Origin of the sequence: Streptomyces sp. Y20 (genome assembly GCF_043195475.1) — a bacterium.
In the GTDB taxonomy this organism is placed as follows: domain Bacteria; phylum Actinomycetota; class Actinomycetes; order Streptomycetales; family Streptomycetaceae; genus Streptomyces.
In genome coordinates this window covers 230,687-285,861 of sequence record NZ_JBIDDP010000010.1, presented here as the reverse complement: position 1 = coordinate 285,861, position 55,175 = coordinate 230,687, and the positions used below count along the sequence as shown (strand labels likewise).

Here is a 55,175-nt window from a genome sequence, read left to right as displayed (position 1 = left end):
TCAGCCGAGCGCGTCGAGAGCGGTGATGATGTCGGCGGGTTCGGCCCGCTTGGTGTAGTCCGTGTCGACGAAGGCCCAGCGGATGGTGCCGGTGCCGTCGATGACGTAGGTGGCGGGCAGGGGCAGGGTGCGCGGGTGGCCGCCGTTGACGCGCTGGAGGTCGAAGCCGAGCTTGTCGTAGACGGCGGCGAGGTCGTCGGGGAGGTCGAAGGCGAGGCCGTACTGCTTGGCGGTGTCGGAGCCGATGTCGCTGAGGACGTCGAAGGCGAGGTCGTGCTTCTCGGTGAGGGTGAGGGACTCGTCGGGGATCTGCGGGGAGACGGCGACGAGGCGGGCGTCGCGTGCGGTGATGTCGGTGTGGTGTCGCTGGAGGGCGCGCAGGGCGAGGTTGCAGTACGGGCACCAGGCTCCGCGGTAGAAGGTCAGCACGACCGGGCCGCCGGCGAGCAGGTCGTCGAGGGCCGTCGTCCGGCCGGTCGCGGAGGGCAGCGAGAACCGGGGGGCCTGGTCGCCGACGGTGAGGGCCCGGTCGCCCTGCCCGGAGTCGGCGAGTGCCCGGCCGGCTCGCCACATGACCTCCCGGACCTCGGCGGGGATCTGCTGCTGGCGGGCGTCGTAGAAGGCGCGCAGTTCGGCGTTGAGACTGAGCATGCTGCATTTCTCCCGGTCGGTGGCAGGCGCGGGGCGGAGCCCCTCCAGAACTTGAAACGACCGTTCCAAGATAATGGCAGGACACGGCCCCGCGCCAGGCGAGGCGCGGTGCGAGGCTCAGAGAGTGGTGAACGGGCGGTGGTCCGCCAGGGCGAGCATGCGCACGAATTCGGCCAGCCGGACCCCCCGGCGGGCGAGGAAGCGGAGGAACCGGGGCCTTCTGGGGCCGTAGGCCGCCGTCCAGAGTGCTGGTATGCGATTCATGGCCGCAGGATGGCGGCCGCGCCGTCCCGCCGGGTGGATCGTGGACGAACCTGGATGCCGCGCCCGCACGGAACGTGCGGCGCGCCGGCGCCGCGCGCCGGCGCTCCCTTTGCCCTTCGACCCGTGCGGAGTATCTTGGAATCCTCATTTCAAGATGGCGGGGTGACTCATGCCGGACGTCAAGCACTTCGATCCGGACGCAGCCCTGGAAACCGTGGTGCGGCTGTTCTGGCGGCAGGGCGTGGCCTCCACCGGAATCCAGGACATCGTGGCCGCGACCGGTCTCAATCGCTCCAGCCTGTACGCCACCTTCGGCGGCAAGCAGGAGCTCTACCTGACCGCGCTGCGCCGCTACCTCGAACAGCGGTCGCAGCCCATGTTCCGCCGACTCGCCGAGGACGAGCGCGGACTGCCGGCCGTCGCCGAATTCTTCGACCGCCTGATCGAGGCCCGGTGTTCCGGCGAGTACGCCCGCTGGGGCTGCATGGTCTCCAACGCGCACGCCGGCGCCGAGAACGGCGACCCCGGCGTCCGCTCCGTCCTCGACCAGCACCACCAGGAGCTGCGAGACGCGATGTACGCGGCGCTGGTCACGGCCGAGGCCGAGGGAGAACTCGCCGCGGGAGCCGATCCGGCGGCCTCGGCCGACCTGCTGGCCCTGCTCGCCTACGGCGTGAACCTGCGCTCACGCGCCGGTGCCGACCCCCGGGCGCTGAGGAGGACGGTGACCGCCGCGCTCGAGTCGATCGGCCACCCCGCTGCCGCGTGACACGGCGAACCCGTGAGCTTCCGGCCCGACGCGGGCACGTGGGGCCGGAAGGTCCGTGCCGATCGGGATCCTCAACCGGCGGACGGGGCAAGCGAATCGCCGGTCCGCGGTCCTCGCCGGCTGTCCGGGACGGCTGCTTCCGCGTCGGCCGTGTAGTCCCCCCGTTCGGTCTCGTCGACGCCGTCGGGGGCCTCCAGCGCCCTCAGTACGAAGGTGAGCACCACGGTCACCAGGACGTTGAGGACGAACGCCGTGAGGCCGATGTAGCCGATCTCACCGATGCCGGGGATCCTCGCGCTGGAACCGCCGAAGTGCTTCTGCGTCGGCGAGGCGATCCCGTAGGCGGCCAGCGTGCCGTAGACCATGCCGGCCGCCCAGCCGGCGAGCAGCGCCCAGCGGTGGAACCAGCGGGTGAACAGGCCGCCGACCAGGGCCGGGAACGTCTGGAGGATCCAGATGCCGCCGAGGAGCTGGAAGTTGATGGCGACCGTCTTGTCCATGGTGAGGACGAAGGCCAGGGCGCCCACCTTCACCAGCAGCGACACGATCTTGGAGACCCGGGTCTCCTGCCGCGGCGTGGCGTCCGGCTTGATGAAGTCCTTGTAGATGTTGCGGGTGAAGAGGTTCGCCGCCGCGATGGACATGATGGCCGCGGGCACGAGCGCGCCGATGCCGATCGCCGCGAAGGCCACGCCCGCGAACCAGCTCGGGAACATGTCCTCGAACAGCTGCGGGATCGCCAGCTGCCCGTTGGTGACCTTGACCCCGGCCGCGATCGCCATGAAGCCCAGCAGCGCCAGCAGACCCAGCATGAGCGTGTACAGCGGCATCACCGTCGTACTGCGGCGGATGACGTCGCGTTTGGCGCTGGAGAGCGTCGCGGTGACGGAGTGCGGATACATGAACATGGCCATGGCCGAACCCAGCGCCAGGGTCGCGTAGGTCCACCGGGCGTCCGGCCCGCTGACCAGTGCCCCGCGCGGCCTGCCGGTCGCCGGGCCGGTCCGCGCGTACGCCTCGGCCGCCCGGGCGAAGACGGTGCCGAACCCGCCCAGCTTCATCGGGATGTAGATGATCGCCACCGTGATCACGACGTAGATGAGGATGTCCTTGACGAAGGCGATCATCGCGGGCGCGCGCAGACCGGACGAGTACGTGTAGGCGGCCAGCACGCCGAAGGCGATCAGCAGCGGCAGGTCCTTCACGAACCAGTCGGTGTTCTCGCCGCCGCCGACGCCCATCACGTCCAGCACGGCCTGGATGCCGACGAGCTGGAGCGCGATGTACGGCATCGTCGCCAGGATGCCGGTGACCGCCACCGCCAGCGACAGCCCCTTGGACCCGAACCGGCCCCGGACGAAGTCCGCCGTGGTGACGTAGCCGTGCCGGTGGCAGACGGACCACAGGCGGGGCAGGAAGGTGAAGATCAGCGGGTACACCAGGATCGTGTACGGCACCGCGAAGAAACCGGACGCGCCCGCCGCGTAGATCGCCGCCGGGACGGCCACGAAGGTGTACGCCGTGTAGACGTCCCCGCCGAGCAGGAACCACGTGATCCAGGTGCCGAACGACCGGCCGCCCAGGCCCCACTCGTCCAGGCTGTGCCCGTCGACACCCCTGCGCCAGCGCGCCGCCAGGAAGCCCATGACCGTGACGGCCAGGAAGAAGGCGGCGAAGACCGCGAGTGCGACGCCGTCGACGCCGCCGCTCATGCCGCCGTACCTCCCTCGCCAGGGGCGGGCGTTGTCGCCGCGGCCCGGGCGGGAGCGGTCTCGTCACGCACCAGTCGGTCCAGTTCGGCGTCCAAGTGCCCGGCACTCCTGGAGGGTGGGGCGGCTGCTCGCGGGTCGCTCCCGCGCGCGGCGACGGCGGTCCCGGCCACGGCCATGGGGAGCGCGACGAACACGGCCGCGGTGCGCATGCCTCCCGGTGCCGAGAGGACCAGCGCGATCAGGGGCGGCCCGAAGGCTCCGCCGGATTTGCCGACGGCCGCGGCCCATCCCCCGGCGGTGCCCCGGATGGCCATGGGGTAGATCTCGGCCGTGTAGGGGCCGATGAGGGCGATGACACCGGCGGTGCCGGCGAACAGCAGCATCACGGCGGTCAGGAGGACCGGCCGGCTGCCGTCCGTGCCGACGGCGGCCAGGACCAGGAGGGCCGCGATGGTCAGGGCCGCGTAGACGACCATGGTGCCCCGGGCCGACCAGCGCGTGTAGAGCCACGCGGCCACCGCGCAGGTGGGGATGGACAGCAGCGACGAGAGGAACAGCAGTGTGGCGGCGGACATGCCGTGCCCGCCCGAGGACTGGAGCTGGCTGGGCAGGAAGGTGATGAAACCCCAGTAGACGAGGCCCCAGGCCAGTGCGTAGGCGCTGACCACCAGCGTCTTGGCTCTCTGGGGAGGCTTGAACAGGGTGGCGGCCGGGACGCGCTCGGGCCGGGCCTGCCGCGCGGTGAACGCGGCCGATTCCGGGATCCACCGGTTCAGCGCGATGAGGATCAGGACCAGCGGGAGCTGGGCGAACCACAGCACCCGCCAGCCGGCCAGCGGGATGAGGACCGCGGCCAGCCCGGAGGCGGCCATGTAGCCGCCGGTCGTGGTGAGGCCGGCCTGGAGCACCATGACGCCCGCGCCCCGGCCGGGCGGCAGGCTCTCGGTCATCAGGGCGTAGACGACGGGCAGCATGCCGCCGGCCGCCATACCCATCAGGGCGCACATGATCAGGTTGCCGCTGAAACTCGGCATGGCGCCGCACACCGTCGTACCGAGGAAGAGCAGGGACGCCAGGAGGATGGTGGCCCTGCGGCCGATGCGGTCCGCCGCACGTCCCCACACGAGTGATCCGAGGACCGTGCCCGTGAGTGCCACCGTGGGCAGCCACGAGATATCGGCGGCGCTCAGGTGGTACTCGGTGCGCATGCCGGGCGAGATGAACGCCAGGGTGGCGGGTTTCATCTGGTCCACCAGCAGCGCGAAGCTCAGGATGGCGATGAGACGGTGCCGGCCGGCGGTGGTCGTGGGAGCCGGAGCGCGCAGGACGGCGGGGCCCGCTCCGGCCGGCGTCACCACCGCGAACCCGGAGATCACCACCCCTGCGACGATGACCACCATGGCCGCCCACATCACCGGCGACATCTTCATCATGGACATGTCGAAATCCATGGACACGGAGTCGGCGAACATCCAGAGGTGTTCGATCACGCCGGCACACGTCAGGGCGACGCCGGTCCAGAACATCACAGGCCGGGGTATCAGGGAAGTCGGTCTCGCGGTCACCATCAACTCCTGGTCGTCATACGTGCGGGGGAGCCCGGAGACACGGGGGGCGAGGGGGCGGCGTGCTCGCGGGCGGGGACGTGGTCCCGCAGGCCCAGCACGGTGGGCCAGCGCGGGTCGTCGGGGGCGACGACGAGATACCGGGCGTACCAGCTGTCGAAGAACGACAGGACGAACATGGGCACCAGGGTCCAGATGGCCACCTGTTCCAGGGCCGTGCGGCCGGTGAGCGCCGCGATGATGACCACCACGAACACGTTCGGGTAGGTCATGGCGGTGTAGTCGTCGAGGGTCTGCACATGGCGGCGGCGCTTGAGGGCGGCGGCGATCAGCCGCAGGCCGACGGCGATGCCCACCGCGGTGGGTGCGTAGCGGGTGAAGCCGTCCAGGTCGAGCTTGAGGCAGACCAGCACGATGAAGGCGGTGAGCAGCAGGACCGCCACGTATCCGTTGCGTTCGCCGTACTTGGCGGTGCGGATGGGCGAACGCTCCCGCAGCCGCCGCACCAGCAGATAGGCGGCGGTGACCACGCCGGTCGAGGTCGCCGCGCTGACCGCCACGGCCGGGGCCACGTCCTCCCGCAGGGTCAGTGCGAGGACGGTGGAGAACGAGACGGTCCCGGCCAGGGAGGAGAGCAGGACCTGCGCGAACGTCGGCATGATCATGCCGCCGAGGCAGCGGCTGACCGTCATCGCCACCACCGATCCGGGGGTGGCGAGGAAGACCGCGGCGATCGCCGCCGTACTGTCACTGCCGACGTCCCGCCAGCGCAACAGCGCCGCGAAGGCGATCGGCAGGAGGAGGTAGCGCAGGGCCACGGACCGGAGGGCGCCCCGGTCGGTGACGAAGGTACGGGCGTTCTCCAGCTCGATGCGGCACATGGTGATGACGCTGGCCAGCACCAGGAGGGTGAGCAGCAGGTACGGCGACGCGGACAGGCGCGCTCCGGCCAGGTTGGCCAGGAGTCCGGCGGCCAGGCCGGCGCAGAAGACCACGGGATGGTTGACGACGATCCAGTCGTAGACCATGTTCATGGTCTCGTTCTCGTTCTTCACATAGCCGGGGATCCGGTCGCCGCGCAGCATCTGCGAGTTAGGCAGACGCAGGTCGTAGGAGTCGTCGGAGGGCCGGTCCAGGATGAACCGGCAGATCAGCTCGACGACGTACTTGTGGGAGACCACGCAGACGACCTCGCCGCGGCGCAGGGCGGGCAGCAGCTGCTGCTCGTAGAAGGCGTGCACACGGTCCCTGAACTGCGCGAACGTCTCGCCGCCCCGCATGGTGGGGCTGTCGGAGTTCATGGCGCGCTCGTACTCGGCGATGCCGTGCCGGCGCTGGAGGACGGACTTGCTCTCCAGGGTGTAACTGCCGAAGTCGCGCTCCATGAGCCGTTCGTCGACCACGACCTCCGGGGCGTCCGGCTGCTCGTCCTGGAGGCCGAAGATGATGTCGGCGGTCTCGTGCGCGCGGATCAGCGGAGAGACGTAGACGCGGTCGAAGTGCCGGCCGCGGTGGCCCTCGGCGACCTTCTCGGCCTGGATGCGGCCGAGGAAGGTCAGCGGGGCGTCGCGCTGCCCGGCGATGCGGTGCACGGAGTTGCATGTCGATTCGCCGTGCCGGACCATGAACAGGCGGCTGAGCAGCGTCTGCTCGTCGGTGTGCGTCATCACGCCTCCTTCTTCGGGGCGTGCACGACCTGGTCGGCGTAACCGGAGTCCCAGCCCGCCAGCTTGGTGATGTCGCACAGGTTGTGCACCGCGTGCTTCTCCACCAGCGTGGCCAGCAGGGAGACGGTCCGCCGGGCCTGCTGTGCGGTGAGCTGGAACTCGCGGGCCAGCGCGGCGCCGAAGTCGGCCAGGTCGTCCTCGAGAATGCCGCGGTACTTGCGGCGCTCGGTGCGGTCCTGGGCCTGCAGGTAGTTGACCGCGTTGGGGTAGGCGCGTTCGCGGGCGTAGCTCTGGAGGCGCTCGCGCAGGCCGGTGGCCTGCGGTTCCCCGGTGGACAGGTCGGCGGCGATCCAGTCGCTGCTGCGGATCAGGCAGTGGTGGATGCCGTCGGGAGTGTCCATCTGCTCCTCATCGCTCGCGGTCCTGAGGCGGCGCAGCACCTCCATCGCCGTGTCGAAGCACTGGTTGCGCAGGGTGCCGATGCTGAACACGAACGCGCCCAGGCGGCCACGGCGGGTGGTCTCGTCGCCCTGGCGCATGGGGCCGACGCCGAACAGGCCGGGTACCGCCGTGCCGTCGGCGGCGATGAGCTGTCCGTGCACACCGACCTCGATGCCCCGGTGGGTCCGGGTCTGCGGCTGTGCGTACCGGTGCGCGTTGACCAGGCCGTTCCACAACGGGTGGTCGGCGCGCTCGTAGTCGGTGTTGTTGCCCAGGCAGTTGACCACCCGGTCGACGACGAGGTCCGGCCGGTCGGCGAAGACCACCCGGATCTTCGTGCCGTCCTCGACGGGACGCATGTCCTGGATGACGGCGGACAGCACGTCGACGGTCTTCGGGGCGCCCTTGAAGCCGCGCATCCGGCTGCGGACGACACCGCCGATCTCCCGCACGGTGCTGGTGCGATTGGTGACGATCAGGCTCTTGTACCGGTCGAGCAGCATCCGCACGTCACGGGCGTCCATGCGGGAGACCAGCTCGATGACGTACGGCTCCCACGCCTTCATGACGCGCTCGGCGAAGACGGCGTCGAGTGCGCCGCCCGCCTCCACACCGTGCTCGGCGCGCAGGTGCGCGTACTCCGCCTCGACCCCCTCCACGACCACCTCGGGGGTGAGCTTCGCGGCGTCGAGGAAGGGCGGACGGCGCGCCTGCCAGATGTCGTGCTCGTGGTCGGCGGGATAGGTGCCGTGCAGGTGGCCGCCGCGCGAGCAGATCAGGATCTGCCCCTGGTGGCCGGCGTGGATGAGGGAGATCACCGTGTCGAAGGCCGACAGCGCGGAGCCCGTGACGAGGACGGTCTCCTCGGGGCCGACCGCCTGGAACCGCTGTTGGGCGGCGGGGGCGTAGGGGTCGTCGATGAGGCGGTCGCTGCCCTTGACGCGGTGGTAGAAGGGCGCTTGCACGGGCGAGAGGTGACCGGTCGCGAGGACCACCTGGCCCGAGTACAGCTCGTGCACACCGCCCTGCGGTCCGGCGTCGGCGTACTTGACGGCGTAGCCGTCGCCCTGGCGGCGTACGTCGATGACCTCTCCGGTCAGCTCCCGCAACGTCACGCCGGCATGGGCGTCGGCGGCCGCGCCGCGCAGCCGGTCGGCCAGGTACTGCCGGAAGATCCGCCGCGGTACGACGCAGGCCACGCCGAAGGTGTGGTACCGCCACCTCTGCGGCCATGCGGAGCGGTCCGCCTCCTCGTTCGCCCACTCCAGGAAGTCCTCCGGGCGTTCGCGGCGCAGTGTGATGCGGCCGGCCTGGATGTTGAGCATGTGCTCCCAGTTGGTGGACGCCTCGCCGAAGGCGATACCGCCGTAGCGGTAGCCCTCCTCCCGCTCCATCAGGCATATCTCCAGCGGTGTGTCAGCGAAGTGGAGCAGCCGGATGGCGGTGAGCGTCCCGGAGAAGCCGGCGCCGACGATGGTGACGCGCTGGGTACCGTCCTGCGGCTCGCAGGGGGCGCCGTGGCGCATGGTGTCGTGCCGCATTGCGTCGTGGTGCTTGACGTCTTGGCGCATGGCGTCGTCGAGCATGGCGGAGGTCTGCGCGGCCGGGTCGTGCGGGGACTGCACGGGGGTGTGCGGGGTCTGCATGGGGGTGTGCGTTTCCACGTTCTTGTCTCCTTCGGTGCGGAAGAGAGCCGGTGGGGGATGGTCGGCGCCGCTCCTGGGGGAAGCCGACCTCGATCACGTCACGGAGAGAGCTGTGCCCGGTAGGGCCGTGCCGGGCCGCCGGCAGTGACGCGGCGAACAGCGGGCGCGGGGGCGGTCAGGGGGCGGTGTGCGGCTCGCGCCGCCGCCGGCGGGGCGGAAGGGGTACGCCGATTCCTGGCATCGTGGGGCACGAACTCCTGTCCTGGACGCGAGTGTCTGCGCACGAGAGCGGGGCTCCGGTCGAGGTGGCCGGCGAGATCGGCACTCAGCATCGGGACGGAACGCGGGGTTCCGGAGTCATCGTGGATGATCCTGGACGCGCTCTGCGTCGGAGGGTCAACGGCCGTATAACGCTTGACAGTCGAGACCCCCCGTCGTCTAACTTGAAACGAGTGTTCCAAGTTGATGGTGGCCCAGGTGTCCCATGGGGGAGGATGTTCGTGCCGCAGGTACTGGATCCGGGGAAAGCCCGCACGTTGGACGAGTTCATCGCGGAGCTGCGGCTGCTGAAGGCGTGGGCGGGCAATCCGTCGATCACCGAGATCACCCGCCGGGTCCACAAGGACTGGCAGCGCGCGGGCCGCCCGTGCAGCGAATGGCCGGCCCGTTCGACCATCGGCAACTGCTTCCAGCTGGGCCGCCGCCGCCCCAATCCCGACCTGCTGCTGGCCGTCGTCCGTACACTCGCTGGCGGCGACGAGGCGGCCGTCGCGGTATGGCGGCAGGCACTGCGTACCGTCCTCGGTGAAGCCGAGGCCGCCGCCCGCGTCACCGCCTACGACCGGCTGCCCGGCGCGCCGTCCTTCCTCGTCGGCCGGTCCCGGCCGGCGGCCGACGCCGAAGCCGCACTCGCGGCGGGCGGCCGGGCAGGCGTCGTGGTGCTGGAAGGCGCCGCCGGGACCGGGAAGACCTCACTCGCCCTGCACGTGGCCCACCGCCTGTCCCCCCGCAGACGCGCCGACGCGCCCGTACTCTTCGCCAATTTGCGCGGCTTCGCACCGGACGGTCCGGCCGCCGACCCCGCCGCGGTGCTGGAGACCTTCCTGCGTCTGCTGGGCGTCACCGGGGACCGCATCCCGCACGGCGCCGCCGCCCGGGCCGCCCTGTACCGGCAACTCCTGACCGGCACGGGCGCGTTGGTCGTCCTGGACGACGCACCGGACGAAGCGCACGTACGGGCACTGCTTCCCGGGGACCCGACGTGCCGCACTCTGATCACCAGCCGCCGTACGCTGCGCGCGCTGCCCGACGCGACCCGCCTCTCCCTCCCCCCGCTGGCACCGGCCGACTCGGTGGAACTGCTGCGCAGGACGGCGGGAGCCGACCGCCTCGCCACGGACGCCACCGCCCTGCGCCGGATCGCCGACGACCTCGGACACCTTCCGCTGGCCCTGACGGTCATCGGCCGCCACATGCGGGAGCACCCCGGCTGGACGCTGGACGACTACCACCGCGAGCCCTTGATCACCCTCGCGCTGGAGGACGGTGTCCGCGGCGCGCTGGCCGCCTCCGACGCGCGGCTGGCCGCAGGTGCGCGGAAGTTGCTGCGCCTCCTCGCCCTTCACCCGCTGCACCGAACGGACACCACCGGCGCCGCGGTCCTCGCGGGCGAGCACGAACAGACGGTGCGCGAGCATCTCGACGCACTGTCCAGGACGCATCTCCTGGTGGAGGCGGAACCCGGATGGTTCCGTCTGCACGCACTGGTCCGCGCCTACGCGGAAGAACGTATCTGCATAGACGTGCCGGGGACTTCGATCCGCGAGGCCCTGGGCCGTGTACTGGCGCACTGCAGGGGGACCCACACGCGCGACAGAGCGCACGCACCCGGCGAGCTCCCCGTGCTCAGGCGCCTCAACCGTGCCGAGGCCTGGGCCGAGGCCGTACCACCGCGTGAGGGAAGCGGGACGCGGGCCCTCGCCGCGTGACGCCGCGCCCGACCGGAGGAAGCCGCGCCGACCGGAGTAACGAGGGCGCTGACCGGAGTAACGCGGGCGCCTGCCCGGCCGGGGCGGCCGTCGCGGCCAGGAGGTGCGTCCCTGGAGGGTTGGTCACACGGAAGTACCCTCGTCGAAACGGACGGTGACGACTTCCGGCTCCCCGTCGAGCCGCTGCCGGAGGACACCGGGCGCGTCGGCGCCGAGGAGATCAGGGAGCAGTACCAGACCGTCGTCGGCCGGTGGGAGCAGTACCAGACCGTCGTCGGCCGGCGGCGCGAGCGATACGGCCGCTTCGACCACCGAAGATCTCCGCGGCGCCCTGCGCCGGCGCCTGCCGCCGTACATGGTCCCGGCCCGGCTGACCTCGGTCTCCGCCCTGCCTCTCGACGCGGACGGGACGGTGGACCGGACGGCCGTGCGGCGCCTGCTGGGCGGCACGCCACAGGCTGACCCTGAGCGGTGCGCCGACGCGACGCCGGGACGGTTTCAGGCCCATTCAGCGGCCGGCCACGGCCGGAAGGCGGTCCGGCCGTGGCAGCGGCTGCTTCACCAGTAGTGGCGTCGGCCTCCGACGGCGTGCCCCACGGATCCGAGAATCCAGAGGATCGCGCCGATGACCAGAAGGATGATTCCGATCGTCCACAGGATCGAGAGGTGGAACAGGAATCCGATGATGAGTAGCACAACGCCGAGAGCGATCATGGTGTCCCTCCAACGTGAATGAGCCAACGGCTCTATCAGGCGTATGCCCGGCCGGTGAGCCCGCACGCCTGTCGGCACGCTGTATCCGTGTCCCCCGTTTCCGCGGTCCCACCCGGCGGGATCTCAGCGGGCCGCGGCCTCGATCCGGGAGACCAGCGAGGGTTGCAGCCAGCGGACGCCCTCCGGGGTGAGGTGAACGCCGTCACTGCGCACCTGTACGCCGTCGACCTGCCAGGTGAAGGTGCCCTGCGGGCACAGCCGGCGCCCCAGGTCGAGGATGCCGACCGTGCCGCGACGCCGGCCGGCGACCTGGCGGAGCAATCGGTTCCAGTGGTCGACGCGCTGCGGCTGGTCCTCGGGCCATACTCCGCCGTCGGGACGTTCTCCCCGGTGGTTGTAGGGCTCGGTGCAGCTCTGACGCCCGGACCCCGCGGGCACCGGGGACCCGCTGGCCCGGCGGTTCCCCACCTTGGACGAACTCATGTCACCCGCCGGAGCGTGACGCGCCGGCGTCCGTCGTCGAGGCCCGGCCGAGGTGGCGGTCCCGTAGTGGTGCGAAGCGGCCACGGCCCGGGGGTGCCGGTGGCCGTGGCCGCTTCGGTGCCCGCGGATGAGCCGGGTCCGGCCGCCGGTCCTGCCGGGGACCGGCGGCCGGACCGTCTCGCCGCGTGTGCGGTCAGCCCTGGCGGCCGGCCGCCTTCGAGCGGGAGCGGCGGTACAGCACCGTTCCGCCCATCAGCGAGGCCAGGCTCGCGGCGGCCAGCGCCCAGGTGCCGTCCGTTCCGGTGTGCGCGAGGGTGCCGGGCGTCCGCTCCCTTACTACGGGAGACGGCCTCGGCGTCGAACGGACCGGCGGCGTGCCGTGCGGCCGGTGCGGGGGCACGGAGCGTACCGGCGGCTCCTGGCGGGGCGGCGTGTTCCGCTGCGGCTCGTCGGGCCGGTCGGCCGGACCGTTCACCGACTGGTTGCCGGCGACGGGGTTGCCGATGCCCACCACGTTCACGCTGTTGCCGCTGACGTTCACGGGCAGATCGACCGGGAGCTGGATGGCGTTGCCGCTCACCACTCCCGGCGAGTTCCGCGCGACACCGTCAGCCGTGGCCCCGCCCTGTGACTCGGTGCCTTCCTTCCCCGCCTTGGCGCCGCCCTCGTTGGCGCAGCGGTTGCCCATCGCGGGGTTGAGCAGCCCGACCACGTTCACGGTGTTCCCGCACACGTTCACCGGGACGTCCACCGGCAACTGGATGCCGTTGCCGGAGATCAGCCCGGGCGAGCCGACCGCGGCCCCGTTCGCGGAGGAGTCGGCGTACACCGGCCCCGCCACTGCCATCGCGCCGGAGACGGCGGCAAAGGCGATCACACTGTTACGGGTAGCCCGTTTCATCGGTTCCCAGCCCTTCAGACACTGTTGCGGGCACTCACCCGCACCTGAGCAAACGGAAGGGAAACCGGACAGGTTATGGCTGCTCAGCCTTTTGCCCGGCAAGAGGGACATCGCGGGGCGGCGGAACGCGGTCCAGGAGGCGTCCCCGGAGCGGGTTCCGGGCCCCCGGCCGGCGCGGCATCCGCTCAGCCGATGGCCGCCGCCCGGACGACAGCCGGGTCCTCACCGGTGAGTTCCGCGATGCGGTGGGGGGCGACACCCGCGGCCACCGCGCGAGCGAGCAGTTCGTCGCGGCCGTGCGCGCAGTCGCGGTAGGCGAGCAGGTCGGTCTCGACCGCGGCCAGGGTCTCGGGAGCCGTACGGTGACGCAGCCGGCTCAGTTCCTCCTCGCTCAGCGGAACCGGCAGCCGCTCCGCCTCCGCGGGAATGGCCGCGGTGTCCTCCGGAGGCACCACCCGCAGCCGCGGGGACGTCGCCGACACGCCCTGCGCGTCCAGCCACGCGCGCACCGCTGATGTGTCCATGCAGGCGAGCGGTTCCGTCGCGGCCGTCGGCACGCCGAGCGTGTCGGCCGGGTCGTCCGCGAGAAACAGGTAGGCGTCGTCGGTCATGGTTCGCTCCTCGTCACAGACACTCGTCGCCGGTCGCCGTCCCCTTACCCCGTTCGCGTCCGCATAGCGCGGCGGATCCGCCATCCGGGGGGACGGAGGACCGCACCGCCACCGGGCGAGTGACGGCGGCGCGGTCACGGAGGCCGGGGAGCCGGCGGGCCCGCGGACCGGCGGACGGGCAGGCCCAGCGAACCCGGCGGACCGACGGGGCCGTCGATCCGCCGGCCGACCGACCCACCCGCCGAGGTGCCGGCGGGCCGGCGTCCGTCAGCCGAGGCCCGTCGAGACCCGGAACGAGGCCCAGGGCGTTCAGTCGAGGCCGAGGGCGTCCACGACGCGCTCGGCCATCCGCTGCTCGCCGAGGGCGTTGGGGTGCACCGGCACGATGTTGCTGCCGAAGAGCAGCGGCTCGATCCACCGTGTGCCGACGGGCTTGCACGCGTCGTGGCCCTCGGAGGTCCGGGCGAAGTCGACGTAGGTCGTGCCGGTCTCCTCGGCGGCGCGCCGGACGACGGCGTTGAGGTGGGTCTGGAGGGAACGCAGGTAGGGCACGTCACCGGAGGCTATCGGCAGTTTCGCGAAGCAGGACGGGTCCGCGGTCGCGGGGGTGATCCACGGGTAGCCCAGGACGGCCACGCGGGCGTCGGGTGCCTTGGCCCGTACGGCGCGCAGGGCGGTCTTCAGGGCCGGGTAGGTGTGGGCGTCGATCGCGTCCTCGAACGAGGTGCCGTACTTGTCCTCGCAGGGGCTGCCCGCGCCTCCGCTCAGCACGCCCGCGGTGCCGCAGGCGGCCACGGCGTTGATGAAGGTGCCGTTGTCGTTGCCGCCGATCGTGAGCGTGACGAGGTCGGTGTCGGGGGCGACGGCGTCGGCCTGGGGAGCGACCCCGGGGTACTGGGCCTGGGTGAAGTCCTTGGTCTGGGCGGCTCCGCAGGTGACGTCCGTCAGCCTGGCCCCGGTGTGCGCGGCGACGACGTGCGGGTAGTTGGCGATGGAGCGCAGACAGAGCAGGTTGGTGGGGTCGACGGGCAGGACGCCGGAGGCCGCGCTGTAACTGTCGCCGAGGGCCGCGTACTTGAGGGGTGCCGTGGCGTGGGCGGGAGTGGGGGCGGCGCTGAGGCCGAGGGCCAGCGCGCCGGTGACCGCGCAGGCCGCGGTGAGGACGCGGCGGCGGGGGGCGGGGCGCGGGGCGGGCAGGGGCATGTGCTCTCTCTTCTCGTGGCGGGGAACACGGGGCGTGCGGGCCTGGGGTGCCCGCACGCGTGCTGGTGCGCGAGAATGCGGCGGCTCGAGCCGGGGGGAGCGCCGGCCGCCGGGGCCCGGCCGGGCAGGCGTACGTACGACGGCGGCCGTGAGGTACCGGTCGCGGGATTACCGCGGGTACTACCGATAGGTAATGTGCGGGCGCCGCTACGCCGCGTCAACGGTGCTGACCGAACTTCTTGGAACGCTCACCTATCCCCCGAACTACGAGCCGTCGATCCGGGGCGGGCTGCGTGAGGCGCGGTACCCGGCGCACGACGAGCGCGGGGCCCGGAGATCCGCGGCCGGCTCACCCGCGAGCGAATCCCCCGCACCAACGACGTGGGCGGAGGTGGGGGCGGCGGCGACCGGCCCGTCCCCGAGCGGATGGTGTGGCACTTCCTGCTGGTGGAGAACGGCCTCGGGCCGCGGATCGGCGAAAGCCTCGGCATCCGCCCGGAGGACGTCGCGTACCTGGAGCCGCCGGCAGCCGAGGACCTCGCCGGGTAGGAGGAGGAGCGGCTGGCGAACCTCGGCAGGAAGCCGGCAAGAACCCGCCGCGGAACGTGGAGGGCCTCACCATGACGCACTGCGTGCCCGGCGAGCGCCATGTGGTGACCCGCTGAGCACGCGCGCGGTGCCGCTACGGGTCGTGCGGGAACCGTCCGGACAGAGGAAGTCCCGTCAGGGTCCGCTCGGCGGCGGACCGCCCGGGTGCCGTCCCGGCTCGGGTCCGGGGACGGGCCGGGACCGCACCGGGGCCTGTCAGGTGACGACGGGGGCCGCCCCGTGCTCCGCGGAGAGGCGGGCGCGGCTGCCGTGCGGGCAGTGGACGACGCGGTCGCCGAGGCCGAGCCGGCCGGCCTCGGCCAGGAAGGCGGACAGCGGCGAGCGCATCACCGTGTAATCGCCGTAGTGCACGGGCAGGACGGCCCCGGGGTCCAGGCGCCGGGCCAGCTCCGCACCCTGCGCGCCGTCCATGGTGACCACGAACCCGCCCGGGAGGCGGGTGCCGCCCAGGTGCAGGACGGCCAGGTCGGCGGCGGGGAAACGGCGGGTGATCTCGTCCAGGCCGTCATAGGGCAGCGTGTCTCCGGAGACGTACAGCCGTAGCCGCGGCGGCCCGCCCACGAGCCCGAACTCGATCATGCTGCCCATCACCGGCGGCAGCAGCCCGCGCAGCACCGGCTGCCCGGCGTGCCGGCCGGGCAGTGCCGTGATCGTGGCCTGCGTCCGGCCCTGCCGGAGGGTGAGCCCCTGCCAGGTCCGCAGTCCCGCCGTCCGCTCGAACCCGTGCAGCACTTTCAGCCGGCGTGCGGCGTGCGGTGTGCTGATCACCGGGACCGCGTGGTCCAGGTGGCGTCGGGCGCGGCGGTCCCAATGGTCCCCGTGCAGATGCGAGAGCACGATCCCGTCGAGACGGGGCAGGTCCCACGGCTGCACGGCGGGCTCGGTCAGGCGCCGGCTCAGCAGCCCGTAGCCGAGGTAGGCGTACTGGCCGCGGTGCAGGAAGTTCGGGTCGGTGAGCAGGGTCAGCGGGCCGTAGCGCAGCAGCACGGTCGCGTTGCCGATGAAATGGAGGTCGACCGTGTCGTCGGTGAGGCCGTCCGTGGTCCCGGGCATGTGATCAGCCGCCTTCCGTCCGAGCCTGGGCACGTCCACGCGGTGCCGCGGGCGCGCCGGGTTCTTCCCGTCGGCGGGCGGGTACCCCTGCCGGGCGGAACAGCCCCGGCGAGCCGGCCGGCGCCCTTCCGCGACGCGTCGGCGCGACGAGCGGAGGGGTGGTCCGTGTTCGAGGGTTTCGAGGTCGGTACGGTACGGACGGACGGTGCGTCGGTCTTCGTACGCCACGGCGGCGAGGGTCCGCCGGTGGTGCTGCTGCACGGCCATCCGCGCACGTCCGCGACCTGGCACCGGGTCGCCCCGCTGCTGGTCCTCGGCGGATTCACCGTGGTCTGTCCCGACCTGCGCGGCTACGGCCGCTCGCGTGGTCCGGCGCCCACCGCGGACCACGCCGGGTACTCCAAGCGGGCCGTCGCCGGTGACGTGGTCGAGGTGATGCGCGCGCTCGGCCACGACAGGTTCGCGGTCGCCGGGCACGATCGCGGGGGCGCCGTGGCGCTGCGGCTGACGCTCGACCACCCCGACGCCGTCTCCCGGGTGGCGCTGCTGGACTGCCTCCCGATCAGTGAGCACCTGTCGCCGCTGACGACCGAGTTCGCCACGCAGTGGTGGCACTGGTTCTTCTTCGCCCAGCCGGACGTCCCGGAGCGGGTCATCAACGCCGATCCGGACAGCTGGTACCGCGGCGACCCGCGGATCATGGGACGGGAGAACCACGACGAGTGGCGGGAGGCCACCAGGAACCCCGAGGTGGTGCGGGCGATGCTGGAGGACTACCGGGCCGGGCTGACCGTCGACCTGCGGCACGAGGAGGCCGACCGCGCCGCCGGGAACCTGATCCGGTGCCCGGCGCTGGTGCTGTGGTCGCTCAGGGACGATCTGGAGGACCTCCACGGGGATCCACTGCGGATCTGGCGGCGATGGGCGAAAGACGTGCGCGGCCACGGCATCGACTCCGGGCACCATGTGGCCGAACAGGCGCCCGAGGATCTCGCGTCCGCGCTGGGCGACTTCTTCGCCGGGCGGACGGCCTGAGGGAGCCCCGGCGCGGCCGAACCGGCGCGACCGCCCGGCCCGGCCGGGCCGCGCTGCCCGCCGCCCGCGGATGGCCGAGCGTGCCGCAGCGGTGGAGCCCGGGAACTGGTACCTGTCGGTAGGGCAGCCGGAACGGGGAACCGGCCCCCCGGGAACGAACCCGGAAACCGACCGAGACGAGGAGCGATGGCGACCACCGTGCGCGAGAGCGGGACCGAGACCGCGCCGCCCGGCCTTCGACTGCCGGGGATCCTGCTGGGGGTGGGGCTCGGCGGATTCGTCGACGGCATCCTGCTGCACCAGCTGCTGCAGTGGCACCACATGCTCACCAGCACCGACCACGATCACATCGGTGTCAAGTACTACGACCCGCACACCGTCTCCGGGCTGCGGATGAACACCGTCTGGGACGGCGTCTTCCACACCGTGTGCTGGCTCGCCGTCCTGGGCGGCCTCGCGATCCTGTACGCCCGGGTGACCACCGGCCGGCGCCAGGTGTGGGCCTCACGGGTGCTGTGGGGCTGGATCCTGGCCGGCTGGGGGCTGTTCAACCTGGTCGAGGGCCTCCTCGATCACCAGATCCTGGGCATCCACCACGTACACGGCGGGCCGTACCAGGTCTGGTGGGACATCGGCTTCCTGGCCCTCGGCGCGCTGCTGCTGGCCGGCGGCCGGCTTCTGCAACGCGGTGCACGGCCCTTCGATCCGGCGACGCCTCTCGCGGGCGGAGAGGGCCGCACGGTCTGATGGACCACGGCACCCTCCACCCGCACCCCGGCATGAGTCACCCGCACCACCACGAGGGCGGCGGACCCCTGGAGACCGTGCTGCCCGCGCTGGCCCTGCTGGTGTGCGCGGTCGGATATCTGCTGCTCGTCCGCCGGGCACGCCGCCGCAACCCGGTGCGTGGCTGGAACCCCTGGCGTACCGCCGCCTTCGGCACCGGCCTGGTGCTGCTGGCGGCGGCGCTGCTGCCGCCCGTCGCCGGCCTCGCCCACCGTGACTTCCGCGGCCACATGGCCCAGCACATGCTCATCGGCATGTACGCGCCACTCGCCCTGGTGCTCGGCGCGCCGGTCACGCTCCTGCTGCGCGCCCTGCCCGCGTCGCGGGCCCGGCGCCTCACCGCGTTCCTGCACAGCGGCCCGGCCCGCCTGCTCGCCCATCCGGCGGCCGGTCTGCTGCTGTCCGCCGGCAGCCTCGTGGTCCTGTACTTCACCCCGCTCTACGGCACCGCCACGGCCCACCCGGCCGGACACTGGCTGCTGCACGCCCACTTCCTGCTGTCCGGCTGCCTGTTCGCGTACGCCGTCGCCGGCCCCGACCCGGCCCCGGCCCGCCCCGGTGTGCGCACCCGGCTGGTGTACCTGGGGTGCGCCATCGCCGTGCACGCGGTCGTCGCACAGCTGATGTACGGCGGTTTCTGGGTGGACGTCCACACTCCCGTCCCCCAGGTCCAGGGCGGTGCGATGATCATGTACTACGGGGGTGACATCGCCGAACTGCTGCTGGCGGCGGCCCTCGTCGCCACCTGGCGTCCCGAACGCCACGTGCTGCCGCGGGCTGGTTCCGGCCACCCGGCCGAGGTAGTGGAATATTAAACAACTGCCCTCCGTTATGCCCGCGTCGAGGAGGGACGAGGAGGCCAGGATGGAGACACGGGTGGAGACCACGTACTACGACCACGGCACCGCCGCCGACCGGTGGGAGCGCGCGCGGCAGTTCTTCGCCGCCCGGGACTACGCGGGTGCGGCGCGGGTGCTGGCCGGGCTGGTCGAGGAGGCGCCGGAGCAGACCGGGCCCCGGCTGCTGCTGGCCCGCGCCTACTACCACTCGGCGCAGCTGGGGCGCGCCGAGGCGGAGTTGCGGACCGTCGTGGAGCGGGAGCCGGTGGAGCACTACGCCCGGCTGATGCTGGGACGCACCCTCCAGCGGCAGGGCCGGCACGAGGAGGCCGGCCGGCACCTGCGGATCGCCTCGGCGCTCGCGGGCGACTTCCCGGAGGAATGACGCGACCGGCCCCGGACGGCCGCAGGCGAAGCCCGGCCGTTCCGTCCGGGAGGGGCCAGGCCCCGGACGGCCTGAGACCGAGCCCGGCGGTTCCGTCCGGGAGGGGCGGCCGGCCGGAGTCGGGGCCCGGCGGTTCTCACCTCACCGGGCCGGGCTTCCCGGCCCGGTGAGGCCCGGCAACGTGTACCCACGGGGAGCGGTGCCCGGGCATGGCATCCTGACGCGATGGCACCTCCCCGTGAACACGCACCGCTCGCCGAGCGGGTCGAGGAACTCCTCGCCGCCGGCGGCCCCCTGCCCCTCGTCGCGGCCGGACGGCCGGTGCTGCGGCGCGGCACCGAGCCCTACGACGGCCAGCTCGGCCCCGCCCTGCTGGCCCGGTTCATCGAGGCCCTGCGCGTCACCATGCACGCGGCGCCCGGCGTGGGACTGGCAGCCCCGCAGGTCGGCGTACCGCTGCGGATCGCGGTGATCGAGGATCCGGCGCCGGTGCCGCAGGAGGTCGCCGTGGTCCGGGGCCGGGTCCCGCAGCCGTTCCGGGTCCTGGTCAACCCGGTGTACGAGCCGGCCGGCAGCGCCCGGGCCGCGTTCTTCGAGGGGTGCCTGAGCGTGCCGGGCTGGCAGGCGGTGGTGGCCCGGCACGCGGAGGTACGGCTGCGCGGCGAGGACGAGCGGGGCCGTGCCCTGGACGAGGTGTTCACCGGCTGGCCCGCCCGGATCGTCCAGCACGAGACGGACCATCTCGACGGCACGCTGTACCTGGACCGCGCCGAGATCCGGTCCCTGTCGACCGACGAGGCGGTGGGGGCCCTGTGGGCTCAGCCCTCCCCGGAGGCGGCCGCCGAGGCCCTCGGCTTCCGCCTCCCGTAGGCGCCGCTCAGTTGTCCCGGTACGCCTCAAGCAGCCGCAGCCACACCTCGCTCAGGGTCGGGTAGGACGGGACCGCGTGCCACAGCCGGCCGAGCGGGACGCGGCCGGCGACGGCGACGGTGGCCGAGTGGATGAGTTCGCCGACGCCGGGGCCGACGAAGGTGACGCCGCGCAGGATCTCGTCCTCCAGGTCCACGACCATGCGGGCGCGGCCCTTGTAACCGTCGCCGTACAGGCCCGCCCCGGCGACGGAGGAGAACTCGACGTCGACGGCGCGCACGCGGTGGCCGGCCTGTTCGGCCTCGGCGAGGGAGAGGCCGACCGCGGCGGCCTCGGGGTCGGTGAAGACGACCTGGGGTACGGCGTCGTGGTCCGCGGTGGCCGCGTGCGCTCCCCAGGGCTCGTCCAGCAGGGGGCTGCCGGCGGCGCGGGCGGCGATGGCGGCGCCGGCGACACGGGCCTGGTACTTGCCCTGGTGGGTGAGGAGGGCGCGGTGGTTGACGTCACCCACGGCGTACAGCCAGTCGGTGCCGGTGACCCGCAGGCTGTCGTCGACGTCCAGCCAGGAGCCGGGTCGCAGGCCGACGCTGTCGAGGCCGAGGTCGTCGGTCTGCGGGGCGCGGCCGATGGCGAAGAGGATCTCGTCGGCCTCGACGCGGTCGCCCGCGGAGGTGACGGCCACGACGGTGCCGTTCTCGCGGGTGACGGACTCGACGGAGGTGCCGGTGCGGATGTCGGCGCCCGCTTCGGCGAGCGCGTCGGCGACCAGCTCGCCGGCGAACGGCTCCATCCGGTTCAGCAGGCCCTTGCCGCGGACCAGCAGGGTGACCCGGGAACCGAGGGCCTGCCAGGCGGTGGCCATCTCGGTGGCGACGACGCCGCCGCCGACGACGATCAGCCGTCCGGGTGCCGCCTTGGCGCTGGTGGCCTCGCGGCTCGTCCACGGCCTGACCTCGGCCAGTCCCGGCAGGTCCGGCAGCTGGGCGCGGGTGCCGGTGCAGACGGCGACGGCGTGCCTGGCGGTGAGGGTGGTGAGGGTGCCGTCGGGTCCGGTGACGGCGACGGTACGGGGCCCGGCCAGCCGGCCGTGGCCGCGGTAGAGGTCGGCGCCCGTGCCCTCCAGCCAGGCGACCTGGCCGTCGTCCTTCCAGTGGGAGGCGTACTCGTCCCGGTGGGCCAGCACGGCCGGTGTGTCGAGCGGGCCCCGCACGGCCTGCCGGAGCCCGGGCAGGCGGCGGGCGTCGGCGTGGGCGATGACCGGCCTGAGCAGGGCCTTGCTGGGCATGCAGGCCCAGTAGGAGCACTCGCCGCCGAGCAGTTCGCTCTCCACGACCGCGGTGGTGAGGCCGGCCGCGCGGGTGCGGTCGGCGACGTTCTCGCCGACCGGGCCGCCGCCGAGCACCACGACGTCGTAGGCGATCGTTTTCGTTTCCGTCATGGGGCCAGTCTGGTGGGTGGTGTGCGCCGTGGCCACAGGGGTACGCGCGCGGAACACGGGCGTGCGCGCGTGGAATAGGCGGACCGGCGGCCGTGTTTCCGCCGTCGGCACACCCCTACACCAGGAAGAGGGAATCACGCCATGAGCAGCACCGTGGAGCTGACCAAGGAGAACTTCGACCAGACGATGAGCGAGAACGCGTTCGTTCTCATCGACTTCTGGGCGCCCTGGTGCCCCCCGTGCCGGCAGTTCGCGCCCGTCTACGAGAAGGCGGCGGCGGAGAATCCCGACCTGGTTTTCGGCAAGGTGGACACGGAGGCGCAGCCCGAGCTGGCCGCGGCCTTCGACATCCAGTCGATCCCGACGCTGATGATCGTCCGCGACCAGGTGGCGGTCTTCTCCCAGCCGGGCGCCCTGCCCGCGCCGGTCCTCACGGACCTCATCGGGCAGGCCCGCGGCCTCGACATGGACGAGGTCCGCAAGAGCATCGCCGCCCAGCAGGGCGAGACGCAGAAGTAACCCGTACGGGGCCTCGGTACCGGGTCAGCTCGACTCGCGCCGCACCACCGAGGCCCCCAGCACGGTGTGCACCTCGGGCTCGCCGCCGGGATCGCGTACGGCGCGGTCGACCAGTCCGGCGAGGTCGCGGCCCGAGGGCAGCTCGATGTGGACCGTGCTGAGCCGCGGTCGCAGCAACCGGCCCAGCATCAGGTCGTCGGCGCCGATCACGGCGACGTCCTCGGGGATGCGCACGCCCTCGTCCTGCAACGCGCGCATGAGCAGCATCGCGTACTCGTCGTTGTAGGCGAACACCGCGTCCAGGCCCGACTCGGGCCAGCGGGCGGCGAGTTCGGCGGCGGCCTCCTCGGTGTGGGCGAGTGGCAGCCCGGTCACGGTCGCGTCCGTGCCGCGCAGTGCCTCGCGGACGCCCGCGAGCCGGGGGCGCGAGTACGCCTCCAGCCCGGACTCCGCGGGTACGACCACACCGATCCGGCGCCGGCCACGGGCGTACAGGTGGGTCGCGGCGCAACGGCCTACGGCGTGGTGATCCATCAGCAGGGCGTGGGCGCCGTCGACGGGCACGGGACCGAGGGTGACGACGGCCCGGGCTCCGGACCTCTTGAGGACGGCGACGCCCTGCGGGCCGAGGCCGGTGCCGGGCACCAGGACGGCGACCGGCCGCAGTTCCGCCCAGGCGCGGGCGGCTTCGTCGCCCTCCAGGCCGACGCTGCCGTACTGCACGACGGTGTAGTCCAGACGGCCGAGCGCCCACTGGAGTTCGTTGAGGAACGCGCTGTAGAGGGGCCCGGCCGGGACGGCCGGGGCGGGCATGAGGACCATGCGGCTGTGCCCGGCGCGCAGGCTGCGGGCGGCGGCGTGCGGCACGTACCCCAGTTCGCGGGCGGCCTCGCGCACGCGCCGGCGCGTCGGCTCGCTGATGCGTACCGCGCCGGTGTTGTTCAGGACGTAGGAGACGGTCGCGCGGGAGACGCCTGCCAGGCGGGCCACATCGGCACTCGTGGGCGTGTTCGGTATCTGCACCATGACGGACCGCATCCTGGCAGAGGCCCGGGCACCGGGAGCAGCCGGGGCAAGGTGGTTCACCGTTGCACAGAACCGGCACCGGTAACGCCGAGGAGAAAGCCGCCGCGGCGCGCCGCGCACCGGACGCGGACCGACGCCGACGCGGCGGTGGGGGTACCTCCCGCGCGAGCGAAGCGGAAGCGGCGCCAGAGCCCGCGAGCCCGGCAAGATCCGACCGGGAGGCCCTAGCGGTACGGGCCGGTGCGGGTCACCCGGGCGACCAGGTCGGTCCAGCCGGTCTCCAGGCGTTCCAAGGGCATGCCGCACTGCCGGGTCAGGTGGTGGATCAGTGCCGGGTCCAGTGAGGCCATCAGGGTCTGGGCGAGCAGGTCGCAGTCGCCGTCCGGCACGATCTGCCGGAGCAGCATCGTGACGTGGACGCGCAGCGCCTCGACCGCGGGGTGGGCGAACCGGCGGGCCGGCTCGGCCTGGGCGGCGAGTTGCAGGTCCAGTTGCTCGGCCGAGCGGTACAGCACCGCCACGCCGAACGCCCGCAGCCGCTCCAGGGGCGGCGCGCCGGGCCCGAGCGGCGGGGGGCCGCCCACGAAGTCGGCCTGCAGCTGCCGGGCGGAGTGGTCGAGCAGGGCCATGAGCAGTCCGGTGCGGTCGCCGAAGCGCCGGAAGACGGTGCCCTTGCCGACCTGCGCCGCGGCGGCGACCGCCTCCATCGTGACCCCGGCGACCCCGTGCTCCGCGATCAGCCGGGCGGCGGCCTCCAGCAGCCGGGCCCGGTTGCGGGCCGCGTCCGCCCGCAGGCACGGCTCGTCGGGAGCGGTGCCGACCTCCAGCAACCTGGGTTCGCCGAGGGGCTCCTGAGGGTTCGGGAAGGGCGGCAGCGCGCGGGACATGAAGACAGCGTAAAGCATCGGGAAGAAAACTGGACCGCGGTCCGTTTAGGGTGGTAGAAACATAAACGGACCTCAGTCCGGATTCGTGACAGCGACGTTTCAGCCCCTTGGAGTTCTCATGTCCGTTCGCATCCTCGCGCTCGTCGGCAGCCTGCGCGCCGGTTCGCACAACCGCCAGCTGGCCGAGGCGGCCGCCAAGCTGGCGCCCGAGGGCGCGGAGGTGGAGCTGTTCGAGGGCCTGGCCGACGTCCCCTTCTACAACGAGGACATCGACGTCGAGGGCGACGTGCCGGCCGCCGCCGCGAAGCTCCGCGAGGCCGCCCAGGCCGCCGACGCCTTCCTGTTCTTCTCCCCCGAGTACAACGGCACCATCCCGGCCGTCCTGAAGAACGCCATCGACTGGCTGTCCCGCCCCTACGGCGCCGGCGCCTTCGGCGGCAAGCCCGTCGCCGTGATCGGCACCGCCTTCGGCCAGTACGGCGGCGTGTGGGCGCAGGACGACACCCGCAAGGCCGTGGGCATCGCCGGCGGCAAGGTGATCGAGGACATCAAGCTCTCCATCCCTGGCTCCGTGACCCGCTTCGCCGCGACCCACCCGGCCGATGACGCCGAGGTCGCCGCCCAGCTGACCGAGGTCGTCGCCCGTCTGCACAGCAACGTGGGCGAGGCCGCCGCGGCCTGACCGTAGGACCCGCGAAGGGCCGGAGCCCGCCACGGCTCCGGCCCTTCGCCGTCCCCGGGCGGCGCGATGGGGTGCCGGTGACGCAGGTGACCCGGCCACGGCGGGGTAGGCGGGTCGTGACCGCGTACGCCGGCCGGGTTCCCGCACCGCCGCTCCAGGCGTGCGTGCCGGGGGCCGCCGTACGACCGGTCGCGCGGCCGCACCGGAGCACCGGCCGCCGGACGTCTCACGGGAGGAAGAGGCATGCCCCTGGTTCCGCCGCCGTTCGACCCGGAACTCGCCGCCGTACTGGAGCGGTACGGGGACGTGCTGTCGCCCGGTTTCACCCTGGACGACCTCGACGGCGCCCGGCAGAGCGAGGCCGCCGAGCTGGTCGACCCCACCCTGGACGGCGCCTTCGAGACGGAGGACCGTACGGTGCCCGGCCCCGCCGGCGCCCCCGACGTCTCCCTCCTCCTCTGCCGTCCCGCGTCCGCCCCCGCCACGGCGGCCCTGCCGGTGATCTACCACGTGCACGGCGGCGGCCTGATGGCCGGCTCCAACCGGGCCGGTGTGACCGAGGCCCTGGCGTGGGCCGACGAACTGGGCGCGGTGGTCGTGTCGGTGGAGTACCGGCTCGCACCCGAACACCCGCATCCCGCGCCGGTCGAGGACGTGTACGCCGGACTGCTGTGGACGGCGCGGCACGCGAAGGAGATCGGCGGCGACCCGGACCGCATCGTCGTCGCGGGCGCCAGCGCGGGCGGCGGCCTGACCGCGGCGCTCGCCCTGCTCACCCGGGACCGGCGGGGTCCGCGCCCGCTGGGGCAGCTGCTGATGGGCCCGATGCTGGACGACCGCAACGACAGCGGGTCCAGCCGCCAGATGGCCGGGCTGGGCGTCTGGGACCGTACCGCCAACGACACCGCCTGGACGGCACTGCTGGGCGACCGGTGCGGCGGACCGGACGTCTCCCCGTACGCCGCCCCCGCCCGCGCCACCGACCTCTCCGGCCTCCCCCCGGCCTTTCTCGACGTGGGCTCGGCGGAGACCTTCCGGGACGAGGCGGTCGCCTACGCGTCCCGGATCTGGCAGGCCGGCGGCGAGGCCGAACTCCACGTCTGGCCGGGCGGCTGCCACGGCTTCGACGCCCTGGCCCCCGAGGCGGCCCTGTCCCGGGCGGCCCGCACGGCCCGGATCGGCTGGCTGCGGCGCCTGCTGGCGGACTGAGCCGGCGACCGCGCCTGCGGACGGCCCGCAGGCTGCCCGTCCGATGACCCCGGGGGCTGCTCGCGGGACCCGCGGTCAGCCGGACACCACCGCCTCCCTCCCGGCCGCCCGGCGCGTGGTCGAGGTGCACCACCACGGTGGTGAGGAAATGCTGCAAGCAGTGTCGCTCGGGCCGCCTGGGTGGCGGCCGTGGGCCACGGGGCTCAGGTGGCGCGACTTCCGGGCGCAATCCGCCCGCCGGCCGCCGTTTCGACGTTACCGTGCGGTAGACATCGTGCCCGGAGCCTCCCGGAGGTGCTCCCCCCATGACGCCCGACCGTGCCGCGAGTCTCGCGGACACCCGACGCGCCCTCGCCCGCGGGGAGGTCACCTCCCGCGCGCTGGTGGAGCGGACCCTGGCCCGGATCGAGGCCACGCAGCCGTCGCTGAACGCCTTCCGTATCGTGCGCGCCGAGGCAGCCCTCGCCGAGGCGGACGCCGCCGACCGGGAACTGGCGGCCGGAGCGCGCCGCCTCCTGCTCGGCGTGCCGGTCGCGGTGAAGGACGACATGGACGTGGCCGGCGAGCCGACCGCGTTCGGCTGCCGGGGCGACTTCCCGCCGGCTGCGGCGGACGGCGAGGCGGTACGGCGGCTGCGCGCGGCCGGTGCGGTGATCGTCGGCAAGACCAACACGTGTGAGCTGGGGCAGTGGCCGTTCACCGAGGGCCCGGCGTTCGGGGACACTCGCAACCCGTGGCACACCGGGCACACGCCCGGCGGGTCCTCCGGTGGTTCCGCCGCCGCGGTGGCCGCGGGGCTCGTCCCGGCCGCGCTCGGCTCCGACGGCGCGGGCTCGGTCCGCATCCCGGCCTCCTGGACCCACCTCATCGGCATCAAGCCGCAGCGCGGCCGTATCTCGACCTGGCCGCGCGGCGAGTCCTTCCACGGCATCACGGTCCACGGCACCCTCGCCCGCACGGTCGCCGACGCGGCCCTGCTGCTGGACGCGGCGAGCGGCAACCACGAACGGGACCCGCACCGGCCGCCCCCGCTGACCGTGGCGGACGCGGTCGGCCGGGACCCCGGCCGGCTGCGCATCGCTCTCTCCCTGAAACCGCCGTTCACCCCCGTACCGGCCCGGCTGCACCCGCAGATCCGCGCCCGGGTGGTGGAACTGGCCGGGAAGCTCGCCGACCTGGGGCACGAGGTCGAGGAGGCCGATCCGCCGTACGGGCAGATCGGGCTGACCTTCCTGCCGCGGGCCACCGCCGGGATCGCCGAGCGGGTCCGCGAGGCCCCCGACCCCGCACTGCTCGACCCGCGCACCCGGGGCACGGCCCGGCTCGGGCGGCTGCTCGCCGGGGCGCCGCTGCGGGTGGCCCGGCGCGCCGAGGCGGTGCTGCACCGGCGGATCGGCGCATTCTTCCGGTCGTACGACGTGATCCTCGCGCCGACGACGGCCGCTCCCCCGCCCCCGATCGGCGCCCTGGCCGGGCTCGGCGGGCTGGCCACCGACCGCGCGATGATCGCAGCCTGCCCCTACGCGTGGCCGTGGAACGTGCTGGGCTGGCCAGGCGTGAACGTGCCCGCCGGTTTCGCGGGACCCGGGCTGCCGGTGGGTGCGCAGCTGCTCGGCCCGGCGCACAGCGAGCCCCTTCTGGTCTCGCTTGCCGCCCGGTTGGAGGCGGAGCTGCGCTGGCACGAGCGGTGGCCGCCGGCACGGGCGGACGCGGACCGGCCGGCCCTGTGACGGCGTTCCCGCCCGTACGCTGAGGGCCATGGGCGAGGCGTCGATGGTCGGGCTGATGGGTCGGGTGACGGGGACGGTCGGGCCCGGTCTGGTCGGCGAGGTGATCGTGCGGGTGCGCGGCGGCGCGGAGCACTTCCTCGCCCATCCGGCCGACGGCACAGGCCGGCTCACGCCCGGCACGGTGGTGATGGTGGTGGAGTACCTGCCGCCGAGAACCGTCTACGTCACGGCCGCGTACGGCGGTTGAGCCTGCTCAGCCCCCGGCCGGGACGTCCGGCGTCAAGATTGTGACAAGGTTCCGCCGGTGCCTTCTCCGGGACCCCGGGCGGGCGCACACTCCCTTCGACCGGTGCCGGACGGGCACCATGCAAAGGGGGCGTATGCCGATGATGGTCGGCGTCGTTGCGGGGGCGGTCGTGGGTGCCGTCCTCGTCCTGATCGGTCTGTTCAAGATGATGTGGCGGGTCGCCGAGCCCAACGAGGCACTCGTCATCTCCGGTTCGACGCACCGCACCGAGGGTCTCGAGGCGGGCATGGGATTCCGCATCGTCACCGGGCGCGGCACGATGGTGGTGCCCGGGGTGCAGGCGGTGCGCAAGCTCTCGCTGGACCTGAACGAGACCGAGCTGCACGTGGACTGCGTGACCCATCAGGGCATCCCGCTGAAGGTGCGGGGCGTGGTCATCTTCAAGGTGGGCGACGACTTCGTGTCGATCGCGAACGCGGCCCGCCGCTTCCTGGACCAGCAGAAGCTGATGGCGGAGCGGGTGCACAACGTCTTCGCCGGTCATCTGCGTTCCATCGTGGGCGGGTTGACGGTCGAGGACATGATCCGTGACCGGGAGAAGCTGACCGGGCAGACCCGGGCGGCCTGCGGTACGGAGATGGAGAAGCTGGGCCTGATCGTGGACTCGTTGCAGATCCACGAGATCGAGGACCCGACCGGGTACATCCAGAACCTGGCGATGCCGCACGCGGCGGCCGTGCAGCGGGACGCGCGCATCGCCCAGGCCGAGGCGAACCGGCTCGCCACCGAGGCCGAGCAGCAGTCGCTGGCGCGGATGGCGGAGGCCACCCGCGACAGCGAGATCCTCCAGGCCGGCTACCAGGCCGAGCGGGACAAGGCGGCGGCGAAGGCGCAGCAGGCGGGCCCGCTCGCCGCAGCGGCGTCCCGGCAGGAGGTCGTCGTCCAGGAGACGCGGGTCGCCGAACTGGAGGCGCACCGGCGGGAACAGCAGCTCCAGGCCGACGTCCGCAAGCCGGCGGACGCCACGGCGTACGAGAAGCGGACCCTGGCCGAGGCCGACCGGGACGCGCGCATCTCGGCGGCGCAGGCCAAGGCGAAGGAGACCGAGCTGGCGGCGGCGGCCGAGGCGACCCGGGTGAAGGCCGCCGCGGCGGCCGAGGCCGAGTCGGTCAAGACCCGGGGTGCGGCGAGCGCCGCCACCACCCGGGCCACCGGTGAGGCGGAGGCCGCCGCCGCGCAGGCGAAGGGCCTGGCGGACGCCGAGGCGATCCGGGCCCAGGGGCTGGCGGAGGCGGAGGCCATCAAGGCCCGGGCGGCCGCCCTCGCGGAGAACCAGGAGGCGGTCGTCGCCCAGCAGCTCGCCGAGAGGTGGCCGGAGATCGTTCAGGCGGGTGCGTCCGCGTTCGGCAACGTGGACAACATGGTGCTGCTCAACGGGGCCGAAGGCATGGGCGAGTTGTTCGCCAAGGCCCTCACCATGGGCGGCACGGGCCTGGGTCTCGCCCGTAGACTGCTCGCTTCGACGGGCGACAACGGCCAGCCGCTGAACGGGGTTTCGCCCGCGCACAGCGGCGTGGCGACACCGGCCCCGCAGAACATGCAGAAGGTGCCCGTGGAGCAGGAGGGCTGAGACGGCGGTGGCCCGTGCGGCCGGGTCCCCACCGGGCACCCGGCCGCGGGGCCCCGCGGGGCGCCCCGGGCACCCGGCCGCGGGGCCCCGCGGGGCGCCACCAGGGGTCCCGGCCGTGGGATCACACCGTGAGCAGGGCGACGCCCAGGACGACCAGGGTCGCGGCCTTCAGGACCTCCAGGGCCACGTACCACAAGTGGCTGCGCGAGCGGGGCAGTTCCTCCCCGGCGAGGACCCGGTCGGACCTGCGGTTCAGGCGGGGCCGGACGGCGGCCACCTGGGCGAGGAGCAGCACCGCCGCCGCCACGGCCGGGACGAGGACCTCGGTGGGAGCGTGCCCCACGGCGACCGGAGCGAGGACGGCGACCGCGAGGACCGCCTCGACGGCGTTCAGCGCCCGGAACACCAGCCGGCCGATGCCCAGGCCGACGGGGATCGTCACCCCCGGGGCACGGAACTTCAGCGGCGCCTCCAGGAAGGAGATCGCCAGCACCATCCCGAGCCATACGAAGGTGACCGCGCTCGCGGTGGCTGCGGACGTGGCGTTCATCGGTGTGGGGCCTTTCTCCGCCGGGGCCGGCGGCTTCGGACGGGTGAGCGGACGGATCTCGCGGTGGCCCGCCGGTTCGGATGAGGGCGGCCGGTTCAGAGCGGCGATGCCGGGGCCAGGTGGGCCAGGCAGGAATCCGGTTCGGCGAACGGCTCCAGCGCGGTGGCCGTCAGCGGCGCGCCCAGCCTCGCCAACGCCCCCTGCATCAGGCCCAGATGCATCGGGCACACCAAGTCGCTCCGTTCCTCGGCGAGTTCGAGGAAGGGGCAGTGCCGCAGGCGGATCCGCCGGGGCGGCCGGTCCGGCTCGCCACCCGCTTCCGGCTGCGGCGCGAAGCCCAGACCGTCCAGCAGGGCGAGCAGCCGGGTCACCGAACGCTCGGGCGCCGGCGGCTCGTGCGGGGGCGGCGGGTCCACCAGGGAGCGGCCCCAGACGCGCCCCGTCTCCATCGCCTCCGCCCGCGCCTGCGCCGGGTCGGCGGCGGCCCACCGGCCGAGCAGCATGCGGGCGAGGAGCCGGTAGTCGCGGGGGCCGCCGCGGTCCATGCCGGGGCGTGCGGTGTGGACGGTGCGGGGCCGGCCGGGCCCCAAGGGTGCCTCCGTACGGCGTTCGACCAGGCCGTCGGCCACCAGGCCGTCGAGATGGAAGCGGACGGTGTTGGGGTGCAGGCCCATCCGCTCGGCCGTCTCCGCGACGCCCAGCGGCGAGTGAGCGGCGCGCAGCACGTCCAATACTTCCCGGCGCCGTGGGCTCTGCCGTGTGGTCACGCCCGGACACCTCTTCCCGTCTGCCGCCCCTTTTTCACGAATGCTACGTGTACTAAATAGTAGGCTGGGTGGGGCCCCAGTGGGCAGAGGAGAACACGAGAGCCGAGGGGTACCCCATGACGTCGCCGTCGCCGATGGACTCCGCACCGGCCGGCCGCACGGCGGCGGACCCGCGCGTCCTGTGCGACACGCGTGCGCTGGCCGGGGCGCCGCCGGTGCCGGCCGGGGCGCTGTGGAAGCTGGCCGAGAGCGGACGCCAGCTCGACGCCAACGTGGTCCGGCTCGCACCGGACGCGCGGATCACCGTCCACACCGAGGCGCAGCTGGACGTGCTGCTCCTGGTGGTCGCCGGCGACGGCGTCCTCGGCAAGGGCCCGTCGGCTCAGGAGGAGCCGCTCACCGAGGGCGCCCTGGTCTGGCTGCCGCACGGCGCCCCGCGCGGCATCGCCGCGGGAGCGGACGGCCTGACGTATCTGACCGTGCACCGCCGGCGCCCCGGCATGGGGATCGGCGGCGCACCGGCTCCGGACACGGACGCCGCACCGGAGTGACGCGGCGGGCGCCGGGCGCCCGGCGCCTCCCGGGCGGACCGCCAGGGTCTTTCGTCGGGATCAGGCCGGTCAGGCACCAGGGCCCGCGAACCCGGCGTGATCCGAACGGAAGGCCCTGGCTAGGGTTCCCGCGTGAGTACCTCCACCGAAGAGAACGTCCCCGGCCGGCACGGCCCCCACGCCACCACCGAGGCCGACCCGCGCGAGGTCGGCCGGGTGCGCACCGAGTACTCCCCGGCCCACGACGGTGACCCGGACCCCGGGGAGATCGTGTGGACCTGGGTGCCGTTCGAGGAGAACGACGGCCGGGGCAAGGACCGCCCGGTGCTGGTCGTGGCCCGGGAGACGGCGGGCACCCTCCTCGCCGTTCGGCTGTCCAGCAAGCGGCACGACGGTGACCGGGAGTGGGTGCCGATAGGCGACGGGCCGTGGGACCGGTCGGGCCGGGACTCGTGGGTGGCCGTGGACCGTGTGCTGCGGCTGCACGAGGAGGGCATGCGCCGGGAGGCGTGCGCGCTGGACCGGATGCGGTTCGACCTGGTCCGGCGACGGCTGCACGAACGCTACGGCTGGACCTGACCGTCCCGCCTCCCGGTGACGGGGTCGACGGCCGTCAGCGAGCCCGCGCGGCGGCGGTCGCGGAAGTCCGGACCGCAGGCAGGCAGGTGCACGGCGCTGAAGCCCGACCGAGCGCCTCCCCCGGGGCCTGTAGGCCATCGGGGCACGCCCGGCCGGCCACCGGACCGGAGCGGAGCGCGGGCAGCCGCGGGCCGGCCGGCGCGGTGCTCGGCCCGGCCCGGACCTGCGTGCACTCGCGGCTCCGCGCGGCGGGCCCGCGCAGGCCGCGCCCCCGGCGCCACCCCCGTGGGTGCCGCGACCGCTGCCTGCGGGGTCTCCCCGTCGTGCTCACGGACGCATCCTGGGTGATGCTGGTGAGCGGTGCAACGGAGTTTCCCGTCCGGGGAACGGCCCGGGACCGCGGCAGGGAAGGGAAGTGACCGATCCGGAACGTCCGGCCGGGCGCCCTTGTGCGAATCGGCTCGAGGGTCTTGGGTGGACCGAGTACCGGCCCCAGCCCCAGGGCAGACCGAGGCCGGTGACATGGTGGAATCTCAGGAGGATCCCGACATGTCCGAAGCGAAGAACGACGGTGGTGACTGTACGGAGCGCCGTACCGCCCTCACCGAAGCCGAGGTGGAGGCCCTGGTCAAGGGCATCTGCTTCAAGACCGGCCCGCCCCGCGCGCTCGGGGTCGAGCTGGAGTGGCTCGTCCATGAACGGGAGCGGCCACAGCTCCCCGTGACATCCGAACGGCTTCAAGCGGCCTACGCCGCCTTGCGGGCCGTACCCCTGGGCTCGGCGCTCACCGTCGAACCCGGCGGCCAGCTCGAACTGAGTTCGCCGCCCGCCGCCTCCCTGATGGAGTGCATCGACACCGTCGCCGCCGACCTGGACGCCGTCCGGGCCGTGCTGGCCGAGGACGGTCTGGTTCTGGCCGGCATCGGCCACGACCCCTGGCACCCGCCCCGCAGGTTCCTGCGGGAGCCGCGCTACGACGCCATGGAGGCGTGCCTGGACCGCACCGGTCCGGCCGGCCGGCACATGATGTGCACTTCGGCCTCCGTCCAGGTCTGCGTGGACGCCGGCCACGAGGAGCCCGGCCCACTGGGGTACATCCGGCGCTGGTGGCTGGCGCACCAGCTGGGCCCGGTGCTGGTCGCCGCGTTCGCCAACTCCCCGCTGGCCGGGCAACGGCCCACGGGCTGGATGTCCACCCGGCAGCTGCTGTGGACTCAGATCGGTCCCGGCCGGGCCGGCGCTCCCCCGCTGGACGCCGAGCCCCGGAGCGCCTGGGCCCGGCATGTGCTGGACTCCCCGGTGATGTGCGTCCGCCGGGACGGCGGGCCGTGGGAGGTGCCCGAGGGGCTCACCTTCCGGGAGTGGACCCGCTCGCCCCGGCCGCCCACCCGGGCGGACCTCGACTACCACCTGACGACACTGTTCCCACCGGTCCGGCCGCGTGGCCACCTGGAACTGCGGATGATCGACGCGCAGCCCGGCGAGCACGGCTGGATCGTGCCGCTCGCGGTGACGGCGGCGCTGTTCGACGATCCGCAGGCCGCCGAGACCGCCTACCGGACCGTGAAGCCGCTCACCGAGCGGACCCTGAACCGGCCGGCCCCGCACAACCCGCTGTGGGTCGACGCGGCCCGGCGGGGGCTCGCCGACCCGGAGCTGCGCGACGCCGCCGCCGTCTGTTTCGAGGCGGCCCTGGCGGCGCTGCCCCGGCTGGGGGCGACCACCCGGGTCATCGAGGCCGTGGCCGCGTACCGGGACCGCCATGTCGCCCGCGGCCGCTGCCCGGCCGACGACCTGCTGGACGGGCCGGCCGCCGGGCCGCCCCGGTCCGGGCCCGGCCCGGCCGCAGGCACGCCCACCGCGCACGGGAGGAAGGACATCCGCGCATGACCGCCCCGGAGACCGACTTCACGACCACCGAGACGGACGGCGAGGCCCTGCGGCAGCGGGCGCTGGCCTCCCTCACCCTGGCCCGTGACCGCACGACCCTGCTGACGACGTGCGTCGACGAGCCTGACCTCACCGCTCAGCACTCCCCGCTGATGTCGCCCCTGGTGTGGGATCTGGCGCACATCGGCAACCAGGAGGAGCTGTGGCTGCTGCGGGCGGTCGGCGGCCGGGAGGCGATGCGGCCCGACATCGACTCCCTGTACGACGCCTTCGAGCATCCGCGCGCGGAACGTCCCTCGCTGCCGCTGCTGCCGCCCGCCGAGGCCCGCCGGTACGCGGCCGACGTACGAGGCCGGGTGCTGGACGTGCTGGCGGGTGCGGACTTCCACGGCTCCCGGCTGACCGAGGCCGGTTTCGCCTTCGGGATGATCGCGCAGCACGAACAGCAGCACGACGAGACCATGTTGATCACCCATCAGCTCCGGCGCGGACCGCGGGCCCTGACCGCCCCCGACCCGGAGCCGGTCCCGCCGTTCACCGGCCCGGCCGAAGTCCTGGTGCCCGGCGGTCCGTTCACCATGGGCACCTCCGCCGAGCCCTGGGCGCTCGACAACGAACGCCCGGCGCATCCGCGTCAGGTGGCGCCGTTCTGGATCGACACGACACCGGTGACCAACGCGGCGTACCGGGCGTTCGTCGAGGACGGCGGCTACGACACCGAACGCTGGTGGTCGCCGGAGGGCTGGGCGCACATCAGGGCGCACGGCATCACCGCCCCGCTGTTCTGGCGGCGGGACGGCGGCCAATGGCTGCGGCGCCGGTTCGGGGCCACGGAGGTGGTCCCGCCGGACGAGCCGGTGCTGCACGTGTGCTGGTACGAGGCCGACGCCTACGCCCGCTGGGCCGGGCGGCGGCTGCCCACCGAGACGGAGTGGGAGAAGGCGGCCCGCTTCGACCCGGCCACGGGCCGCTCGATGCGCTACCCGTGGGGCGACGCCGACCCCGGGCCCGAACACGCCAACCTCGGCCAGCGGCACCTGGGCCCGGCGCCCGCCGGCAGCTACCCGGCCGGTGAGTCACCGCTCGGCGTACGGCAGTTGATCGGGGACGTCTGGGAGTGGACGGCGAGCGACTTCCTGCCGTACCCGGGCTTCCGGGCCTTCCCCTACGAGGAGTACTCGAAGGTGTTCTTCGGCTCCGGCCAGAAGGTGCTGCGCGGCGGTTCGTTCGCCGTGGACCCGGTGGCCTGCCGGGGCACCTTCCGCAACTGGGACCACCCCGTGCGGCGGCAGATCTTCTCCGGGTTCCGCACCGCGCGCTCGGAGACCGTCTGATGTGCCGCCATCTCGCCTACCTGGGAGCCGAGAAGCCGCTGGGCCGGGTGCTGGCCGAGCCCGCGCACAGCCTGCTGCGCCAGTCCTGGGCCCCGCGGCGGCAGCGGTACGGCACGGTCAACGCCGACGGGTTCGGAGTGGGCTGGTACGCCCCCGGGGACCCCGTGCCGGCGCGCTACCGGCGGGCCGGGCCCATCTGGGCGGACCTGTCCTTCGCCGATCTGGCGCGGGTGGTGCGCTCCGGTGCCGTGCTCGCGGCCGTCCGGGACGCGACCCTCGCGGGCGCGGACGCCGAGGCCGCGGCGGCGCCGTTCGCGGCCGGGCGGTGGCTGTTCAGCCACAACGGCGCCGTCGCCGGCTGGCCGGACGCGGCGGCACCGCTGGTGTCCGCACTGCCCCCGGTCGACCTGCTGTCCCTCCAGGCCCGTACCGACTCGGCCTTCGTCTGGGCGCTGGTGCTGCACCGGCTGCGGACCGGCGACGAACCCGCCCGGGCTCTCGGCGAAACCGTCCGCGCCCTCGCCGAGGCGGCCCCCGCCTCCCGGCTGAACCTGCTGCTCACGGACGGCGCCACGATCGCCGCCACCACCTGGGGCGACTCGCTCTGGTACCGCACGGAGCCCGGCCTGAGCACGGTCGTCGCGTCCGAACCGTACGACGACGACCCGCTCTGGCAGGAGGTTCCCGACCGGACCGTGCTCACCGCGAGCCGCGCCGGCGTGCTGCTCGCCCCGCTGGAGGATCCGGCGTCCGTATCACCTAAGGAGCCCTGCCGTTGAGTCCCCTGCACATCACCCGCACCCTCCCCGAGGACACGACGGGCGCCGCGCTGCGCGCCGACGTGCTGCACGGCCTCACCTCCACCCCCAAGCGGCTGCCGCCCAAGTGGTTCTACGACGCCCGTGGCAGCGAGCTGTTCGAGCAGATCACCGAACTGCCCGAGTACTACCCCACCCGCGCCGAGCGGGAGATCCTCGCGGCCCGGTCGGCTGAGATCGCCGCCGCGAGCGGTGCCCGTACGCTGGTCGAGCTGGGCTCGGGCTCCTCGGAGAAGACCCGCTATCTGATCGAGGCGCTGCCCCTGTCGGCGTACGTACCGGTGGACGTCAGCGAGAGCGCGCTCAGCCAGGCGGGGCAGGCTCTGGTCGAGGAGCGTCCGGACCTCGACGTGCACGCGCTGATCGCCGACTTCACCGCCCCGCTCGCCCTGCCGGCCACCCCCGGACCCCGCCTGGTGGCCTTCCTGGGCGGCACGGTCGGCAACCTGCTGCCGGACGAACGCGCCGCCTTCCTGGCCTCCGTGCGGGCCCTGCTCGACCCGGGCGACGGGCTGCTGCTCGGCACCGACCTGGTCAAGGACGAGCGGGTGCTGGTCCGGGCGTACGACGACGCGGCGGGGGTGACGGCCGCGTTCAACAAGAACGTGCTGGCCGTCATCGACCGGGAGCTGGGCGCCGACTTCGATCCGGACGCCTTCGACCATGTGGCCCTGTGGGACGCCGAACGGCAGTGGATCGAGATGCGGCTGCGCTCCCGTACCGCGCAGACGGTGAAGATCCCCGCGCTGGACCTCGCCGTGGACTTCGCCGCGGGTGAGGAGCTGCGCACGGAGGTGTCGGCGAAGTTCCGGAAGAACGGGGTGACGGCCGAACTGGCCGCCGCGGGGCTGGAGCTGACCCACTGGTGGACGGACGAGCCGGGCCGGTTCGCGCTGTCCCTGAGCGTGGCGCGGTGAGTCAGCCGAGGTCCGGGGCGAGTTTCCCGGTGATCGCGCGGGAGGCCTTGCGGGCCTCCGTCGCCGGGTCGGCCCCTTTCAGCACCCGGGTCATGTACTCCTTGATCGGGTTGTCGGCCTCGACGTCGGCCCACTGAGGGGTGCTCGGGGTCGCCCGGCCGTGCGCCGCGCCCGCGGCCATGGCGGCGACCCCGTCCTCGTCGGCGACCGCACCGGCCAGCGAGGTCTTGTTGGGCACGTAGTTCATGGTGCGGGCGAGCTCGGTGTCCCACTTGGCGCCGGTGAGGGCCCCGACGACGGTGGTGGCGGCGAACTGGTCGTCGGTGTTCTGCGCCACTACGAGGTCGGAGCCGCCGGTGAAGACGGTGCCGGGCCGGCCGGCGGTCCTCCCGGGCACCGGGAAGAAGCCGAGCTTGTCCTTCAGGTCCGGGTTCTGCCGCACGATGGACTGGACGAGGCCGGGTACGGCGATGATCTGCGCGACCTTGCCGCCGGCGAACACCCCTGCCTGGGGCGGGTGTTCCTCGTCGGCGTCCACGGGGCCCTCGCCCAGTGCCTGGAGGCGCCGGTAGAAGTCCATGCCGCGCAGCGCGGCGGGCGTGTCCAGGGTGCCCCGCCATTCGTAGTCCTTCTCCCGGGCGAGTTCACCGCCCTCGTCCCAGATGAAGCCGGAGAGGGTGTACCAGTCCTGCCCGGCGAGGTAGATGCCCTGCGTACCGCCCGAGTCGAGTGTCCCGGTGTCGGCGAGCCACTCGTCGCGGGTCTTCGGCGGGCGGGTGATGCCCGCCCGCTCGAACGCGTCCTTGCGGTAGATGACCACCCGGTTGGCCGCGTACCAGGGGATGCCGTACTGCTTGTTGCCGTCCCTGCCGGGCTGGGCGAGGCCGGGCAGCCACTTCTCCTTGCCCCAGTCCCGCATCGACTCCAGCGTGAGGTCCACGAGCCGGCCGTCGTCCGCGTACAGCGGCACCTGGGTGTTGCCCACCTCGATGACGTCCGGTCCGTCGGCCGCGCCCGGTTTCAGCGCGGCGCGGACCTTCTCCACGATGCCGGTCCACTCCTGGATGCGGATGTCCAACCGCAGGTTCCCGTGGGTGCGTTCGAAGTCCTCCGTGAACCGGTGCAGGAACTCCTTGGACGCGCTGTCCTTCATCAGCCACACCGTGACGGTCTTCCGGTCGTGTCCGCCGGGGAGCATCCCGCAGCCGCTGACGAGGGAGCCGGTGACACAGAGAAGGGCGAGCAGACGACGTCTCACGAGGGGTCCTGTTCTGTCTGGCACGGTACTGCGGACAGGGGTGGGGGCCCGACGTGGGGGGACGAGCGCGGATGCTCCTACGGGTGTGCTGGATTTTGGTATGGACCAATACGGAGGTCAAGGGCTACCGGGCGGTACGCCCGCGACGCGCGTGCGGGCGGGGCTCGGATACGGCACGGTGGAGTACGCGTGAGACGAGAGGAGCACCCGCATGTCGAACCACACCTACCGGGTCACCGAGATCGTCGGCACCTCGCACGAGGGTGTCGACCAGGCCATCCGCAACGGCATCGCCCGCGCCGACCGGACGCTGCGCAACCTGGACTGGTTCGAGGTGACCCAGGTCCGCGGCCAGATCGAGAACGGCCGCATCGAGCACTACCAGGTGGGTATGAAGGTCGGCTTCCGGATCGAGGACGAGGGCGGCTCCTGAGTCGCGCCGGTGCCCGCCACGGCCCTGCGGGCGGTCAGGGCCCGGCCGGCGTCGGGTGTCACCGTCCCGGTGTCAGGTGCGGCCGTCCCGCTCCTGGGCCTCCTCCAGCGCGGCCGACTTCGCGGCCCAGCGGGCCCGTACGACGGTGAACCCGGCGCGCTCGGCGTCGTCGCAGACCAGCTCGTCGTCATCCACGAGGAAGCGCACCTCGCGTTCCTGGGCGAGCCGGCGCAGGATCCGCAGTTTGGTGAACCGGGCGGGTCTGCGGTCGGCGTCGCTGCGCATGTGCACGCGCCCCTCGGGCAGCCCGTGGGCCGCGAGCCACTCCAGGGTGTCCCGGCGGCACCTCTCGGGACGGCCCGTGAGGTAGACGACCTCGCACGCGCGGGCGCTCTCCACGGCCAGCGCCACGCCCTCGGCGAGCGGCGGGTCCTGGGGCGCGGAGGCGAAGAACGCGTCCCAGTCGCGCGGGCGGACGGTCAGGAAGTGCTGGCGGTGTGCGGTGTCGGCGAGCGTGTTGTCGAGGTCGAACACGGCGAGCGGGCGACGGCTGCTGTCGGTCACGCCGGCCACCCTAGCCAGCCGCCCGCCCCCGGCGAGCCGGCGACCCGCGCACCGTGCACCGCCGCTCGGCGTGGTCCGCGCCGAGACCGCCGACCGCGCCCATCGCGCCGACCGGCCGCCTGACCCCGCCGACCCCGCCGCCCCGCCGCCCGACCGCCCGACCGCCCCGGGAATCCTGGAGCCGCCCGGGCGTTGAACCCTGCGTGAGCAGCTCACTGATCGCCCGTACCCGGTTCTCCCTCCTCGACCGCTCCCGCACCCGCGAGGGGCACCCGCCCGCCGAGGCGCTGCGGGACACCGTCGCGCTGGCCCGGGCGGCGGAGGCGCTCGGGTTCCACCGGTTCTGGGTGTCCGAGCACCACGGCGTGCCGGGCGTCGCCGGTTCCGCGCCGACCGTGCTCGCCGCCGCGGTCGCCGCGGCGACCCGCACGATCCGGGTCGGCACCGGCGGCGTCATGCTGCCCAACCACCGGCCGCTGGTCGTCGCCGAACAGTTCGGGGTGCTGGAGTCGCTGTTCCCCGGACGGATCGACATGGGGCTGGGCCGTTCCGTGGGCTTCACGGACGGGGTGCGCCGGGCCCTCGGCCGGGACAAGGGGGACGCCGAGGACTTCGGGGCGCAGCTCGGCGAACTGCTGGACTGGTTCACGGGCGGTTCACCCACCGGGGTGCACGCCCGCCCGGCGGAGGGACTGTCGGTGCCGCCGTTCGTGCTGGCGATGGGCGAGGGCGCCCGGATCGCGGCGCGCGCGGGCCTGCCGATGGTGATCGGGGACCTGCGCGACCGTGACAGGATGCTCCGCGGCATCGACCGGTACCGCTCCCTGTTCCGCCCCTCCCCCTGGGCGGCCGAGCCGTACGTGGTGATCTCCGGCACGGTCGCGGTCGCCGGCACCGGGGCGGAGGCGCGCCGGCTGCTGGTACCCGAGGCCTGGTCGACGGCGTACTTCCGCACGCACGGCACCTTCCCGCCGCTCGCCCCCGCCGAGTCCGTCGAGACCCGTGCGATGTCCGCGAGGGAACGCGGCGTCTACGAGTCCGCTCTCGCCGGGCACATCGCCGGCACCGCGGAACAGGTCGCCCACGAGCTGGAGGCGGTCCTGAAGGAGACGGACGCGCAGGAGGTGCTGGTCACCACCAGCACCTACGACCGTACGGCCCTGCTCGACTCACACCGGCGGCTCGCCGCGCTCCTCGCGCCGGGGCGGTGAGGCGGTGAGGCGGTGAGGCGGTGAGGCGGTGAGGCGGTGAGGCGGTGAGGCGGTGAGGCGCCCGGGATGCGAACCCGGCCCGGGCCGGTGACCCTGGGAGGGCACATCCCGAACGACGAGGAGGCTTGTCAATGTCCTTCATGGACAAGATCAAGGGCATGCTCAAGGGCCATGAGGACATGGCCGGCAAGGGCATCGACAAGGGCGGCGACCAGATCGACCAGCGGACCGGGAACAAGTACCGGTCGCAGGTCGACACCGGGCAGGACAAGCTGAGGGACGAGTTCGGCACCCCACGCGACCAGGGCAGCCCGCCGCAGGGGTGACCCGCGGGGGCGGCTAGAGTTTCCTCCCGATGCACAGCCCCCATGACCCCTACGTCCGCGTCCGAGGCGCCCGCGAGCACAACCTCAAGGGCGTCGACGTGGACATCCCCCGGGACGTGCTGGCCGTGTTCACCGGCGTCTCCGGCTCGGGGAAGTCGTCCCTGGCGTTCGGCACCATCTACGCCGAGGCCCAGCGGCGGTACTTCGAGTCGGTCGCACCCTACGCGCGCAGGCTGATCCACCAGGTCGGGGCCCCGGCGGTCGGCGAGATCAGCGGGCTGCCGCCCGCGGTCTCGCTGCAACAGCGCCGCTCGGCCCCCACCTCGCGCTCCTCGGTGGGCACGGTCACCAACCTCTCCAACTCCCTGCGCATGCTGTTCTCCCGCGCCGGGACGTATCCGCCCGGTGCCGGACGGCTCGACTCGGACGCGTTCTCGCCGAACACCGCGGCCGGCGCCTGCCCGGGGTGCCACGGCCTCGGCCGGGTGCACGAGACGACGGAGGAGCTGCTGGTCCCGGATCCGTCGCTGTCCGTGCGCGAGGGCGCCGTCGCGGCCTGGCCGGGCGCCTGGCAGGGCAAGAATCTGCGGGACATCCTCGACGCGCTCGGGTACGACGTGGACCGGCCCTGGCGTGAGCTGCCCGCCGCACAGCGCGAGTGGATCCTGTTCACGGACGAACAGCCGGTCGTCACCGTCCACCCCGTCCGGGACGCCGACCGCATCCAACGGCCCTACCAGGGCACGTACATGAGCGCCCGCCGGTATGTGCTGAAGACGTTCTCCGACACCCGCTCACCCACCCTGCGGGCCAAGGCGGAGCGGTTCCTCACCAGTGCGCCCTGCCCCGACTGCTCAGGCAGCCGGTTGCGGCCCGAGGCGCTCGCTGTGACGTTCGCCGGCCGGAACATCGCCGAACTGGCCGCGCTGCCGCTGACCGACCTCGCCGGACTCCTGCAAGGAGACACGGAGACCGCCCGGGTCCTCACCGCGGACCTGAGGGCCCGGATCGAGCCGGTGACCGAACTGGGCCTCGGCTATCTCAGCCTGGACCGGGCCACCCCCACGCTCTCGGCCGGTGAGCTGCAACGGCTGCGGCTGGCCACCCAGTTGCGCTCCGGACTGTTCGGCGTGGTGTACGTGCTGGACGAGCCGTCCGCCGGACTGCACCCGGCGGACACCGAGGCGCTGATCACCGTGCTGGAGCGGCTGAAGGCCGCCGGCAACTCGGTGTTCGTGGTGGAGCATCACCTGGAGGTGGTGCGCGGCGCCGACTGGCTGGTGGACGTGGGGCCGGGCGCGGGCGAGCACGGCGGGCGGGTGCTGTACAGCGGGCCGGTGGCCGAGCTGGCCTCCGTCGAGGAGTCAGCCACCGCGGCATACCTCTTCGACGAGTCCCCCGGCCCCGTGCGCGAGGTGCGCCGGCCGCGCGGCTGGCTGACCGTGGGCCCGGTGACCCGGCACAACCTGCGGGGTGTGACGGCCGAGTTCCCGCTCGGCGCGTTCACCGCGATCACGGGTGTCTCCGGCTCGGGGAAGTCCACGCTCGTCGGCGAACTGGCGGAGCGGCCGGCGGGCATCGAGCGGCTGGTCCGGGTCGACCAGAAACCCATCGGGCGCACCCCGCGCTCCAACCTGGCCACCTACACGGGCCTGTTCGACGTCGTACGCAAGGTGTTCGCCGGCACGGACGAGGCACGGGCGCGCGGCTACGGGGTCGGGCGGTTCTCCTTCAACGTGTCGGGCGGACGCTGCGAGACCTGTCAGGGCGAGGGGTTCGTCAGCGTCGAGCTGCTGTTCCTGCCGAGCACGTACGCACCCTGCCCCGACTGCGGCGGGGCCCGGTACAACCCCGAGACCCTGCGGGTGACGTACCGGGGACGGACCATCGCCGAGGTGCTCGACCTGACGGTGGAGTCGGCGGCGGAATTCTTCGCGGACATCCCGGCCGCCGCGCGCAGTCTGGCCACGCTGCTCGACGTGGGCCTCGGCTATCTGCGGCTGGGCCAGCCCGCGACCGAGCTGTCCGGCGGGGAGGCACAGCGGATCAAGCTCGCGAGCGAACTGCAGCGGGGACGCCGCGACCACACCCTGTATCTGCTGGACGAGCCGACGACCGGACTGCACCCGGCCGATGTGGAGGTGCTCACGGACCGGTTGCACGGCCTGGTCGACGCCGGGCACACGGTGGTGGTCGTCGAGCACGACATGACGGTCGTCGCGGGTGCCGACTGGGTGATCGACCTGGGTCCGGGCGGCGGCGACCGGGGAGGCCGGATCGTGGCGGCCGGCCCGCCGGAGCAGGTGGCCCGGGTCCGGGGCAGTGCGACGGCGCCGTACCTGGCGCGGGTCATGCCCTGAGCCGCGGACGGTCCGCCGGGACCCGGGGCACCGGGGCGGTGACCTGGCCGGCACCGGCGTACGGCCCGTGCAGGACACCGGCGACCAGGGTCGCGTGGGTCCAGCCGGGTTGCGGGGCGGCCGGCTGGGCGGCGCGGGCGAGGGTCCGCCGGTCGGGGTGGGCGCCCGGCGGGATCACCGGCCGGACCTCCACCTCGGCGACCAGGCCCCGGGTGCGGGCCACCCGCCACAGCGAGGCGAGGAAGGTGTCCTCGCCGACGAAGGCCGCAGCGGTGCCGGATCCGCCGTCCCGCTGCCGGTAGCGCAGGCGGACCGGCTGGACGGGTACGCCCGCGTCCAGCGCGGCCTGGAAGACGGCGCGGTGGAAGCGGCCGTGGGCGCGCCCGCACCAGGTGCTGCCCTCGGGGAAGGCGGTGACGGCCGCGCCCGTCCGCAGGGCGCCGGAGATGCGGTCCACGGTCTCGGGCAGGGCGCGCAGCCGGTCCCGTTCGATGAACAGGGTTCCGCCGCGCCCGGCCAGCGCGCCGGCCACGGGCCACCTCCGGATCTCGCTCTTGGCGAGCATCCGGGCGGGGCGTACGGCGGTGAGCAGCGGGATGTCCAGCCAGGAGACGTGGTTGGCGACCAGCAGCAGCCCGCCGGCCGGCGGGGCTGCGCCGGTGATGCCGACGCGCACTCCGGCGGCCCGCACGATCGCCCGGCACCACCGCCTGGTCCAGTCGGCGGGGATCCCGTCCCGCAGGCCGGGGCAGCCCCGGCCGAGCGCGCACAGCACGATTCCGGCCAGTACGAGGGCCGTGAGCGCGGCGAGCCGCAGCAGGGCCCGGGGTACGGCGACGAGGGTCCCGGCCCGTTCCACGCAGGCGCCCGGGGTGCAGGGCGCGCCGGGCTGCCAGCCGCCCATCAGGCCGGCACGAGGGAGAGGAAGTGCCGCAGGTAGCGCGGGTCGATACGGCGCATCGACAGCAGGACGTACAGGTCGGCGACGCCGAAGTCGGGGTCGTGCGCGGGTTCGCCGCAGACCCAGGCGCCGAGGCGGAGGTAGCCGCGCAGCAGGGCGGGCAGTTCGGCGCGGCCGGCCGGGAGGCCGGCGTCGGGCACCCACGGCAGCAGGGGCCGCACCCGGAACTCGTCGGGGGCGAGGTGGCGGGCGCGGACCCGGTTCCAGGTGGCGGAGGCGAGGGCGCCGCCGTCGGCGAGCGGCACGGAGCAGCAGCCCGCGAGCCACTCGTGTCCCCGGTCGGTCATGTAGCGGGCTATGCCGGCCCAGATCAGGCCGATGACCGCGCCGTCGCGGTGGTCGGGGTGGACGCAGGAACGGCCGACCTCGACCAGGCCGGGCCGGATCGCGTCGAGCGCGCCGAGGTCGAACTCGCCCTCGGAGTACAGGCGGCCGGCGACCGCGGCCCGCTCCGGCGGCAGCAGCCGGTAGGTGCCGACCACCTGCCCGGTCACGGTGTCGTGGACGAGCAGGTGGTCGCAGTACGCGTCGAAGGCGTCGATGTCGTGGCCGGGCTCCGGGCCGGCCAGCAGGGCCCCCATCTCGCCGGCGAAGACGTCGTGCCGCAGGCGCTGCGCGGCGCGCACGCCGGCCTCGTCGCGGGCGAGGGTGACGGTGTAGCGGGCGGGTGCCGCGGGCTGCGGGGGACGGTCGAGGGTGGACACGCCGGTCATGGCACTCTCCTGGTCACGGGCCGGGTCGGCGACGGCGGCGGACCCGGATGCGTACGGCCCGCCTTTCCCTGTTCTTCCGATGCCGGTTGGCGTGCGTGTGACGGGTGCCGGGAGAGTGGATGTGGGGATGCTGAACGGCGGGGTCGGCCGTCCTCGCGGACGCGTCCGGCGGGCCGGGTGTGCCGCCGGGTGAACGAGACGGGGCCGGGTGAGCACCTACCCGGCCCCGCCCGCCCGCCCGTATGTGGGCGAACGTTCACCGAAGCGTCCGGGGGCGGGGAGCCGTGCGGCGGCCCGTGTCCGCCGGACCGCGGTCCTCCCCTCGCCCCGGACGGCGTTACCGCCTGACCTTCCGGGTGGCCCGCAGCCACTCCTTGTTCATGCGCGTGATGGAGACGAGCGGGATGCCCTTGGGGCACGCGGTCGCGCACTCCCCGGCCAGCGTGCACCCGCCGAAGCCTTCCGCGTCCATCTGCGCCACCATGTCCAGCACTCGCGTCTCCCGCTCGGGCGCGCCCTGCGGCAGGACGTTGAGGTGGTTGACCTTCGCCGAGGTGAACAGCATCGCCGCCCCGTTGGGACACGCGGCCACGCACGCGCCGCAGCCGATGCACTCGGCGTGTTCGAAGGCGAGGTCGGCGTCGGCCTTCGGCACGGGGGTGGCGTGCGCTTCCGGCGCGGAACCGGTGGGTGCGGTGACGTATCCGCCGGCCTGGATGATCCGGTCGAACGCCGACCGGTCCACGACCAGGTCCTTGATCACCGGGAAGGCGGACGCCCGCCAGGGCTCGACGTCGATCGTGTCGCCGTCCCGGAAGGACCGCATGTGCAGCTGGCAGGCGGTGGTGCGTTCGGGCCCGTGCGCGTCGCCGTTGATCACGAGCGAGCACGCGCCGCAGATGCCCTCGCGGCAGTCGTGGTCGAAGGCGACCGGCTCCTCGCCGGAGAGGATGAGCCGTTCGTTGAGGACGTCCAGCATCTCCAGGAACGACATGTCGGGCGAGATGCCTTCGACCTCGTAGGGGGACATGGCGCCTTCGGCGTCGGCGTTCTTCTGCCGCCAGACGCGCAGGGTGAGCTTCATGCGTAGCTCCGCTGGGTGGGGTGGACGTACTCGAAGACCAGGTCTTCGCGGTGCAGGACGGGTGCCTGGCCGGTGCCGGTGAACTCCCAGGCGGCGGCGTACGAGAACAGGTCGTCGTTGCGGGCCGCCTCGCCGTCCGGGGTCTGGGACTCCTCGCGGAAGTGGCCGCCGCAGGACTCGGTGCGGTGCAGCGCGTCGAGACACATCAGCTCGGCGAGTTCCAGGTAGTCGACGACGCGGTTGGCCTTCTCCAGCGACTGGTTGAACTCCGCGCCGGTGCCGGGCACCTTGACGCGCCGCCAGAACTCCTCGCGCATCTGGGGGATGCGTTCCAGGGCCTTGCGCAGTCCGCTGTCCGTGCGGGCCATGCCGCAGAACTCCCACATCAGTTCGCCCAGTTCGCGGTGGAAGGAGTCCGGGGTGCGGTCGCCGTCCACGGCAAGCAGCAGGTTCAGCCGGTCCTCGGTCGCGGCCAGCACCTCCTCGGCGACGGGGTGTCCGGCGGTGACCGGTTCCTGGTGCGGGGTGCGGGCGAGGTAGTCGTTGATGGTGGCCGGGAGCACGAAGTAGCCGTCGGCCAGGCCCTGCATCAGCGCGGAGGCGCCGAGCCGGTTGGCGCCGTGGTCGGAGAAGTTGGCCTCGCCGACGGCGAACAGGCCGGGGACGGTGGTCTGGAGGTCGTAGTCGACCCACAGTCCGCCCATCGTGTAGTGCACGGCCGGGTAGATCCGCATCGGCACCTCGTACGGGTCCTCGTCGGTGATCCGCCGGTACATCTCGAAGAGGTTGCCGTACCTGGCCTCCACGGCCTGCCGGCCCATCCGCCGGACGGCGTCGGCGAAGTCCAGGTAGACGCCCTGGCCGCCGGGGCCCACTCCCCTGCCCTCGTCGCAGACGTTCTTCGCGGCGCGGGAGGCGATGTCCCGGGGCACGAGGTTGCCGAAGGAGGGGTAGACGCGCTCCAGGTAGTAGTCGCGCTCCTCCTCGGGGATGCGGTGCGGCGGGCGGTCGTCGCCCTTGGCCCGGGGCACCCAGATGCGGCCGTCGTTGCGCAGCGACTCGCTCATCAGGGTCAGCTTGGACTGGTGGTCGCCGGTGCGCGGGATGCAGGTGGGGTGGATCTGGGTGAAGCAGGGGTTGGCGAAGTACGCGCCGCGCCGGTGGGCCCGCCAGACGGCCGTCGCGTTGGAGTTCATGGCGTTGGTGGACAGGTGGAAGACGTTGCCGTAGCCGCCGCTGGCGAGGACGACGGCGTCGGCGAAGTACGTGTCGATCCTGCCGGTGACGAGGTCGCGCGCCACGATCCCGCGGGCCCGGCCGTCGACGACGATCAGGTCCAGCATCTCGGTGCGCGGGTGCATCTCCACGTTCCCGGCGGCGATCTGCCTGGACAGCGCCTGGTAGGCGCCCAGCAGGAGCTGCTGGCCGGTCTGGCCGCGGGCGTAGAACGTGCGGGAGACCTGGACGCCGCCGAAGGAGCGGGTGTCGAGCAGGCCGCCGTACTCGCGGGCGAAGGGCACGCCCTGGGCCACGCACTGGTCGATGATCTCCACGGAGATCTGCGCGAGCCGGTGGACGTTGGACTCCCGGGCGCGGAAGTCGCCGCCCTTGACGGTGTCGTAGAACAGCCGGTGGATCGAGTCGCCGTCGTTGCGGTAGTTCTTCGCCGCGTTGATGCCGCCCTGCGCGGCGATGGAGTGAGCCCGGCGCGGGGAGTCCTGGTAGCAGAACTGGACGACGTGGTAGCCCTGTTCGGCGAGGGTGGCGCCCGCGGAGCCGCCCGCGAGACCGGTGCCGACGACGATGACCGTGTGCTTGCGCCGGTTGGCGGGGTTGACCAGCTTCGCCTCGAAGCGGCGCTTGTCCCAGCGTTCGTGGATGGGCCCGGCGGGGGCCTTGGTGTCGGTGACCGGCGCGCCGGTCCTGTAGTCGGTGTACTCGGGGGAAACGGTCATGTCAGCTCACCACTCCGGCCATGACGCCCACGGGTACGGCGATGAAACCGGCCGTGAGCAGAGCTGCGAGGACGTCGGCGACGGCCCTCAGGGCGCGGTCGCGGGTGCGGCTGCCGGCACCGAGGGTCTGGGCGGCGCTCCAGAAGCCGTGCCGGACGTGCAGGCCGAGCGCGAGCATCGCGACGATGTAGACGACGTTGCCGTACCAGGTGGAGAAGGTGTCCACGACGTTCTGGTACGGGTGGCCCGGCTGGAAGCCGCCGGAGTGCACGGTGCCGGTGGTCAGGTCCAGCAGGTGCCAGACGATGAACAGGCCGAGGATGACACCGCCCCAGCGCATGGTGCGGGTGGCGTAGCTCGCCCTCCGCTTCTTGTGCACGTACCCGCTGGGCCGGGCCCGCAGGTCGCGGCGGCTGAGCTGGTAGGCGGACGCGGCGTGGGCGGCCACGGCGGCGAGGAGGACGATCCGGACGAGCCAGAGCGTCCACTCGTAGTGCATGAAGGGTTCGCCGGCCGTGCGCAGCCAGTGGGCGTAGTGGTTGAACTCCGCCGGGCCGAAGAAGATCTTCAGGTTGCCGATGACGTGTGCGACCAGGTACAGCAGCATGATCACGCCGCTGACGGCCATCACCGTCTTCTTGCCCACGGTGGAGTCCCACAGCGTGCGTGCCATGGACGGTCGTCGGTCCGTCCGCGTTGCCAGAGCCATGGAACAGCACGCTAGGCCCGGAGCAATCGATCGGTCCAAGACATGGTCCGGCTCGTTTCGATAGGCAGTGGCTATGCTTGCGGGATGCAGTTCCAGCAGCTCCAGTACTTCGTGGCCGTCGCCGAGGCCCGGCACTTCACCCGGGCCGCCGAGCTGGTCCACGTGGCCCAGCCCTCGCTGTCCCAGCAGATCAAGGCGCTGGAGCGGGAGCTGGGCGCGGATCTGTTCCTGCGCGCCCGGGGCAACATCACGCTCACCGACGCCGGTGCGGCGCTGCTGCCGCTGGCCCGGCGCATCCTGGCCGACGCGGACACCGCCCGGCAGGAGGTGCAGGAGCTGGCGCAGCTGCGGCGCGGGCGGGTGCGGCTCGGGGCGACGCCGAGTCTGTGCACGGGCCTGCTGCCGGACGTGCTGCGCGCGTTCCACGACCGGTATCCGGGCATCCGCCTGCTGATCGAGGAGGGCGGCTCGCACGACCTGGTGCGGGAGCTGGCGCGGGGCGCGCTCGACCTGGCGCTCGTGGTCCTGCCGCTGCCGGCGCCGGCGCCCGCGCTGACCACCGTGGAACTGCTGCGGGAGGACCTGGTGGTGGTGTCCTCCCCCGAGGCACCGGTGCCCGGCCGGGGCGGACGGGTCCTGGAGATCGCCGAGCTGGCGGGAGAGCGGCTGGTGATGTTCCGGCACGGTTACGACCTGCGGGAGCTGACCGTCGCCGCGTGCCGCACCGCCGGGTTCGAGCCGGACTTCGCCGTGGAGGGGGGCGAGATGGACGCGGTACTGGGCTTCGTGCGCGCGGGGCTGGGGATCGCCGTGGTGCCGCGGATGGTGGCCACCCGGGCGGGGCGGGGCCTGCGGGTCACCCCGCTGGCCCGGCCGGGGCTGCACCGGACCATCGCCCTGGCCCACCGCAGCGACGTGGCCCCGCCCCGGGCCGCGCGTGAACTCCAGCGAATGCTGCTCGAACGCTGACCCGGGCGGCGGGGGCGGGAGCCGGACGAAGAGGGCGAGGGCCGGGCGCATCGGCCCGGCCCTCGGCGCGTCCGCCGGGTGGGAGGCGCGCCGGCACGGTGAGAGATGCGTCAGCCCTGCCGGGCACACAGGGTGTGAGCGGCGTGTCAGCCCGGTCAGCGCCGTGCCGGTCGTCCGGCCACCGTGACGCGCCGGCCCGCCCCCGCACCCCGGGGCGGTCCGCCCGGTCACCGGCGCGCCGGCCCGGTGAGCGGCGCGTCCACCGGGCCGGGGCCAGTCATCAGCAGCCGGCCGGGCCGGTCAGCGGCGTGCTGGGCCGGGTGAGCGGCGTGGCGCGCCGGCCGGCATTCCGGGGCATCCCGGGGCGGTCAGCCTGTCGCGTCCACCAGGGCCAGCTCGTGCAGGCGCTCGGGCGGGCCCGGGCGGGCGTAGTACCAGCCCTGGGCCGTGTCGCAGCCCAGGATCCGCAACTGCTCGGCCTGCGCGCCGGTCTCCACGCCCTCGACCGTGACCGCGAGGTCGAGGCTGTGGGCGAGGGAGACGATGCCCTCGACGATCTTCAGGTCGACGGGATCGGCGGGGAACTGCTGCATGCCCTGGGTGAAGGAGCGGTCCAGCTTGAGGACGCTCACCGGCAGACGGCGCAGGTTGGCCAGGTTGGAGTAGCCGGTGCCGAAGTCGTCCAGGGCGATGTCGACGCCCATCTCGGCGAGCCGGCGCAGTGGTTTGAGCAGGTCGTCGTCGGCACCGATCAGGGCGGACTCGGTGACCTCCAGGCACAGCGCGTCCGGGGTGACGCCCGCGCGCTCCAGGATGTCGACCGTGTCCTGGACCAGCCCGGGATGGGTGAGCTGGCAGGGCGAGAGGTTGACGTTGATGCGCAGCGGGCCGGCGGCCTGTCCGGCGTGGCGCTCACGCCAGGCGCGCGCCTGGCGGATCGACTCCTCCAGCACCCAGCGGCCCAGCGGCACGATCAGACCCGTGTGCTCGGCGAGCGGGATGAACCGGTCGGGGCCGAGGACACCGTGCTGCGGATGGAGCCAGCGCACCAGCGCCTCGGCGCCGCGCACGCTGCCGTCGCCGAGGTGGACCAGGGGCTGGTACTCGATGAAGAACTCGCCGCGTTCCAGGGCGGTCGGCAGGGCCGTGGTGAGGCCGTGCCGGGTGATGGCGCGGGCGTCGGCCTCGGGGTCGGCGAGTTCCGAGCGGTTGCCGCCCGCAGACTTGGCCCGGTACATGGTGATGTCGGCGCTGCGCAGGACCTCCGCCGCGGTGCGTTCGCCCGCCGGGCCCTCGACGATGCCGAGGCTGCCGCGCACCAGCAGGTCGCGGCCGTCGATGCTGACCGGGGTGACCAACGCGTTCATGATGCGCTCGGCGAGTTCGTCGACCTCGTGTTCGGTGCCGGGCCCCGTGGTCAGGGCCACGAACTCGTCGCCGCCGAGCCGGGCGACCATCTCACCGGGCGCGGTGGCGCAGGACTGCAGCCGGTCGGCGACCTCCACCAGCAGCCGGTCGCCGGCCGCGTGGCCGAGGCTGTCGTTGATGGCCTTGAAGCCGTCCAGGTCGAGGTAGCACAGCCCGAAGCGCTGGCCGTCGCCCGCGTTCAGGGCCTTTTCCAGCCGCTCGAAGAACAGGGTGCGGTTGGGCAGGCCGGTGAGGGCGTCGTGGGTGGCCTCGTAGCGCAGCCGGAGATTGAGCAGCCGGCGCTCGGTGGTGTCCTCCATCAGGGCGAGCTGGTACTGCGGGTTGCCGTCGGCGTCGCGCAGCAGGGAGACCGTCAGGTTGGTCCACAGCACGGTGCCGTCGGGGCGGTTGAACGCCTTCTCCATGTGGTAGTGCTCGCGCTCACCGCGCACGAGTTCGTCGTAGAGCCGCCAGGTCTGCGGGGCGTCCTCGGGATGCACCCAGTCCTGGACGCGCCGGCCGCGCAGGGACTGCGGGGAGGCCCCGAACATGCGCAGCAGCGCCTCGTTGACCTGGAGGACGGTGCCGTCGAGAGCGGCGATGCCGATCCCTATGGCGGCGCCCTCGAAGACCGCGCGGAAGCGGGCCTCACTGGCGTGCAGCGCCTGGGCCACGACGCCCTGGGCCCGCAACGCGGCCTGGGCGATGGCCTCCTGTTCGGCGAGGGTGCGTTCCCGCAGGGCCTGGGCGTAGCCGGCGGCCATCGCGTGCTGCAACCGCGAGGAGCGGACGCGCAGTTCGTCCTGGGAGCCGTCCTCGCCGCAGTACAGGACCAGGTAGGCGTCGACGCAGTCCAGGGTGCGGGTGAGCGCCTCGGGGTCGGTGCAGTGCGCCCCGACCAGGGCCGCGCCGACGGCCTTGGCCGCGTCCGCGTCGAAGCCGCGGGCCCGCAGCAGTCCGCTCAACCGGCGGGCCAGCGGCAGGAGCAGCTCCTCGAACTCGGGGCGGGTCAGCGAGGTGGAGGTGACGGGGAAGACCGCCCGGCTCCAGATCGTCGTCAGCCGGCGCAGTCTGTCCTCCGGCCCGTCCGGTTCCGCGGTCACGCCGTACGCCCCACGCCGGCGAATCCGGAGAAGGCGTACGGATCCTCGTCCTCGGGAGCCGAGTCCGGGCGCCAGTGCGGCATCGGCACCAGTCCGGGTTCCACCATGTCGTACCCCTCGAAGAACCGCGCGATCTCCTCGCGCGAGCGCATGATCAGCGGGTTGCGGGTGTCCTTGTACACGCCCACGGCACCCTCGGCCCGGCCGACGGGCACCGGGATTCCCTCGTACGAGGCGTGCGTGAGGATCAGCAGGCTGCCGGGCGCGAGTGCGTCGCGCAACTCGGCCACCGCACCGTACGGGTCGTCCGCGTCTTCCACGAAGTGCAGTATGGCAACGAGGAGGAGGGCCACTGGCCGATTCAGGTCGATCAGCCGCTCCAGCTGGGGAGCCGAGAGGATCTCCTGCGGCTTGCGCAGGTCGGCGGCGACCACGCCGGCGTCGTCGTGGCCCGCCAGGACCGCCTCGCTGTGGGCGACGGCGACCGGGTCGTGGTCGACGTAGACCACGCGGGCGCCCGGCGCGGCGGCCCCGGCCACCTCGTGGACGCTGCCGAACGTCGGGATACCGGAGCCGATGTCGAGGAACTGGGTGATGCCCTGACCGGCCGCGAACCGCACGGCCCGGCGCATGAACGCCCGGTTGGCCTGCATGATCTTCGGCAAGCCCGGCAGGAACTGCATGGCCGCGCGGGCCGCTTCCCGGTCGACCTCGAAGTTGTGCGAACCGCCCAGGTAGTAGTCGTAGATCCGCGAGACGCTCGGCACCGAGATGTCGATGCTCCGTGGGGCCCAGGCGGGACGCTCCATGTATGTCTCCAAGGCGTGGACAGGTGTAGGCGATCCGGTGTTCGAGCTGAGGCTACTGATCGCCCGCCAAAGGAGCGACCTGAAACGGAAATTGACCATCCGTTCCCGGTCACAGCCTGCGGCAAGTGCCCGAATGGATCCGCTGTGTGACGGCCGTACGGCAGCCGCCGGCAGGGCCGTTGCCACGGCCGTCGCCGGTGCCGCGACGCACAGCGGTCCGCCCCCTCCGTGCGGTGCGGAGGGGGCGGACCTTCGGTCGTGGCGCCGGGCCGGGCGGGACGATCGACCCTGGGGAGGTGATCTACTTGCCCGGCGCACCGACCGGCTTGCCGTCGGGCGAGACGGCGTACCAGGTGCCGCCGACGCCCTGACCGTTCGTGTCGCCCGGGGCCTTGTCCCCGGAAAAGGTGTAGATCGGCCAGCAGTTGACCGACATCTGGCGGACGCCGTCGGGGCGGGTGAAGGGCATCAGGCCCTTCTTCTTCACGCCCTCCGTGTCGGTCGCGTTCACCGGGCCGACGGCCGGCCACTTCTCCAGGCAGGCGCCCGTGCAGTTGGAGACGGACTTCGGCCAGGCCTGGTCCTTCAGGAAGCGGTAGACCGTCATGCCGTTCTTGTCCACGACGACGTCACCGAGCTTGGGGTCCTTGCGGACGGACAGGCCCGGCAGGTTCGACACCTTGGCCTTCTTGCCCGTGGGGGCCAGCGCGAACCACTTGCCGCCCACACCCTGGCCGTTGACGTCACCGGAGTTGACGTCCTTGACATAGCGGTAGGCGGGCCAGCCGCCGACGGTGAGCTGCTTGGTGCCGTCGGCGCGGGTGACCTCGCCGAGGAGTGCCTTGTCGATGCCGGCGCCCGCACTGGCGTCGTCGGCGGGGACCGGCGGCCAGGTGGTGGCACAGTCCCCGGCGCAGTTCGAGCTGGGCGGGTTGGCGGTGTCCTTGTCGAACCGGTAGAGGGTGAGACCGGAGCCGTCGGTCAGCACGCTGCCCAGATCGGGGTTGCTGGCCACGGTCAACTTGCCCGCGGGCGCAGCCGCGGTCGGGGAGCTGGAGCTCTGGCTGCCGTCGGCGCCGTACCCGTTGCCCGCGGCGGTCGCGGTCCCGGCGCCCGGGCTGCCGTAGTCACCGGCCGCGGCCGTGGCCCCGACGTTCTGGGCCGCCGCCGCCGGAGCGGCGCTGTTGTCCTGACCGCACGCCGTCGTCAGCGCCAGCACCGAGGCTGCCGTGGCCACCAGTGAGGCGGTCCGCCAGGAGGTCTTCATCCGTAACTCCCCAATATCGCCTGGATATCGCAGCGCCTGCCACGCCGCCGCACGGCCATGGGTACGCGGCACGGGGGCCGCAGCGTTCAACGGCGGCCGGAAATTCTTTCCGGGCCCGCGACGCGACCGGCCCGCCGAAGGGCCGTACAGATGTGCGCATCACACCGGCGGGACTCTTCCCGCCGTCAAACCAGTGAGCGCGCTATGTCCTCCCTTCGGAGCATTGTGGGCGCACAACGGCGCACGGCGGGTTCGCACACCCCATGATCTTCGTCGTGCATGGACTCGAAGCGACCCGATGCGCACCCCCCATGAGGGTGTTGGCTCTGTTGACGCTGACCTGGACCCTGGTGGGCTGCCCGGTCGGCAGCGCGTCGGCCGACGCGTGCGCGTCCGCCTCGACCGGACCGGACGGCACGGTGGCGGTCGCCTACGCCGGCGGCCACGACTGGCCGGACCCGCCCTGCCCCGAACCCCCGCCACCGTGCCCGCCCACACCCACGCCGACGCCCACCCCCACACCGCCTCCGCCTCCACCTCCACCCCCACCGCCCGAGCCGACACCCCCACCCCCGCCGAGACCGACGCCCCGTCCGCGCCCGACGCCGGCACCGCCCAGGCCACGACCGCCCGCACGCCCCGCCGCGGCCCCCGCGCCGGCACCGGCACCCGCCCCGCCACCGCCGCCCCGGCCGAAACCCGTACCCAAGCCGGCGCCCAAGCCCGCCCCACGGCCCCCGGTGACGCCGGTGCACTACCCGGCGTACCACCCGCACCACGTCAGCCACCACGCGCACGGCCACACCACGCCCGTCACCTACGTCCTGCTCATCACCGTCCCCGCGATCGTCGCCGTCGCGGCACTGCGCCCGCGCTGACGCGCCGGCCCCGCTCACCCTGTGGAGGCACCAGTTGTCGGATTGGCTTGTTCTCGTCCTCGCGATGCTGGCGGCCTGCGCCGTGGTGGTCGTCATCACCCTGGTACGGCACCGGACCGCGGCCGAGGACGAGGACCCCAGCGAGACCCCGGACGTCATCGAGTACATGACGATGTGGATCGGCGTCATCTACGCCATCGTC

Annotated in this window: 54 protein-coding genes and 1 pseudogene (1 of these 55 cut by a window edge); 27 read left to right on the top strand and 28 right to left on the bottom strand. The window is 73.3% G+C overall.

The features are described from left to right. Together ACGFT1_RS25355 and ACGFT1_RS25350 are read right to left on the bottom strand one after the other, a co-directional pair. Positions 1–651: a peroxiredoxin-like family protein gene (locus ACGFT1_RS25355; RefSeq protein WP_373911270.1), complete on the bottom strand. Its 651-nt coding sequence runs from the start codon at positions 649–651 to the stop codon at positions 1–3. 117 nt (positions 652–768) lie between these two features. Continuing rightward, positions 769–915: a hypothetical protein gene (locus ACGFT1_RS25350; protein ID WP_373911269.1), complete on the bottom strand. Its 147-nt coding sequence runs from the start codon at positions 913–915 to the stop codon at positions 769–771. 169 nt (positions 916–1,084) lie between these two features. Between ACGFT1_RS25350 and ACGFT1_RS25345 the strand changes: the two genes are divergently transcribed. Beyond that, positions 1,085–1,684: a TetR/AcrR family transcriptional regulator gene (locus ACGFT1_RS25345; RefSeq protein ID WP_373911268.1), complete on the top strand. Its 600-nt coding sequence runs from the start codon at positions 1,085–1,087 to the stop codon at positions 1,682–1,684. 71 nt (positions 1,685–1,755) lie between these two features. Here the strand turns inward: ACGFT1_RS25345 and mctP are convergent, their stop codons facing one another. Genes mctP through ACGFT1_RS25325 form a run of 4 tightly spaced genes read right to left on the bottom strand, consistent with a single transcriptional unit; the run spans position 1,756 to position 8,733 of the window. Beyond that, positions 1,756–3,396, bottom strand: coding sequence for a monocarboxylate uptake permease MctP (mctP, locus tag ACGFT1_RS25340; RefSeq protein ID WP_373911267.1), 1,641 nt, complete (start codon positions 3,394–3,396; stop codon positions 1,756–1,758). Further along, entirely contained in the window at positions 3,393–4,922 is a 1,530-nt protein-coding gene (locus ACGFT1_RS25335; protein ID WP_373911266.1) for an MFS transporter, read from the bottom strand. Before ACGFT1_RS25335 ends, mctP begins: the two co-directional genes overlap by 4 nt. A 41-nt stretch (positions 4,923–4,963) precedes the next feature. Next, complete coding sequence (locus ACGFT1_RS25330; RefSeq protein WP_373911265.1) at positions 4,964–6,628, bottom strand: histidine phosphatase family protein; 1,665 nt, start codon at positions 6,626–6,628, stop codon at positions 4,964–4,966. After that, a complete protein-coding gene (locus ACGFT1_RS25325; protein WP_373911264.1) occupies positions 6,628–8,733 on the bottom strand; it encodes an FAD/NAD(P)-binding protein in 2,106 nt (701 codons plus the stop codon). The genes ACGFT1_RS25330 and ACGFT1_RS25325 overlap by 1 nt, the downstream gene beginning before the upstream one ends. A gap of 482 nt (positions 8,734–9,215) precedes the next feature. Between ACGFT1_RS25325 and ACGFT1_RS25320 the strand changes: the two genes are divergently transcribed. After that, the gene (locus tag ACGFT1_RS25320; protein WP_373911263.1) at positions 9,216–10,703 is read left to right on the top strand and encodes an NB-ARC domain-containing protein; all 1,488 of its coding nucleotides are present in this window, start codon (positions 9,216–9,218) and stop codon (positions 10,701–10,703) included. 123 nt (positions 10,704–10,826) lie between these two features. Here the strand turns inward: ACGFT1_RS25320 and ACGFT1_RS25315 are convergent, their stop codons facing one another. From ACGFT1_RS25315 to ACGFT1_RS25290, 6 genes are all read right to left on the bottom strand, one after another. After that, positions 10,827–11,015 (bottom strand): hypothetical protein, encoded by a 189-nt coding sequence (locus ACGFT1_RS25315; RefSeq protein ID WP_373911262.1) that lies wholly within the window; start codon positions 11,013–11,015, stop codon positions 10,827–10,829. Between the two features lie 246 nt (positions 11,016–11,261). Further along, entirely contained in the window at positions 11,262–11,417 is a 156-nt protein-coding gene (locus tag ACGFT1_RS25310; protein WP_356822229.1) for a DUF6131 family protein, read from the bottom strand. 123 nt (positions 11,418–11,540) lie between these two features. After that, positions 11,541–11,900, bottom strand: a complete 360-nt coding sequence (locus ACGFT1_RS25305) for an SGNH hydrolase domain-containing protein (protein WP_373911261.1) — start codon at positions 11,898–11,900, stop codon at positions 11,541–11,543. 193 nt (positions 11,901–12,093) lie between these two features. Further along, positions 12,094–12,777: a chaplin gene (locus ACGFT1_RS25300; protein ID WP_373911260.1), complete on the bottom strand. Its 684-nt coding sequence runs from the start codon at positions 12,775–12,777 to the stop codon at positions 12,094–12,096. A 209-nt stretch (positions 12,778–12,986) separates the two neighbouring features. Continuing rightward, on the bottom strand, positions 12,987–13,412 hold the full coding sequence (locus ACGFT1_RS25295; protein WP_373911259.1) for a DUF6003 family protein: 426 nt from the start codon (positions 13,410–13,412) through the stop codon (positions 12,987–12,989). 309 nt (positions 13,413–13,721) lie between these two features. Beyond that, entirely contained in the window at positions 13,722–14,615 is an 894-nt protein-coding gene (locus tag ACGFT1_RS25290; protein WP_373911258.1) for an SGNH/GDSL hydrolase family protein, read from the bottom strand. Positions 14,616–14,877: 262 nt separating this feature from the next. Between ACGFT1_RS25290 and ACGFT1_RS25285 the strand changes: the two are divergent. Next, positions 14,878–15,280: pseudogene (locus ACGFT1_RS25285) on the top strand (catalase); the annotation flags it as partial. Positions 15,281–15,419: 139 nt separating this feature from the next. On the opposite strand, the gene ACGFT1_RS25280 reads toward ACGFT1_RS25285, so the two are convergent. Continuing rightward, the gene (locus ACGFT1_RS25280; RefSeq protein ID WP_373911257.1) at positions 15,420–16,277 is read right to left on the bottom strand and encodes an MBL fold metallo-hydrolase; all 858 of its coding nucleotides are present in this window, start codon (positions 16,275–16,277) and stop codon (positions 15,420–15,422) included. A gap of 165 nt (positions 16,278–16,442) precedes the next feature. Here ACGFT1_RS25280 and ACGFT1_RS25275 point away from each other — a divergent pair, with 165 nt between their 5' ends. The 5 genes from ACGFT1_RS25275 (at position 16,443) to ACGFT1_RS25255 (ending at position 20,192) form a co-directional block, all read left to right on the top strand. Next, positions 16,443–17,312 carry an alpha/beta fold hydrolase gene (locus ACGFT1_RS25275; RefSeq protein WP_373911256.1) on the top strand — a complete coding sequence of 290 codons (870 nt, stop codon included), beginning with the start codon at positions 16,443–16,445 and terminating at the stop codon, positions 17,310–17,312. Positions 17,313–17,498: 186 nt separating this feature from the next. Then, positions 17,499–18,059, top strand: a complete 561-nt coding sequence (locus tag ACGFT1_RS25270; protein WP_373911254.1) for a DUF2243 domain-containing protein — start codon at positions 17,499–17,501, stop codon at positions 18,057–18,059. Next, a complete protein-coding gene (locus ACGFT1_RS25265; RefSeq protein WP_373911253.1) occupies positions 18,059–18,913 on the top strand; it encodes a cytochrome c oxidase assembly protein in 855 nt (284 codons plus the stop codon). The genes ACGFT1_RS25270 and ACGFT1_RS25265 overlap by 1 nt, the downstream gene beginning before the upstream one ends. A 61-nt stretch (positions 18,914–18,974) precedes the next feature. Beyond that, entirely contained in the window at positions 18,975–19,322 is a 348-nt protein-coding gene (locus ACGFT1_RS25260) for a tetratricopeptide repeat protein (protein WP_373911295.1), read from the top strand. Between the two features lie 225 nt (positions 19,323–19,547). Continuing rightward, complete coding sequence (locus ACGFT1_RS25255) at positions 19,548–20,192, top strand: peptide deformylase (protein WP_373911252.1); 645 nt, start codon at positions 19,548–19,550, stop codon at positions 20,190–20,192. 7 nt (positions 20,193–20,199) lie between these two features. On the opposite strand, the gene ACGFT1_RS25250 is transcribed toward ACGFT1_RS25255, so the two are convergent. Further along, positions 20,200–21,630 carry an NAD(P)/FAD-dependent oxidoreductase gene (locus tag ACGFT1_RS25250; protein ID WP_373911251.1) on the bottom strand — a complete coding sequence of 477 codons (1,431 nt, stop codon included), beginning with the start codon at positions 21,628–21,630 and terminating at the stop codon, positions 20,200–20,202. A gap of 141 nt (positions 21,631–21,771) precedes the next feature. Here ACGFT1_RS25250 and ACGFT1_RS25245 point away from each other — a divergent pair, with 141 nt between their 5' ends. Further along, the gene (locus ACGFT1_RS25245) at positions 21,772–22,149 is read left to right on the top strand and encodes a co-chaperone YbbN (protein WP_121785650.1); all 378 of its coding nucleotides are present in this window, start codon (positions 21,772–21,774) and stop codon (positions 22,147–22,149) included. A gap of 24 nt (positions 22,150–22,173) precedes the next feature. On the opposite strand, the gene ACGFT1_RS25240 is transcribed toward ACGFT1_RS25245, so the two are convergent. Both ACGFT1_RS25240 and ACGFT1_RS25235 read right to left on the bottom strand, forming a co-directional pair. Next, complete coding sequence (locus tag ACGFT1_RS25240) at positions 22,174–23,175, bottom strand: LacI family DNA-binding transcriptional regulator (protein ID WP_373911250.1); 1,002 nt, start codon at positions 23,173–23,175, stop codon at positions 22,174–22,176. Positions 23,176–23,399: 224 nt separating this feature from the next. After that, positions 23,400–24,080: a TetR/AcrR family transcriptional regulator gene (locus ACGFT1_RS25235; RefSeq protein ID WP_373911249.1), complete on the bottom strand. Its 681-nt coding sequence runs from the start codon at positions 24,078–24,080 to the stop codon at positions 23,400–23,402. Between the two features lie 100 nt (positions 24,081–24,180). Here ACGFT1_RS25235 and ACGFT1_RS25230 point away from each other — a divergent pair, with 100 nt between their 5' ends. From ACGFT1_RS25230 to ACGFT1_RS25210, 5 genes are all read left to right on the top strand, one after another. Then, a complete protein-coding gene (locus tag ACGFT1_RS25230; protein WP_373911248.1) occupies positions 24,181–24,744 on the top strand; it encodes an NAD(P)H-dependent oxidoreductase in 564 nt (187 codons plus the stop codon). A gap of 243 nt (positions 24,745–24,987) precedes the next feature. Further along, complete coding sequence (locus ACGFT1_RS25225) at positions 24,988–25,953, top strand: alpha/beta hydrolase (RefSeq protein WP_373911247.1); 966 nt, start codon at positions 24,988–24,990, stop codon at positions 25,951–25,953. A gap of 305 nt (positions 25,954–26,258) precedes the next feature. Beyond that, positions 26,259–27,683, top strand: a complete 1,425-nt coding sequence (locus ACGFT1_RS25220; protein WP_373911246.1) for an amidase — start codon at positions 26,259–26,261, stop codon at positions 27,681–27,683. A gap of 28 nt (positions 27,684–27,711) precedes the next feature. After that, entirely contained in the window at positions 27,712–27,930 is a 219-nt protein-coding gene (locus ACGFT1_RS25215; RefSeq protein ID WP_373911244.1) for a hypothetical protein, read from the top strand. 133 nt (positions 27,931–28,063) lie between these two features. Continuing rightward, positions 28,064–29,560, top strand: a complete 1,497-nt coding sequence (locus ACGFT1_RS25210) for an SPFH domain-containing protein (RefSeq protein ID WP_373911243.1) — start codon at positions 28,064–28,066, stop codon at positions 29,558–29,560. Positions 29,561–29,681: 121 nt separating this feature from the next. Here the strand turns inward: ACGFT1_RS25210 and ACGFT1_RS25205 are convergent, their stop codons facing one another. Both ACGFT1_RS25205 and ACGFT1_RS25200 read right to left on the bottom strand, forming a co-directional pair. Beyond that, positions 29,682–30,110, bottom strand: a complete 429-nt coding sequence (locus tag ACGFT1_RS25205; RefSeq protein WP_373911242.1) for a hypothetical protein — start codon at positions 30,108–30,110, stop codon at positions 29,682–29,684. A 95-nt stretch (positions 30,111–30,205) separates the two neighbouring features. Next, entirely contained in the window at positions 30,206–30,877 is a 672-nt protein-coding gene (locus tag ACGFT1_RS25200; RefSeq protein WP_373911241.1) for a helix-turn-helix transcriptional regulator, read from the bottom strand. A 116-nt stretch (positions 30,878–30,993) separates the two neighbouring features. On the opposite strand from ACGFT1_RS25200, the gene ACGFT1_RS25195 reads away from it, so the two are divergent. The 6 genes from ACGFT1_RS25195 (at position 30,994) to egtD (ending at position 36,966) form a co-directional block, all read left to right on the top strand. Then, positions 30,994–31,428 (top strand): hypothetical protein, encoded by a 435-nt coding sequence (locus ACGFT1_RS25195; RefSeq protein ID WP_373911240.1) that lies wholly within the window; start codon positions 30,994–30,996, stop codon positions 31,426–31,428. Between the two features lie 132 nt (positions 31,429–31,560). Further along, positions 31,561–32,007: a type II toxin-antitoxin system PemK/MazF family toxin gene (locus tag ACGFT1_RS25190; RefSeq protein ID WP_373911239.1), complete on the top strand. Its 447-nt coding sequence runs from the start codon at positions 31,561–31,563 to the stop codon at positions 32,005–32,007. A 549-nt stretch (positions 32,008–32,556) separates the two neighbouring features. Continuing rightward, a complete protein-coding gene (gene egtA / locus ACGFT1_RS25185; RefSeq protein ID WP_373911238.1) occupies positions 32,557–33,897 on the top strand; it encodes an ergothioneine biosynthesis glutamate--cysteine ligase EgtA in 1,341 nt (446 codons plus the stop codon). Further along, positions 33,894–35,231 carry an ergothioneine biosynthesis protein EgtB gene (gene egtB, locus ACGFT1_RS25180; RefSeq protein WP_373911237.1) on the top strand — a complete coding sequence of 446 codons (1,338 nt, stop codon included), beginning with the start codon at positions 33,894–33,896 and terminating at the stop codon, positions 35,229–35,231. Before egtA ends, egtB begins: the two co-directional genes overlap by 4 nt. Beyond that, on the top strand, positions 35,231–36,010 hold the full coding sequence (gene egtC, locus ACGFT1_RS25175; RefSeq protein ID WP_373911236.1) for an ergothioneine biosynthesis protein EgtC: 780 nt from the start codon (positions 35,231–35,233) through the stop codon (positions 36,008–36,010). The genes egtB and egtC overlap by 1 nt, the downstream gene beginning before the upstream one ends. Then, positions 36,007–36,966, top strand: coding sequence for an L-histidine N(alpha)-methyltransferase (egtD, locus tag ACGFT1_RS25170; RefSeq protein WP_373911235.1), 960 nt, complete (start codon positions 36,007–36,009; stop codon positions 36,964–36,966). The genes egtC and egtD overlap by 4 nt, the downstream gene beginning before the upstream one ends. A 1-nt stretch (position 36,967) precedes the next feature. Here the strand turns inward: egtD and ACGFT1_RS25165 are convergent, their stop codons facing one another. Continuing rightward, on the bottom strand, positions 36,968–38,224 hold the full coding sequence (locus ACGFT1_RS25165) for an extracellular solute-binding protein (protein WP_373911234.1): 1,257 nt from the start codon (positions 38,222–38,224) through the stop codon (positions 36,968–36,970). 211 nt (positions 38,225–38,435) lie between these two features. Here ACGFT1_RS25165 and ACGFT1_RS25160 point away from each other — a divergent pair, with 211 nt between their 5' ends. Next, on the top strand, positions 38,436–38,657 hold the full coding sequence (locus ACGFT1_RS25160; protein WP_373911233.1) for a dodecin: 222 nt from the start codon (positions 38,436–38,438) through the stop codon (positions 38,655–38,657). 72 nt (positions 38,658–38,729) lie between these two features. Here ACGFT1_RS25160 and ACGFT1_RS25155 read toward each other — a convergent pair whose 3' ends face one another. Continuing rightward, positions 38,730–39,221, bottom strand: coding sequence for a hypothetical protein (locus tag ACGFT1_RS25155; RefSeq protein ID WP_373911232.1), 492 nt, complete (start codon positions 39,219–39,221; stop codon positions 38,730–38,732). A 203-nt stretch (positions 39,222–39,424) separates the two neighbouring features. On the opposite strand from ACGFT1_RS25155, the gene ACGFT1_RS25150 reads away from it, so the two are divergent. The 3 genes from ACGFT1_RS25150 (at position 39,425) to ACGFT1_RS25140 (ending at position 43,118) form a co-directional block, all read left to right on the top strand. Then, entirely contained in the window at positions 39,425–40,432 is a 1,008-nt protein-coding gene (locus ACGFT1_RS25150; RefSeq protein ID WP_373911231.1) for an LLM class flavin-dependent oxidoreductase, read from the top strand. A 131-nt stretch (positions 40,433–40,563) separates the two neighbouring features. Next, on the top strand, positions 40,564–40,758 hold the full coding sequence (locus ACGFT1_RS25145) for an antitoxin (protein WP_373911230.1): 195 nt from the start codon (positions 40,564–40,566) through the stop codon (positions 40,756–40,758). Positions 40,759–40,787: 29 nt separating this feature from the next. Further along, entirely contained in the window at positions 40,788–43,118 is a 2,331-nt protein-coding gene (locus ACGFT1_RS25140; protein WP_373911229.1) for an ATP-binding cassette domain-containing protein, read from the top strand. Here ACGFT1_RS25140 and ACGFT1_RS25135 read toward each other — a convergent pair. The 5 genes from ACGFT1_RS25135 to ACGFT1_RS25115 form a co-directional block, all read right to left on the bottom strand. Then, on the bottom strand, positions 43,108–44,022 hold the full coding sequence (locus tag ACGFT1_RS25135) for a lysophospholipid acyltransferase family protein (RefSeq protein ID WP_373911228.1): 915 nt from the start codon (positions 44,020–44,022) through the stop codon (positions 43,108–43,110). The two genes, ACGFT1_RS25140 and ACGFT1_RS25135, sit on opposite strands and share 11 nt — an antisense overlap. Then, positions 44,022–44,792, bottom strand: a complete 771-nt coding sequence (locus tag ACGFT1_RS25130; RefSeq protein WP_373911227.1) for a GNAT family N-acetyltransferase — start codon at positions 44,790–44,792, stop codon at positions 44,022–44,024. Before ACGFT1_RS25130 ends, ACGFT1_RS25135 begins: the two co-directional genes overlap by 1 nt. Before the next feature lie 337 nt (positions 44,793–45,129). Beyond that, positions 45,130–45,876, bottom strand: a complete 747-nt coding sequence (locus tag ACGFT1_RS25125) for a succinate dehydrogenase/fumarate reductase iron-sulfur subunit (RefSeq protein ID WP_373911226.1) — start codon at positions 45,874–45,876, stop codon at positions 45,130–45,132. Continuing rightward, a complete protein-coding gene (locus tag ACGFT1_RS25120) occupies positions 45,873–47,831 on the bottom strand; it encodes a fumarate reductase/succinate dehydrogenase flavoprotein subunit (protein WP_373911225.1) in 1,959 nt (652 codons plus the stop codon). The genes ACGFT1_RS25125 and ACGFT1_RS25120 overlap by 4 nt, the downstream gene beginning before the upstream one ends. Position 47,832: 1 nt before the next feature. Beyond that, positions 47,833–48,504, bottom strand: coding sequence for a succinate dehydrogenase (locus ACGFT1_RS25115; RefSeq protein ID WP_373911224.1), 672 nt, complete (start codon positions 48,502–48,504; stop codon positions 47,833–47,835). A gap of 120 nt (positions 48,505–48,624) precedes the next feature. Between ACGFT1_RS25115 and ACGFT1_RS25110 the strand changes: the two genes are divergently transcribed. Then, positions 48,625–49,509, top strand: coding sequence for a LysR family transcriptional regulator (locus ACGFT1_RS25110; protein ID WP_373911223.1), 885 nt, complete (start codon positions 48,625–48,627; stop codon positions 49,507–49,509). 368 nt (positions 49,510–49,877) lie between these two features. Here the strand turns inward: ACGFT1_RS25110 and ACGFT1_RS25105 are convergent, their stop codons facing one another. From ACGFT1_RS25105 to ACGFT1_RS25095, 3 genes are all read right to left on the bottom strand, one after another. Continuing rightward, a complete protein-coding gene (locus tag ACGFT1_RS25105) occupies positions 49,878–52,019 on the bottom strand; it encodes a putative bifunctional diguanylate cyclase/phosphodiesterase (protein WP_373911222.1) in 2,142 nt (713 codons plus the stop codon). After that, positions 52,016–52,828, bottom strand: coding sequence for an SAM-dependent methyltransferase (locus ACGFT1_RS25100; protein ID WP_373911221.1), 813 nt, complete (start codon positions 52,826–52,828; stop codon positions 52,016–52,018). The genes ACGFT1_RS25105 and ACGFT1_RS25100 overlap by 4 nt, the downstream gene beginning before the upstream one ends. 301 nt (positions 52,829–53,129) lie before the next feature. Then, the gene (locus tag ACGFT1_RS25095; RefSeq protein WP_373911220.1) at positions 53,130–54,095 is read right to left on the bottom strand and encodes an SCO0930 family lipoprotein; all 966 of its coding nucleotides are present in this window, start codon (positions 54,093–54,095) and stop codon (positions 53,130–53,132) included. Positions 54,096–54,844: 749 nt separating this feature from the next. Between ACGFT1_RS25095 and ACGFT1_RS25090 the strand changes: the two genes are divergently transcribed. Continuing rightward, a complete protein-coding gene (locus tag ACGFT1_RS25090; RefSeq protein ID WP_373911219.1) occupies positions 54,845–54,973 on the top strand; it encodes a hypothetical protein in 129 nt (42 codons plus the stop codon). A 34-nt stretch (positions 54,974–55,007) separates the two neighbouring features. Beyond that, positions 55,008–55,175, top strand: the 5' portion of a protein-coding gene (locus ACGFT1_RS25085; RefSeq protein ID WP_373911218.1) for a hypothetical protein. 597 nt of this gene lie beyond the right edge of the window; the window shows 168 of its 765 coding nt (coding positions 1–168); its start codon is at positions 55,008–55,010; its stop codon lies off the right edge, out of view.

Excerpts from the sequence above, each read along its gene's own strand:
- ACGFT1_RS25245 (WP_121785650.1), top strand. The coding sequence starts at position 21,772 with ATGAGCAGCACCGTGGAGCTGACCAAGGAGAACTTCGACCAGACGATG.
- ACGFT1_RS25330 (WP_373911265.1), bottom strand. The coding sequence starts at position 6,628 with ATGACGCACACCGACGAGCAGACGCTGCTCAGCCGCCTGTTCATGGTC.
- ACGFT1_RS25250 (WP_373911251.1), bottom strand. The coding sequence starts at position 21,630 with ATGACGGAAACGAAAACGATCGCCTACGACGTCGTGGTGCTCGGCGGC.
- ACGFT1_RS25130 (WP_373911227.1), bottom strand. The coding sequence starts at position 44,792 with ATGACCGGCGTGTCCACCCTCGACCGTCCCCCGCAGCCCGCGGCACCC.
- ACGFT1_RS25240 (WP_373911250.1), bottom strand. The coding sequence starts at position 23,175 with ATGGTGCAGATACCGAACACGCCCACGAGTGCCGATGTGGCCCGCCTG.
- ACGFT1_RS25195 (WP_373911240.1), top strand. The coding sequence starts at position 30,994 with ATGACGTCGCCGTCGCCGATGGACTCCGCACCGGCCGGCCGCACGGCG.
- ACGFT1_RS25295 (WP_373911259.1), bottom strand. The coding sequence starts at position 13,412 with ATGACCGACGACGCCTACCTGTTTCTCGCGGACGACCCGGCCGACACG.
- ACGFT1_RS25270 (WP_373911254.1), top strand. The coding sequence starts at position 17,499 with ATGGCGACCACCGTGCGCGAGAGCGGGACCGAGACCGCGCCGCCCGGC.
- ACGFT1_RS25125 (WP_373911226.1), bottom strand. The coding sequence starts at position 45,876 with ATGAAGCTCACCCTGCGCGTCTGGCGGCAGAAGAACGCCGACGCCGAA.
- ACGFT1_RS25215 (WP_373911244.1), top strand. The coding sequence starts at position 27,712 with ATGGGCGAGGCGTCGATGGTCGGGCTGATGGGTCGGGTGACGGGGACG.
- ACGFT1_RS25280 (WP_373911257.1), bottom strand. The coding sequence starts at position 16,277 with ATGCCCGGGACCACGGACGGCCTCACCGACGACACGGTCGACCTCCAT.
- egtC (WP_373911236.1), top strand. The coding sequence starts at position 35,231 with ATGTGCCGCCATCTCGCCTACCTGGGAGCCGAGAAGCCGCTGGGCCGG.
- ACGFT1_RS25140 (WP_373911229.1), top strand. The coding sequence starts at position 40,788 with ATGCACAGCCCCCATGACCCCTACGTCCGCGTCCGAGGCGCCCGCGAG.
- ACGFT1_RS25345 (WP_373911268.1), top strand. The coding sequence starts at position 1,085 with ATGCCGGACGTCAAGCACTTCGATCCGGACGCAGCCCTGGAAACCGTG.
- egtB (WP_373911237.1), top strand. The coding sequence starts at position 33,894 with ATGACCGCCCCGGAGACCGACTTCACGACCACCGAGACGGACGGCGAG.
- ACGFT1_RS25100 (WP_373911221.1), bottom strand. The coding sequence starts at position 52,828 with ATGGAGCGTCCCGCCTGGGCCCCACGGAGCATCGACATCTCGGTGCCG.
- ACGFT1_RS25355 (WP_373911270.1), bottom strand. The coding sequence starts at position 651 with ATGCTCAGTCTCAACGCCGAACTGCGCGCCTTCTACGACGCCCGCCAG.
- ACGFT1_RS25230 (WP_373911248.1), top strand. The coding sequence starts at position 24,181 with ATGTCCGTTCGCATCCTCGCGCTCGTCGGCAGCCTGCGCGCCGGTTCG.
- ACGFT1_RS25210 (WP_373911243.1), top strand. The coding sequence starts at position 28,064 with ATGCCGATGATGGTCGGCGTCGTTGCGGGGGCGGTCGTGGGTGCCGTC.
- ACGFT1_RS25335 (WP_373911266.1), bottom strand. The coding sequence starts at position 4,922 with ATGTTCTGGACCGGCGTCGCCCTGACGTGTGCCGGCGTGATCGAACAC.
- ACGFT1_RS25160 (WP_373911233.1), top strand. The coding sequence starts at position 38,436 with ATGTCGAACCACACCTACCGGGTCACCGAGATCGTCGGCACCTCGCAC.
- egtA (WP_373911238.1), top strand. The coding sequence starts at position 32,557 with ATGTCCGAAGCGAAGAACGACGGTGGTGACTGTACGGAGCGCCGTACC.
- ACGFT1_RS25110 (WP_373911223.1), top strand. The coding sequence starts at position 48,625 with ATGCAGTTCCAGCAGCTCCAGTACTTCGTGGCCGTCGCCGAGGCCCGG.
- ACGFT1_RS25305 (WP_373911261.1), bottom strand. The coding sequence starts at position 11,900 with ATGAGTTCGTCCAAGGTGGGGAACCGCCGGGCCAGCGGGTCCCCGGTG.
- ACGFT1_RS25225 (WP_373911247.1), top strand. The coding sequence starts at position 24,988 with ATGCCCCTGGTTCCGCCGCCGTTCGACCCGGAACTCGCCGCCGTACTG.
- mctP (WP_373911267.1), bottom strand. The coding sequence starts at position 3,396 with ATGAGCGGCGGCGTCGACGGCGTCGCACTCGCGGTCTTCGCCGCCTTC.
- ACGFT1_RS25310 (WP_356822229.1), bottom strand. The coding sequence starts at position 11,417 with ATGATCGCTCTCGGCGTTGTGCTACTCATCATCGGATTCCTGTTCCAC.
- ACGFT1_RS25255 (WP_373911252.1), top strand. The coding sequence starts at position 19,548 with ATGGCACCTCCCCGTGAACACGCACCGCTCGCCGAGCGGGTCGAGGAA.
- ACGFT1_RS25350 (WP_373911269.1), bottom strand. The coding sequence starts at position 915 with ATGAATCGCATACCAGCACTCTGGACGGCGGCCTACGGCCCCAGAAGG.
- ACGFT1_RS25235 (WP_373911249.1), bottom strand. The coding sequence starts at position 24,080 with ATGCTTTACGCTGTCTTCATGTCCCGCGCGCTGCCGCCCTTCCCGAAC.
- ACGFT1_RS25120 (WP_373911225.1), bottom strand. The coding sequence starts at position 47,831 with ATGACCGTTTCCCCCGAGTACACCGACTACAGGACCGGCGCGCCGGTC.
- ACGFT1_RS25205 (WP_373911242.1), bottom strand. The coding sequence starts at position 30,110 with ATGAACGCCACGTCCGCAGCCACCGCGAGCGCGGTCACCTTCGTATGG.
- ACGFT1_RS25290 (WP_373911258.1), bottom strand. The coding sequence starts at position 14,615 with ATGCCCCTGCCCGCCCCGCGCCCCGCCCCCCGCCGCCGCGTCCTCACC.
- ACGFT1_RS25145 (WP_373911230.1), top strand. The coding sequence starts at position 40,564 with ATGTCCTTCATGGACAAGATCAAGGGCATGCTCAAGGGCCATGAGGAC.
- ACGFT1_RS25095 (WP_373911220.1), bottom strand. The coding sequence starts at position 54,095 with ATGAAGACCTCCTGGCGGACCGCCTCACTGGTGGCCACGGCAGCCTCG.
- ACGFT1_RS25265 (WP_373911253.1), top strand. The coding sequence starts at position 18,059 with ATGGACCACGGCACCCTCCACCCGCACCCCGGCATGAGTCACCCGCAC.
- ACGFT1_RS25220 (WP_373911246.1), top strand. The coding sequence starts at position 26,259 with ATGACGCCCGACCGTGCCGCGAGTCTCGCGGACACCCGACGCGCCCTC.
- ACGFT1_RS25135 (WP_373911228.1), bottom strand. The coding sequence starts at position 44,022 with ATGGGCGGCTGGCAGCCCGGCGCGCCCTGCACCCCGGGCGCCTGCGTG.
- ACGFT1_RS25115 (WP_373911224.1), bottom strand. The coding sequence starts at position 48,504 with ATGGCACGCACGCTGTGGGACTCCACCGTGGGCAAGAAGACGGTGATG.